Annotated in this window: 59 protein-coding genes and 1 pseudogene (1 of these 60 cut by a window edge); 33 read left to right on the forward strand and 27 right to left on the reverse strand. The window is 54.1% G+C overall.

Annotated features, from left to right (window positions below; all coding sequences use genetic code 11):
* The first annotated feature begins 270 nt into the window (after positions 1–270).
* On the forward strand, positions 271–624 hold the full coding sequence (locus HMPREF3178_RS22990; protein WP_017145788.1) for a nuclear transport factor 2 family protein: 354 nt from the start codon (positions 271–273) through the stop codon (positions 622–624).
* Positions 625–979: 355 nt separating this feature from the next.
* Here the strand turns inward: HMPREF3178_RS22990 and HMPREF3178_RS22995 are convergent, their stop codons facing one another.
* Positions 980–1,339 carry a hypothetical protein gene (locus tag HMPREF3178_RS22995; RefSeq protein ID WP_017145789.1) on the reverse strand — a complete coding sequence of 120 codons (360 nt, stop codon included), beginning with the start codon at positions 1,337–1,339 and terminating at the stop codon, positions 980–982.
* Positions 1,340–1,863: 524 nt separating this feature from the next.
* Between HMPREF3178_RS22995 and HMPREF3178_RS23000 the strand changes: the two genes are divergently transcribed.
* The 4 genes and pseudogenes from HMPREF3178_RS23000 (at position 1,864) to HMPREF3178_RS23015 (ending at position 5,264) form a co-directional block, all read left to right on the forward strand.
* Positions 1,864–2,271, forward strand: coding sequence for a DUF4354 family protein (locus tag HMPREF3178_RS23000; protein ID WP_017145790.1), 408 nt, complete (start codon positions 1,864–1,866; stop codon positions 2,269–2,271).
* Between the two features lie 172 nt (positions 2,272–2,443).
* Positions 2,444–2,637: pseudogene (locus tag HMPREF3178_RS32225) on the forward strand (hypothetical protein); the annotation flags it as partial.
* Between the two features lie 937 nt (positions 2,638–3,574).
* Positions 3,575–3,994, forward strand: a complete 420-nt coding sequence (locus HMPREF3178_RS23010; RefSeq protein ID WP_004102417.1) for a translesion error-prone DNA polymerase V autoproteolytic subunit — start codon at positions 3,575–3,577, stop codon at positions 3,992–3,994.
* A gap of 1 nt (position 3,995) precedes the next feature.
* On the forward strand, positions 3,996–5,264 hold the full coding sequence (locus HMPREF3178_RS23015; RefSeq protein ID WP_017145791.1) for a Y-family DNA polymerase: 1,269 nt from the start codon (positions 3,996–3,998) through the stop codon (positions 5,262–5,264).
* A 94-nt stretch (positions 5,265–5,358) separates the two neighbouring features.
* On the opposite strand, the gene HMPREF3178_RS23020 is transcribed toward HMPREF3178_RS23015, so the two are convergent.
* Both HMPREF3178_RS23020 and HMPREF3178_RS23025 read right to left on the reverse strand, forming a co-directional pair.
* A complete protein-coding gene (locus HMPREF3178_RS23020; RefSeq protein WP_004102413.1) occupies positions 5,359–5,970 on the reverse strand; it encodes a hypothetical protein in 612 nt (203 codons plus the stop codon).
* A gap of 176 nt (positions 5,971–6,146) precedes the next feature.
* Positions 6,147–6,818, reverse strand: a complete 672-nt coding sequence (locus tag HMPREF3178_RS23025; RefSeq protein WP_004113322.1) for an SOS response-associated peptidase — start codon at positions 6,816–6,818, stop codon at positions 6,147–6,149.
* A gap of 405 nt (positions 6,819–7,223) precedes the next feature.
* Here HMPREF3178_RS23025 and HMPREF3178_RS31915 point away from each other — a divergent pair, with 405 nt between their 5' ends.
* Together HMPREF3178_RS31915 and HMPREF3178_RS23035 are read left to right on the forward strand one after the other, a co-directional pair.
* Complete coding sequence (locus tag HMPREF3178_RS31915; RefSeq protein WP_004102408.1) at positions 7,224–7,784, forward strand: YajG family lipoprotein; 561 nt, start codon at positions 7,224–7,226, stop codon at positions 7,782–7,784.
* Positions 7,781–8,233: a hypothetical protein gene (locus HMPREF3178_RS23035; RefSeq protein WP_004102406.1), complete on the forward strand. Its 453-nt coding sequence runs from the start codon at positions 7,781–7,783 to the stop codon at positions 8,231–8,233. Before HMPREF3178_RS31915 ends, HMPREF3178_RS23035 begins: the two co-directional genes overlap by 4 nt.
* A 226-nt stretch (positions 8,234–8,459) precedes the next feature.
* Here the strand turns inward: HMPREF3178_RS23035 and HMPREF3178_RS23040 are convergent, their stop codons facing one another.
* Both HMPREF3178_RS23040 and HMPREF3178_RS23045 read right to left on the reverse strand, forming a co-directional pair.
* Positions 8,460–8,942 carry a cold-shock protein gene (locus HMPREF3178_RS23040; RefSeq protein ID WP_004102404.1) on the reverse strand — a complete coding sequence of 161 codons (483 nt, stop codon included), beginning with the start codon at positions 8,940–8,942 and terminating at the stop codon, positions 8,460–8,462.
* 109 nt (positions 8,943–9,051) lie between these two features.
* Positions 9,052–9,591 (reverse strand): DUF2058 domain-containing protein, encoded by a 540-nt coding sequence (locus tag HMPREF3178_RS23045; RefSeq protein ID WP_004102402.1) that lies wholly within the window; start codon positions 9,589–9,591, stop codon positions 9,052–9,054.
* Positions 9,592–9,800: 209 nt separating this feature from the next.
* Here HMPREF3178_RS23045 and HMPREF3178_RS23050 point away from each other — a divergent pair, with 209 nt between their 5' ends.
* Positions 9,801–10,112, forward strand: a complete 312-nt coding sequence (locus HMPREF3178_RS23050; protein WP_029496815.1) for a hypothetical protein — start codon at positions 9,801–9,803, stop codon at positions 10,110–10,112.
* A 233-nt stretch (positions 10,113–10,345) separates the two neighbouring features.
* On the opposite strand, the gene HMPREF3178_RS23055 is transcribed toward HMPREF3178_RS23050, so the two are convergent.
* Together HMPREF3178_RS23055 and HMPREF3178_RS23060 are read right to left on the reverse strand one after the other, a co-directional pair.
* A complete protein-coding gene (locus HMPREF3178_RS23055; RefSeq protein ID WP_004102398.1) occupies positions 10,346–10,618 on the reverse strand; it encodes an ElaB/YgaM/YqjD family protein in 273 nt (90 codons plus the stop codon).
* A gap of 108 nt (positions 10,619–10,726) precedes the next feature.
* Positions 10,727–11,053, reverse strand: a complete 327-nt coding sequence (locus HMPREF3178_RS23060; RefSeq protein ID WP_004102397.1) for a hypothetical protein — start codon at positions 11,051–11,053, stop codon at positions 10,727–10,729.
* A gap of 275 nt (positions 11,054–11,328) precedes the next feature.
* Here HMPREF3178_RS23060 and HMPREF3178_RS23065 point away from each other — a divergent pair, with 275 nt between their 5' ends.
* From HMPREF3178_RS23065 to HMPREF3178_RS23075, 3 genes are all read left to right on the forward strand, one after another.
* Entirely contained in the window at positions 11,329–11,583 is a 255-nt protein-coding gene (locus HMPREF3178_RS23065; RefSeq protein WP_004102396.1) for a hypothetical protein, read from the forward strand.
* Positions 11,584–11,611: 28 nt separating this feature from the next.
* Positions 11,612–11,872, forward strand: coding sequence for a hypothetical protein (locus HMPREF3178_RS23070; protein ID WP_024274240.1), 261 nt, complete (start codon positions 11,612–11,614; stop codon positions 11,870–11,872).
* Between the two features lie 102 nt (positions 11,873–11,974).
* A complete protein-coding gene (locus HMPREF3178_RS23075; protein WP_017145794.1) occupies positions 11,975–13,063 on the forward strand; it encodes an AAA family ATPase in 1,089 nt (362 codons plus the stop codon).
* 73 nt (positions 13,064–13,136) lie between these two features.
* On the opposite strand, the gene HMPREF3178_RS23080 is transcribed toward HMPREF3178_RS23075, so the two are convergent.
* Positions 13,137–14,387: an MFS transporter gene (locus HMPREF3178_RS23080; RefSeq protein ID WP_016808789.1), complete on the reverse strand. Its 1,251-nt coding sequence runs from the start codon at positions 14,385–14,387 to the stop codon at positions 13,137–13,139.
* 55 nt (positions 14,388–14,442) lie between these two features.
* Positions 14,443–17,550 (reverse strand): beta-galactosidase, encoded by a 3,108-nt coding sequence (locus tag HMPREF3178_RS23085; RefSeq protein ID WP_017145795.1) that lies wholly within the window; start codon positions 17,548–17,550, stop codon positions 14,443–14,445.
* 207 nt (positions 17,551–17,757) lie between these two features.
* Here HMPREF3178_RS23085 and HMPREF3178_RS23090 point away from each other — a divergent pair, with 207 nt between their 5' ends.
* From HMPREF3178_RS23090 to HMPREF3178_RS23110, 5 genes are all read left to right on the forward strand, one after another.
* A complete protein-coding gene (locus HMPREF3178_RS23090) occupies positions 17,758–18,828 on the forward strand; it encodes a LacI family DNA-binding transcriptional regulator (RefSeq protein WP_004102389.1) in 1,071 nt (356 codons plus the stop codon).
* 389 nt (positions 18,829–19,217) lie between these two features.
* Positions 19,218–19,676 carry a GNAT family N-acetyltransferase gene (locus HMPREF3178_RS23095; protein ID WP_017145796.1) on the forward strand — a complete coding sequence of 153 codons (459 nt, stop codon included), beginning with the start codon at positions 19,218–19,220 and terminating at the stop codon, positions 19,674–19,676.
* A gap of 301 nt (positions 19,677–19,977) precedes the next feature.
* Positions 19,978–21,207, forward strand: a complete 1,230-nt coding sequence (locus tag HMPREF3178_RS23100) for a diguanylate phosphodiesterase (protein WP_017145797.1) — start codon at positions 19,978–19,980, stop codon at positions 21,205–21,207.
* 320 nt (positions 21,208–21,527) lie between these two features.
* Complete coding sequence (locus tag HMPREF3178_RS23105; RefSeq protein WP_017145798.1) at positions 21,528–22,505, forward strand: DUF1852 domain-containing protein; 978 nt, start codon at positions 21,528–21,530, stop codon at positions 22,503–22,505.
* A 27-nt stretch (positions 22,506–22,532) separates the two neighbouring features.
* Positions 22,533–23,564: a methionine synthase gene (locus HMPREF3178_RS23110; protein ID WP_017145799.1), complete on the forward strand. Its 1,032-nt coding sequence runs from the start codon at positions 22,533–22,535 to the stop codon at positions 23,562–23,564.
* Positions 23,565–23,729: 165 nt separating this feature from the next.
* Here the strand turns inward: HMPREF3178_RS23110 and HMPREF3178_RS23115 are convergent, their stop codons facing one another.
* From HMPREF3178_RS23115 to HMPREF3178_RS32040, 3 genes are all read right to left on the reverse strand, one after another.
* The gene (locus HMPREF3178_RS23115; protein ID WP_004113303.1) at positions 23,730–24,008 is read right to left on the reverse strand and encodes a hypothetical protein; all 279 of its coding nucleotides are present in this window, start codon (positions 24,006–24,008) and stop codon (positions 23,730–23,732) included.
* A gap of 605 nt (positions 24,009–24,613) precedes the next feature.
* On the reverse strand, positions 24,614–24,709 hold the full coding sequence (mgtS, locus tag HMPREF3178_RS31115; RefSeq protein ID WP_004102377.1) for a protein MgtS: 96 nt from the start codon (positions 24,707–24,709) through the stop codon (positions 24,614–24,616).
* A gap of 191 nt (positions 24,710–24,900) precedes the next feature.
* Positions 24,901–25,035, reverse strand: a complete 135-nt coding sequence (locus tag HMPREF3178_RS32040) for a hypothetical protein (RefSeq protein WP_254925826.1) — start codon at positions 25,033–25,035, stop codon at positions 24,901–24,903.
* A gap of 242 nt (positions 25,036–25,277) precedes the next feature.
* On the opposite strand from HMPREF3178_RS32040, the gene HMPREF3178_RS31920 reads away from it, so the two are divergent.
* Positions 25,278–25,403 carry a hypothetical protein gene (locus HMPREF3178_RS31920; RefSeq protein WP_004102372.1) on the forward strand — a complete coding sequence of 42 codons (126 nt, stop codon included), beginning with the start codon at positions 25,278–25,280 and terminating at the stop codon, positions 25,401–25,403.
* Between the two features lie 339 nt (positions 25,404–25,742).
* Here the strand turns inward: HMPREF3178_RS31920 and ftrA are convergent, their stop codons facing one another.
* Positions 25,743–26,753 carry a transcriptional regulator FtrA gene (ftrA, locus tag HMPREF3178_RS23120; RefSeq protein WP_017145801.1) on the reverse strand — a complete coding sequence of 337 codons (1,011 nt, stop codon included), beginning with the start codon at positions 26,751–26,753 and terminating at the stop codon, positions 25,743–25,745.
* Positions 26,754–26,820: 67 nt separating this feature from the next.
* On the opposite strand from ftrA, the gene HMPREF3178_RS23125 reads away from it, so the two are divergent.
* The 7 genes from HMPREF3178_RS23125 (at position 26,821) to urtE (ending at position 34,147) form a co-directional block, all read left to right on the forward strand.
* Positions 26,821–27,213: a rhodanese-like domain-containing protein gene (locus HMPREF3178_RS23125; protein WP_004102369.1), complete on the forward strand. Its 393-nt coding sequence runs from the start codon at positions 26,821–26,823 to the stop codon at positions 27,211–27,213.
* 149 nt (positions 27,214–27,362) lie between these two features.
* The gene (locus tag HMPREF3178_RS23130; protein ID WP_004102367.1) at positions 27,363–28,466 is read left to right on the forward strand and encodes a cobalamin-independent methionine synthase II family protein; all 1,104 of its coding nucleotides are present in this window, start codon (positions 27,363–27,365) and stop codon (positions 28,464–28,466) included.
* A gap of 175 nt (positions 28,467–28,641) precedes the next feature.
* A complete protein-coding gene (gene urtA, locus HMPREF3178_RS23135; RefSeq protein WP_004102365.1) occupies positions 28,642–29,913 on the forward strand; it encodes an urea ABC transporter substrate-binding protein in 1,272 nt (423 codons plus the stop codon).
* Positions 29,914–29,994: 81 nt separating this feature from the next.
* Positions 29,995–31,569: an urea ABC transporter permease subunit UrtB gene (urtB, locus tag HMPREF3178_RS23140; RefSeq protein WP_017145802.1), complete on the forward strand. Its 1,575-nt coding sequence runs from the start codon at positions 29,995–29,997 to the stop codon at positions 31,567–31,569.
* The gene (urtC, locus tag HMPREF3178_RS23145) at positions 31,569–32,642 is read left to right on the forward strand and encodes an urea ABC transporter permease subunit UrtC (protein ID WP_004102363.1); all 1,074 of its coding nucleotides are present in this window, start codon (positions 31,569–31,571) and stop codon (positions 32,640–32,642) included. Before urtB ends, urtC begins: the two co-directional genes overlap by 1 nt.
* The gene (gene urtD / locus HMPREF3178_RS23150; protein ID WP_017145803.1) at positions 32,642–33,439 is read left to right on the forward strand and encodes an urea ABC transporter ATP-binding protein UrtD; all 798 of its coding nucleotides are present in this window, start codon (positions 32,642–32,644) and stop codon (positions 33,437–33,439) included. The genes urtC and urtD overlap by 1 nt, the downstream gene beginning before the upstream one ends.
* A gap of 9 nt (positions 33,440–33,448) precedes the next feature.
* On the forward strand, positions 33,449–34,147 hold the full coding sequence (urtE, locus tag HMPREF3178_RS23155; protein WP_004102361.1) for an urea ABC transporter ATP-binding subunit UrtE: 699 nt from the start codon (positions 33,449–33,451) through the stop codon (positions 34,145–34,147).
* A gap of 139 nt (positions 34,148–34,286) precedes the next feature.
* Here urtE and HMPREF3178_RS23160 read toward each other — a convergent pair whose 3' ends face one another.
* Complete coding sequence (locus HMPREF3178_RS23160; protein WP_004113296.1) at positions 34,287–34,757, reverse strand: helix-turn-helix domain-containing protein; 471 nt, start codon at positions 34,755–34,757, stop codon at positions 34,287–34,289.
* A 118-nt stretch (positions 34,758–34,875) separates the two neighbouring features.
* Positions 34,876–36,069 carry an efflux MFS transporter YdeE gene (ydeE, locus tag HMPREF3178_RS23165; RefSeq protein WP_017145804.1) on the reverse strand — a complete coding sequence of 398 codons (1,194 nt, stop codon included), beginning with the start codon at positions 36,067–36,069 and terminating at the stop codon, positions 34,876–34,878.
* 193 nt (positions 36,070–36,262) lie between these two features.
* On the opposite strand from ydeE, the gene eamA reads away from it, so the two are divergent.
* Positions 36,263–37,162 carry an O-acetylserine/cysteine exporter gene (gene eamA / locus HMPREF3178_RS23170; protein ID WP_004102355.1) on the forward strand — a complete coding sequence of 300 codons (900 nt, stop codon included), beginning with the start codon at positions 36,263–36,265 and terminating at the stop codon, positions 37,160–37,162.
* Between the two features lie 32 nt (positions 37,163–37,194).
* Here eamA and marB read toward each other — a convergent pair whose 3' ends face one another.
* From marB to marR, 3 genes are read right to left on the reverse strand one after another with little or no spacing between them, the layout of a single operon-like run.
* Positions 37,195–37,413, reverse strand: a complete 219-nt coding sequence (gene marB / locus HMPREF3178_RS23175; RefSeq protein ID WP_004102353.1) for a multiple antibiotic resistance protein MarB — start codon at positions 37,411–37,413, stop codon at positions 37,195–37,197.
* A gap of 31 nt (positions 37,414–37,444) precedes the next feature.
* Positions 37,445–37,825 (reverse strand): MDR efflux pump AcrAB transcriptional activator MarA, encoded by a 381-nt coding sequence (marA, locus tag HMPREF3178_RS23180; protein ID WP_004102351.1) that lies wholly within the window; start codon positions 37,823–37,825, stop codon positions 37,445–37,447.
* Between the two features lie 17 nt (positions 37,826–37,842).
* The gene (gene marR / locus HMPREF3178_RS23185) at positions 37,843–38,277 is read right to left on the reverse strand and encodes a multiple antibiotic resistance transcriptional regulator MarR (RefSeq protein ID WP_004102349.1); all 435 of its coding nucleotides are present in this window, start codon (positions 38,275–38,277) and stop codon (positions 37,843–37,845) included.
* 260 nt (positions 38,278–38,537) lie between these two features.
* Between marR and HMPREF3178_RS23190 the strand changes: the two genes are divergently transcribed.
* Positions 38,538–39,206 (forward strand): MarC family NAAT transporter, encoded by a 669-nt coding sequence (locus HMPREF3178_RS23190; protein WP_004102348.1) that lies wholly within the window; start codon positions 38,538–38,540, stop codon positions 39,204–39,206.
* A 72-nt stretch (positions 39,207–39,278) separates the two neighbouring features.
* Here HMPREF3178_RS23190 and HMPREF3178_RS23195 read toward each other — a convergent pair whose 3' ends face one another.
* A complete protein-coding gene (locus tag HMPREF3178_RS23195) occupies positions 39,279–40,478 on the reverse strand; it encodes a sugar transporter (protein WP_023321061.1) in 1,200 nt (399 codons plus the stop codon).
* A 205-nt stretch (positions 40,479–40,683) separates the two neighbouring features.
* Between HMPREF3178_RS23195 and HMPREF3178_RS23200 the strand changes: the two genes are divergently transcribed.
* Both HMPREF3178_RS23200 and HMPREF3178_RS23205 read left to right on the forward strand, forming a co-directional pair.
* On the forward strand, positions 40,684–41,475 hold the full coding sequence (locus HMPREF3178_RS23200) for a PhzF family phenazine biosynthesis protein (RefSeq protein WP_004102346.1): 792 nt from the start codon (positions 40,684–40,686) through the stop codon (positions 41,473–41,475).
* A gap of 9 nt (positions 41,476–41,484) precedes the next feature.
* A complete protein-coding gene (locus tag HMPREF3178_RS23205; protein WP_017145805.1) occupies positions 41,485–42,300 on the forward strand; it encodes a PhzF family phenazine biosynthesis protein in 816 nt (271 codons plus the stop codon).
* 125 nt (positions 42,301–42,425) lie between these two features.
* On the opposite strand, the gene HMPREF3178_RS23210 is transcribed toward HMPREF3178_RS23205, so the two are convergent.
* The 6 genes from HMPREF3178_RS23210 to HMPREF3178_RS23235 all read right to left on the reverse strand — a co-directional run bounded on the left by HMPREF3178_RS23210 (position 42,426) and on the right by HMPREF3178_RS23235 (position 48,318).
* Positions 42,426–43,706, reverse strand: a complete 1,281-nt coding sequence (locus tag HMPREF3178_RS23210) for an SLC13 family permease (RefSeq protein ID WP_004113290.1) — start codon at positions 43,704–43,706, stop codon at positions 42,426–42,428.
* A 19-nt stretch (positions 43,707–43,725) separates the two neighbouring features.
* Positions 43,726–44,196, reverse strand: a complete 471-nt coding sequence (locus tag HMPREF3178_RS23215; protein ID WP_016808773.1) for a NanQ anomerase/TabA/YiaL family protein — start codon at positions 44,194–44,196, stop codon at positions 43,726–43,728.
* Positions 44,193–45,365 (reverse strand): sialidase family protein, encoded by a 1,173-nt coding sequence (locus tag HMPREF3178_RS23220; protein ID WP_017145806.1) that lies wholly within the window; start codon positions 45,363–45,365, stop codon positions 44,193–44,195. Before HMPREF3178_RS23220 ends, HMPREF3178_RS23215 begins: the two co-directional genes overlap by 4 nt.
* Before the next feature lie 29 nt (positions 45,366–45,394).
* Positions 45,395–46,156 (reverse strand): TerC family protein, encoded by a 762-nt coding sequence (locus HMPREF3178_RS23225; protein ID WP_004113287.1) that lies wholly within the window; start codon positions 46,154–46,156, stop codon positions 45,395–45,397.
* 113 nt (positions 46,157–46,269) lie between these two features.
* Positions 46,270–47,154 (reverse strand): dihydrodipicolinate synthase family protein, encoded by an 885-nt coding sequence (locus HMPREF3178_RS23230; RefSeq protein WP_017145807.1) that lies wholly within the window; start codon positions 47,152–47,154, stop codon positions 46,270–46,272.
* A gap of 18 nt (positions 47,155–47,172) precedes the next feature.
* Entirely contained in the window at positions 47,173–48,318 is a 1,146-nt protein-coding gene (locus HMPREF3178_RS23235) for an iron-containing alcohol dehydrogenase (protein ID WP_017145808.1), read from the reverse strand.
* A gap of 176 nt (positions 48,319–48,494) precedes the next feature.
* On the opposite strand from HMPREF3178_RS23235, the gene dtnK reads away from it, so the two are divergent.
* The 3 genes from dtnK to HMPREF3178_RS23250 are packed head-to-tail and all read left to right on the forward strand — an operon-like array spanning position 48,495 to position 51,475.
* A complete protein-coding gene (dtnK, locus tag HMPREF3178_RS23240) occupies positions 48,495–49,733 on the forward strand; it encodes a D-threonate kinase (protein WP_017145809.1) in 1,239 nt (412 codons plus the stop codon).
* Positions 49,726–50,712, forward strand: a complete 987-nt coding sequence (locus HMPREF3178_RS23245) for a D-threonate 4-phosphate dehydrogenase (RefSeq protein WP_004113279.1) — start codon at positions 49,726–49,728, stop codon at positions 50,710–50,712. The genes dtnK and HMPREF3178_RS23245 overlap by 8 nt, the downstream gene beginning before the upstream one ends.
* Before the next feature lies 1 nt (position 50,713).
* Positions 50,714–51,475 carry a DeoR/GlpR family DNA-binding transcription regulator gene (locus tag HMPREF3178_RS23250; RefSeq protein WP_004102327.1) on the forward strand — a complete coding sequence of 254 codons (762 nt, stop codon included), beginning with the start codon at positions 50,714–50,716 and terminating at the stop codon, positions 51,473–51,475.
* Positions 51,476–51,488: 13 nt separating this feature from the next.
* Here HMPREF3178_RS23250 and HMPREF3178_RS23255 read toward each other — a convergent pair whose 3' ends face one another.
* On the reverse strand, positions 51,489–52,433 hold the full coding sequence (locus HMPREF3178_RS23255; protein ID WP_004102319.1) for an L-lactate dehydrogenase: 945 nt from the start codon (positions 52,431–52,433) through the stop codon (positions 51,489–51,491).
* Positions 52,434–52,577: 144 nt separating this feature from the next.
* Between HMPREF3178_RS23255 and HMPREF3178_RS23260 the strand changes: the two genes are divergently transcribed.
* A complete protein-coding gene (locus HMPREF3178_RS23260) occupies positions 52,578–53,060 on the forward strand; it encodes a GNAT family N-acetyltransferase (RefSeq protein WP_004113275.1) in 483 nt (160 codons plus the stop codon).
* On the opposite strand, the gene ptrR is transcribed toward HMPREF3178_RS23260, so the two are convergent.
* Positions 53,014–53,892, reverse strand: coding sequence for a putrescine utilization regulator PtrR (ptrR, locus tag HMPREF3178_RS23265; protein WP_004102317.1), 879 nt, complete (start codon positions 53,890–53,892; stop codon positions 53,014–53,016). The genes HMPREF3178_RS23260 and ptrR overlap by 47 nt on opposite strands.
* Positions 53,893–53,997: 105 nt before the next feature.
* Between ptrR and sad the strand changes: the two genes are divergently transcribed.
* A protein-coding gene (gene sad, locus HMPREF3178_RS23270; protein ID WP_016808767.1) for a succinate-semialdehyde dehydrogenase crosses the window boundary here: on the forward strand, positions 53,998–55,013 show its 5' portion. The gene runs 370 nt beyond the window's last position; only the first 1,016 of its 1,386 coding nucleotides appear in the window; its start codon is at positions 53,998–54,000; its stop codon lies beyond the right edge, outside the window.

Consider the following 55,013-nt stretch of genomic DNA (forward strand, 5'->3'; position numbering starts at 1 on the left):
AGTTAAAAACCATCAGTATCTCAACAAGAGCCGTTGCTTTGATATTTAAAAGAAATGCTCGTATTAGGTTCAAAAATAGATCAAGTAGTTCAATGCAATATATTCCGTGCTTTTGCAAGAGCAATGGATTTTAAAGCTCGAGAACCTGTATGCGTTTAATGTATACATTGTCTTGAAATTAATTGTAAAAGTAGTATGCATTAATGAAATTAGATTTTTTTATATTGCAAATTAAAATAAAAATTATCACATACCGAGGAGTTAAAGTATATGAAGCCAAAAGAAGTACTTTGCCAATGGGTTGACGCATTTAATAATGCAGATATAGAAACCATCTCAGAATTATATGATGATAATGCAATAAACCATCAGGTTGCCAATGAGTCAGTTGTTGGGAAAGAGGCTATAAAGAAAATGTTTGAACAAGATTTTTCTTACGCACAAATGGTTTGTATCGTTGAAAACATTTTCGAAGATGGGCAATGGGCAATTTTAGAGTGGCGTGACCCATTCGGTTTGAGAGGTTGCGGTTTTTTTCAAATAGTAAATAATAAAATTTTATTTCAAAGAGGCTACTGGGATAAGCTATCTTTCTTGAAATTGCGCAATTTACCTATGGAATAAAATAAATATTTACCCTATGTGAATAGTTTGCAAATTTCTTAAAATTTTCGTTAAGGGAAGTGTAATAACTTCCCTTTATAAATTGTTATAATATCAACTCTGTATTAAAACATAGCCTAATTTTAAGTGGAACGAGATTGCTGGCTGGGTTATGGCATTGATTATCGCGAGCTGCGCGCCTGCGACTATGGTGCCCCAACGATAACTGACCAAATTCCGAACCGGAGCTACCGGGCAGCAAGTAACGGATCCGTTGCCGACGGTAACCGTAGGGACATCAAAACGCCCGGCGGGAATGGTCATGCGTGGGGGATTGTCGAGGCAGATTTTTCTTCCCCAAAATCAATCTTTATCCTTAAGACACCCTTTTACACTGTGCAATTATTGATGAAATAGCTTCATACATATCCTTGTTATGGCGGGCATAATAAAAACTTACGGTGCTTTGCTTTCCGCTAAAATCTGCTATATCGACCCATGCTACGGTGTTTCCTCCTGCGTCCAGAATGTTATATCTATAGGAACCGTCTGGCAGCGAGTCATCCTGTTGCATCAATAAGTCGTTGTTCACCGCTGCGGATTGTAAGCATGACGCGACTTCATTTTTATAACCATTAAAATAACTCGTGCGTAATTCTGGATGTATCCCGATAAGGCCGGGGTCCACACAGCCGGTCAGGGTTATAAATATAAATGCTAATAATGATATCTTCATTGGGAATAAACTCCTGATATGAGGCTTTAGGGTAAGCCGCAAAAAATAACTATGCAAATGTTTACCTTTAGTATCTTGATATTATCAATTGTTGTAATTGTGTTATTTAAAAAGGCAAATTTAAATAACACCCGTGGTTGTCAATTTTTATATTTGTTATGTTTATCATCCATTGAATAAAAATATATGGGGCAGGTCACAATCAATGATGATTTTTACTTAGTCAGATACTGATTTCCATGCTTATAATTTAACTGGTGAGTTCCGTAATTCAATGGCTAATACATTTTGTTACAAAAGCAGGCAGTCATCTCATGCTTTATAATAAAATATCAAACGTCCCTCTTTTCTTATTTAAATGTTCTGTGTGATGTGCGCCCACATCAAAATGTGAGTTTTTATAAGATTTAAGCTAAAGGGATGAAATAAGCGATAAATGTATTGTAAATAGCAAGAGTGTGACTTAACCTTGCTGTGTTGTCATGTTAGTACCTGTTCTTAAGTTTTTAGCGTGAGGGATTATAATGTTCTCCAGGAAAATTAAAATTTTTACTCTGTTTCTATCTTTAATGGCCGCCGGACAGGCGATTTCCGCCGTTAAGTCCCCAGACGTCACTGTCTATGCGCAGAAAGAGGGGGCCGGAAGTGTATGGAACAGCGTGACGGGGAAAGCTGAGCATTTGCTATCATATCAGGTTACGGTTAACAACAACTCCAGTGAACCTTTGGTTCCTGGTAAAGATAATAAAATGTGTTTTTACCTCGATGATAATATGGGGAAAACCTTAATGGGGCATGGGATACAGTTAGAACTTTTATCCCCATATAAGCCAGGAGAGTCCCGCACTGGCGTCATTTACTTTTCCAGTACTGAACCCGATATGCTGTCATTACCTTATGTCAAACTTGGTTTAGGTTCCCAGTGTAAATAACTCTTTTTTAGGATTATTAATGTCGGATAAACAGGTCAGGGGATTTACCTTTAGCGGCCTGTTTTTCTTTAATATAAATAATTAAAGCAAAACAGATTGCTCTCCCTTTTTTATCCTTTCTTTTCCTCGTCAGCAAAGTATAAGCATGCGGCGGGCTTCCGGGTTAACCGACTGGATTAAGCAGATAGTGGACCAGGGCTGCCGGTGATTCGTTGAGCAGGGCGGTTTAACGCGAGAAAACGGCCAGCGCTTGCGCGAGGCGGTGCTGTCTCGCGGCAACAGGACTGATCTGATTTAGCTGAGCGTTATCGCCAGCGACGCGGGCAGGATCCGGATATTGAGTGGTGCCGGAAAACCGCGGGCTGAGGTTCGTCAAGCGCTTTGTCGATTCATCGAGAACCGGGTGCCAGAGCCCGGTTTTTGTTTGTTTTCTTCTCCAGCGTCATCCCTTAAACGCATCAATATTGGCCTGGAGATTCTGTTGGGAGGGCTAAAATGCATGCGCATTCGATTTAACCTTAGCAATAAACTTCTCTGTAAGGGACAGCCCTTCGATGATTTCCTTATCTACTACAGCAATTCCATACTGGATGATTAACTCAAGTAGCCCTTCATAGCTCTGTATGAGCTCCTGAAGGCTGTTGAGCGTTTTGCGATCGGAAACTGAGGGGCTCCGGGAATTCGCAGTCGTTTGATTAACAATCCACTCGAGGTTGGCTTTAATTATTTCTATATCATTGTAACTATACATATTTCATGGGCTTAAATCCTCATTTCAAGATTTTTTTGAGAAAACGTGTTTCTGCCTTCATAGAATGAAGCTGTTGAATAACATTCAAAAACGCTATTACTGAAGGTGTCGATGACCTGGTCAGACTGGGGGTGAGCTGCAGAAGCGGTTCCTGTTGAATAGCGCTGCTACTGGCATATCCCGTGAAGAACGGCGCGACGCGCATTATCTTAATTATGCAACGGTTCGCCGATATATCAAGAAATGCACGGTACAAACTGCGGAAAAGTCATTTTCCCTGCGGAATCAGGTTGCTCACCTGCGAACCGTATGCAAGAGCTGCAGGTGAGCAATTTGCTATGAAAGCAGAACCATAGCGACAAAATTTTATCCTCGCACTGCTGGCAAAACCAACAAACAGTTTATCGCCGGGAACACTTTAGGACTTACCTTACTCATTACATCAATATGTTACGTCAGTGAAGAAAATTGATAGACGGAACCTATATTGATATGTCGCCGGGTTAAATCTACTGTATGTATAAACAGTATTTATGTGAGCGGATACTTACAATGATTTTTTACACCCCAGCAGAGCTGCGAGAAGTCCTTTCACTTCCGCTATACAGTTGTCTCGTTCAATGTGGTTTTCCGAGCCCCGCTCAGGATTATGTTGAACAACGAATCGACCTGAACGAACTGTTAGTCAATCACCCCTCAGCGACGTATTTTGTCAAAGCTGCGGGCGATAGCATGAAGGATGCGGGCATTGGTGAGGGGGATCTTCTGGTCGTGGATAGCTCAAGAACTGCAGTCCATGGCGATATCGTGATTGCCGCGGTGGACGGGGAGTTCACCGTTAAGAAGCTGCAGCTTCATCCACGGGTTCAGCTCAATCCGATGAATATCGCTTATACCCCCATCGTCGTGGGTAGCGAGGACACGCTGGATGTATTCGGTGTGGTGACGTATATCATCAAAGCGGCTGGCTGAGATGTTCGCCCTGTGTGACGTGAACTCATTTTATGCCAGCTGTGAGACGGTGTTCAGACCCGATTTAAAAGCGCGGCCGGTGGTTGTTCTTTCCAATAACGATGGCTGTGTGATTGCGCGCAGCGCAGAAGCTAAAGCCGCCGGGATAACGATGGGAGAACCGTTTTTCAAACAAAAGGATCTTTTCAGACGGGCTGGCGTAGTTTGCTTCAGCAGCAATTACGAGCTTTACGCGGATATGTCCAACCGCGTGATGACAACGCTTGAGGAGATGTTGCCGCGGGTAGAGATTTACAGCATTGATGAGGCTTTTTGCGATCTAACGGGGGTGCGAAACTGCCGTGACCTGACGGAGTTTGGTAAAGAGATCCGCGCTACGGTTCTTAAGCGTACGCATCTGACCGTTGGCGTTGGCATTGCCCAAACGAAAACCCTGGCTAAGCTCGCCAATCATGCGGCTAAAAAATGGCAAAGGCAGACGGGCGGCGTGGTTGATTTGTCGAACGTTGAGCGTCAGCGCCGGCTGTTGGCCCTGGTTCCCGTGGAGGATGTCTGGGGCGTTGGCAGACGCATCAGTAAGAAACTGAATACGATGGGCATCAAAACGGCTCTGGATCTCTCAGAGCAGAGCGCATGGGTTATCCGAAAACACTTTAATGTCGTACTGGAGCGAACGGTAAGAGAACTTCGCGGCGAGCCCTGCCTTGAGCTGGAAGAATTCCCGCCGGCAAAGCAGGAGATCGTCTGCAGCCGATCTTTCGGCGAACGCGTCACCGAGTATGAGCAGGTGCGTCAGGCGATCTGCAGCTATGCCGCCCGCGCGGCTGAAAAGCTGCGCGGTGAGCATCAGTACTGCCGCTTTATTTCGACGTTCGTGAAGACTTCCCCCTTTGCACTGAATGAGCCTTACTATGGCAACAGCGCCCAGGTGATGCTTCTCATCCCCACGCAGGATTCCCGCGACATTATCCATGCGGCGGTAAAGTGCCTGGATAAAATCTGGCGCGATGGCCACCGCTATCAGAAAGCTGGCGTCATGCTCGGCGACTTTTTTAGCCAGGGCGTCGCGCAGTTAAACCTGTTTGATGACAACGCCCCGCGGCATAACAGCGGCAAGCTTATGGAAGTGCTCGATCATCTCAACTCGCAAGAGGGAAGAGGCACCCTTTATTTTGCCGGGCAGGGTATTCAGACCGCATGGCAAATGAAAAGAGAGATGCTTTCGCCGCGTTACACCACGAGATACAGCGATTTGCTTCAGGTCAGGTGATAGGGAGAACGCCGCAACTCTATACCATTCCTTTCTTAGCAAGTTGCCTGGTTGAGCTCGCAGCTCGGATAACACGCCAATATCAGCGCAGGGTTCAGGTTGATTCCTGCCCCAGGGTTCCGCGAAAATTGCAGTAATAACCAATAGAGGCGGTGAGACAAAGCATATAACCGAATGATTCGCTGCCTTCCTCAACGACATTTTTTACAACCCGAACGTAACCGTCATCGAGTATGGCCTGCCATAAACCTTGCATACCGAAGAGTCGGGAGAAGACCAGAATAGCCAGCAGCCCGCTGATTAACATGCCGTACCCGGGCGTACGGGTATATTGTGTAAGCTGTTCCATGGTCTGACGATAATGAATAAGTGGATTAATTAAGGCTGCCAGAGCGGCAATCAGCGCAAACCACACCCAACTCCCGTGAGAAATAAGATCAAAAAGGGCGTCCAGCTCACGAATTAGCATGGCAAGGAAAAAGCCGCCAATAAGAATATTGCAGTAGCGCATGGATTTATACTGCTTCGCCAGCAGAAAATGAATAACAACAATGGTAGCTAACACCAACTCCTGAACAATTTCAGTGAGTGATAATTCCGAAATATTATAATCCCAATAATGTATATCGACCCACAGGCAAAGTACCACAAATGCGCAGGTACAAGCCGCGCCAAGGAAGAAGAAAAAGCTTTTAAGTACAGTCATTAACATCACCAATTTTGATTATGGCGAATATGATAGGTGACGTTAATGTAAATTCTGTTCACTTTGTGCTGTATAATAACCTTTCTTTAACACATAATGCGGATTAGCTTATTCTGGGTGATATATTTTACGAACATGGAACGATCGCGCCTGTAAGAGGTATATGCAGATTGTGCTTAGCTGAGCGCTTGTATCAATTCCGGTCCCTGGTTTTTCACATTACCTACCGCTCGCGATACCGGGTGCCAGGCGAAATGGTCTGCGGAAACCGCCCCGTCGGCAATAATCTCTTCCGCTTCTTTCCCACCGACATCCTGGCGCATCCATTTCCTGGCAGCTTCAGGCTCCAGCACTAACGGGCGGCGGTCGTGAATATCGACAAGGCCTCGATCGGCGGCGGACGTGACGATAAGAAACCCTTCCGCTTCATCGCCGCGTTCGAAAGGTACGCTGCCGATCGCCGCCATGAATAGAGGTTTACCGTCTTTACGATGGATGAAGTAGGGTTGTTTTTTATCGCCTTCACGCTTCCACTCGAACCAACCGTCGGCAAAGCAAATCGCCCGGCCATGCTGCCATAGCGGTTTAAACATTCTGCTGGTGGCCGCGGTTTCGGCACGAGCGTTAATAAGCGCGGGTTTGTCCCACCACCCGGGGGCATAGCCCCAGTGTACCGGATCGAGGTGCAGCCGTTCGTTACGTTCGCTGAGCAACAGAACTTTGGTACCGGGCGCCACGTTATAGCGTCCTATAGGCTGCGGATCATAAGCAATGTCGCGCTCGGCTTCTTCAGCCAGATAGGTCAGATATTCTTCCCTGGTTTGTGATTGAGCAAAACGTCCGCACATAGCCACCTCTAATCGGATATCAGATTTTAAGTATAGGTCAGTATGCTTCTCCTCTATTTTCAACGGCGCCGTGGCCGCAAACGCGGCGGATCTGGCCCTCTCGACGTTCGTTGAGCAGGGCCCGATTTATGGCGCAAATATCCGCTACTCAATCCCTTTAAAAAATTAAAACCTGAGAAAGTTCTGAATAAATTAGTGTCTATCTTTCAGTACCCTGCGCGCTTTTATCTGATTGCAGTGATAAATGTTGTGAGCGTAGCCGATAGCCCAAAAAGCGATGGCAAAATCCATTTAACGTCCACGCCAGAGATAATGTTTATCCTATTATTTAACTAACTGATTAAAATCAATATATCTGGATTATTTATTACGTTAGGATGACCTTACAACTAACGGGGATAAATAATGAAAAAACTACTCTTAATTGCTGTTGTTATTGGGTCTTTAACAGGATGTGCCAGCGTTCCACCTCTGAATTTTTCTACACCTGGCGTTGGCGTTAGCCAGAAGAAAATTGATGCACAGCTAAAATCACTCACGGTTTCGCTTGCGCGTCCCGATGAGCAGAAAGGCGATATCGTCGCGGGGATGGAAACCATTACCCCCATTTGGCGAGACTCGTTACAAGAGGCGCTCGATAGAATGGCGATCTTTAAAGATAACTCTGCTAATACGGTGAGCCTTAACGTGAAAGTCTTAGCGATTGACGTTCCGAGCTTTGGCATGGCCATGACAACGAAAGCCGTTGCGCGTTATGAGGTAATTAACCGCTCTAATGGCGATATTATTTATACGCAAGATATCGAATCTACTGGAACTGTGCCTGCATCCTATGCCTTCGTGGGCGTTGTTCGCGCCCGTGAATCAATAAACCGCGCGGTACAAAACAATATTACGCAGTTCTTACAAGCGTTAGAAAGCATTGAACTCTCCCGCCCGATGTTCCCTTCGAAGGTAGATAAATGAGACGGGTCGCTTTAATCACGATGCTCACGTTGTTAGGGGGGTGTGCGCAGGATATTTCCCCGAATAGCTATTCCGTGGGTTCGGTAGGCATGGTGAATCGCTCTATTGCCGGCACTATCATTAGCGCGCGACCGGTCGATATTCGTGGCACATCCGCTTTGGGCGGTGCTGCGGGTACGGCCGCGGGAGCGGCTGCAGGGTCTGCAATTGGAGGAGGCACTCGCGCGAATATTGTCGGCGCTATTGGCGGGGCGGTTGTCGGGGGGCTAACCGGCGCAGCGCTTGAAGCTTCTGCGACAAAACAGACGGGGATGGAATATGTTATCGAAACGGAAAACGGTAATCTGATGACCGTTGTACAAGGTAATACCCCCTTGTTTGTCGAAGGTAATAAGATACTCGTACTATACGGCAGTCCTTCACGTATCATTGCCGATCCTCGGCATTGATACAGCAATGAACGCCGGGCGTAGAGCCTGATAGCTGCCAGTTAAGCGTATTGAAGGTAGCCGCAACCTGCGCGTTGCGGCTGTTTTTTGCGGCTTACAGAAGAGCCAAACCTGCGCCACTGTCCCGGTACCCGGCTGCACAACACCAGTTCGGGAAACGTCAGGCTGCATGGGCAGGCGGGCGGCAGAAAGTGAGCTCTGCCCCGGCTTTCTTCACCGAAGGATCTTACACCTTAAGCAGTTTCACCGTGGCGTCGATGTCTATCTCATCTTCCGTGAAGATGAGCGTGGTGCCCTGGAAGGTGGTGATGGCCAGCTTTTTGACCGAGCGCATTTCCCCGGGCTTAGCGGCTGATTTTGGCCTGATATTTCCCATCAGCAGGCCCACGGAGAGGACCGCGTTCTCTTTATCAATGCGGGTGTCGGCAGGCTCCTCCTCGTTATAAACCAGGTAAGATTTTATCGACGTGAGCTTAATCCGCTCGCCTGCGATATAGATATATTTGCTTTCCGGGAGGACCTTCACGGCGTACGCTGACAAACCCTTGTTATTGGTTGTGGGTTCGAAAGTGACCGCCGCATCCTTTTTAATCAGCTCAGGGTTGGCAACCTTAATCACATGAAAGTAGCGATTATCGCCGTTTTCATCTTTGATAAATCCAAAACCTTTATCTTTAAACCACGTTGTGATCGTTCCGTTCATCGCCATTACCGCCTGGTTAATCGTTTATCTACTCAATTTTTTGCCGCGCGCAGTGTAAAGCACATTGCCCGCGCAGACTACGTCTAAATCTTTTGCCTGAGCGGGCTAACGCGATTTACCACATCAAATCATCAGGTACTTTAAAATCAGCATACGGATCGTCTTCATCCTGCTCTTCCGCGCTGAGCGCGCTGTTTAAGACAATGCTGCTGGCGTCGCGCTGGGCGATCTTATCGGCTACGCTTGCCGGGATAATCGCGTATTTGCTCTCGCCGTCGCTATCACCCGCCAGGCGCGCAATGGCGAGGCGACCGCTTATCAGCTGTGCCTGGGTCAGTTTATCCACGGTGATTTTTTTAATGAAATTGTTATCCGTGAAATTAAAATCAATATTGCCTTTAGAAATATCGATTTTATTCATCTCGATGAGCTGTTTGACCTGCGCTTTATATTCTTTCGATAACGCTGCCTGCTTTTGCTGCTCGCTAAGCTGTTTATCCCGCTCCAGCTGCGCTTTCTTATTCTCTTCCACCGCCTCTCTGGCCTCGCGCGCCTGAACGCGTGACTTTTTCGCCGTTCTTTGAACCTTGGCCATCTTTTTGCTGGTCACTAAGCCGGCTTTTAGCATCTGCTCTTGTAAGGTGAGTTTTGTCATCTCGTTTCTGAATCCGCTGAATAATTTGTGGGATTATACCTGTAATTTTAGCGGATGTGTCAGCGTGCAGGGTCGGGCCTGGGGATAGAAGCAGAAACGGCAGCAAAAAAGGGCGTCGACGCAAAAAGTGTGAAATGAATAAAAAATCACACAATGGCGATTTTATTTGCTATAAATTCATTTTTATTGATTTTATATGGAGTCTAGCGATGATTGTCAGAACCTGGCATGGCTGTGTTCCCGTTGAGTTTGGCGATGCGTTTGCGGGGCATTTGCAGGCAACCGGAGTGCAGCATTCGCGGAGCATTGCCGGCAACGCGGGCGCCTTCGTCAGGCGGGAAACTCAGGGGGAGTGGGAACACTTCTTTCTGGCGACCTACTGGAACGATCTGGATGCTATCATCGCTTTTGCCGGTAAAGAGTACCATGTCGCCGTCACCTATGCCGATGATGAGCAATTCCAGCTGCTGTCCGATCCGTACGTTTTCCAGTTTGAGGTGGCTGCGGTGGTGGGAATTTAAGGGCGCTTTAAGGATTTCTTGCAGCAATACCCCACGTTCAGGCTCTCAACGCTTCTGATGGCTGACAAACCGCATAGGGGAGAAATAGCCCGGTAGCGGCAAGCGCTTTACCGGGCCGGTGAAGAGTGCGTAACCTGATAACACTCCGGTGTTTCTCAGCCATTGGCGGGCTGGAATAGGGGAAAGGTGTAAAACCGGCTTGCCATCAGTTTTCAGGCCCGCAGGCTGGAGAATTACTTCCGTCCTGCCAACAGACCAATGACCAGGCCGATAGCGCCGGCGGCCAGCAGTCCGGTTAACGGATTTTCCCTGACGCGCTCGGACACCTCTGAAACGGCATCCGAAGCCTGAGCGGCGTATTTACGGGCCGCGCCTTTTAGCTGATGTTTCGGCGAATCTACCGCATCACCAAACTGCTGCTGGGCTTCCCCGGCAAATTCATTGACTTTATTGCCCACTTTATCGGCCAGATTCTGCGCGTCGTTTTCATACTCTTGTGATGACATGAGACTCTCCTTTCGTTTGACTTATTTAAGTCTAGTGGCTAACAGGCGAAGTACCAATGTTCGGGCCGCGGCGAGCGTCACTCCAGGAATTTTCCATAGCGTGAGCGCTTACACGCTACCATGTTTTTGCAGTACGCCTTTATCGTCGAAGGTAAACAAAATTGACTGCCCTAATCCGTTCTGGCAAACGACGCCATCGGCATGAGTTTTATCGGTGATCCCCTGACAGGCCATATTGCTGACATAAGGACGAATCTGGCATTTGAGGGTTTTACCATCCTCAATAATCAGCTGCTTCGATTTGCTAATCGCTTCTGGCGCGGGAGTCGGGCAGGTACCTTCGCCCCAGTTAACGCCGTGATGTTTATCGAACGCCGAGCAGCCCTGTAATAGCCCCGCGCCAGCCAGAAGAAGTATCAGAGGGAGTTTTGTCATTGTATAATCCTGATGGTTATTTTCGTTTTCAGTATAGAGCGGTGCTCCTGTAAAAAACTTCGCCAGAATTGGTGGTATTCCTGTTATTTCAATTGATTGAGATAATTCTTAGATATAAGATCCCTCGGGCGCTGGGGCTGGAAACGTCGCAATTCATAAATAAGAACTATTGATGTTCACAATTCCTCTTTTTTCCTTCATCATTTGTCAGCTTTTACTACTAATAATCAGCGCTTAGCTCAGCATGAGAAATACATTTTTTACTCAAGGCCGGTATGAACTATAAGAAAGTACTGAAGAATACGTTACTGCTTGCTCCCGTGGCGCTCCTGAGTCTGCAAATGCCCGCCTGGGGCGCAGATGTGACGAAAACGGCGACCTGCCAGAAGGCGCCGCCTGCGGTGGACAAAGAAGGCGTGCCGTTACCGCCCGTTGTTGGTAAAGAGGGCGCGCGTCCGGCTTCCCCGAAAGGCTCGTCCGGCCAGGGCGGCGCAGCGGCCAACTGTCAGCCAGCGGCCATCGAAAATTAATCATTGACCTCAACCCGGGAGAGACATGGTGCACCCGTTAATTAAGGTGATGCTGGTTGGAGGGAAAGGCGACGGCCTGATGGTCAGCGTTGCCGATAACGCGACGGAGATTTCCGTGACGCCTGCGCAGTATGGCGCGAAATCCGGTCAGCCGCTGAGCTACAGAATCGTATCGCAGACCATTGATGATGAACGCTATTTTTTCGGCGTTTTCAACGAGAGCCATGAGGATACGGAAAAACTCAAAAGAGTCGCGCTAACTCGCGGCATGAAAAAACTCTTCGGCTAAGCCGGTTCCGGGCGATCGCTTGTCGTCCGGTCTCCTCATATTTCGTTTTCCTTTTGCCTCCGATACAGTAGAGCAAAACGCTTCTATCAGTTTCGGGAATTTATGATTAACCATATCCGGATAAAAAATTTCAGATCGGTCAGGGATATTGAGCTGGAACTCGGTGCGCTGAATATCGTCTTTGGCCCCAACGGCTGCGGCAAATCCAACATTTATAAAGCCATCCATCTGTTAACCGCCTGCGCCGATGGGAAGTTCTCCGGTTATATCAGCGATGAAGGCGGCCTGGAGAACATTATGTGGTCCGGGCCGAACGCGCCGAACGATCGCTTTCCGCGGCGGCTGCAGATTGCCTGCCTGACCGATGAGTTTGACTACCAGCTGCAGGTAGGTTTCCCGGAAAAACTGCCGTATCCGACTCAGTTCCAGCTGGATCCCATCGTTAAAGAGGAGTCTATCTGGCTGGCAGGATTTTCCCGACGCCCTTCATCGCGCGTGCTGGAACGCAAAAACCAGGCGGCGTTCCTGGTTGACGTCAATGGTGAAAAAAGCACTTTTACCGACGCGATTTATGAGAATGAATCGATTTTTGGCCAACTGGGCGAGCCGCACCGCTTTCCTGAAGTCTCCAGGGTCAGGGAAACCATGCGCCACTGGCGCTTTTATCACGAATTCAATATAGGCAGACTCTCGCCGTTGCGTCATCCGACGGTAGGTTACCGCTCGCCGGTGCTGGACAGCGATGGGCACAACCTTGCCGCCGCTTTTCAGACCATCGTGGAAATCGGCGCCGAAGAGCTGCTGCATGAGATCCTCGGCGAAGCGTTCCCGGAGTGTACATTTTACTGTGAAAATGAGAATTCGCGTTTCTCGATAAAGATGCGCCGCAATGGCGTCTGGCGACCTTTACTGGCGGCGGAAATGTCCGATGGCACGCTGCGTTTCCTGTGCCTGGCGGTGGCGCTGCTGAGCCCGCGTCCGCCGGCATTTCTGGCTATTAACGAGCCGGAAAACAGACTGCATCGTCAAATGTTCCCCGCGCTGGCCCGGCTGATTGTCGAAGCTTCCCGCTATAGCCAAATCTGGCTAACCAGCCACTCCGCGGAGCTGGCTGAGCTGGTTTCATCCATGGCGGAAGCCCGGATTTACGGGCTGGAAAATAGCGATGGGGAAACGCGGATCGCCAGCTAGCGGCAACTGACTTATTCGGTGTAGTAACGGTGTATTGCCGAAGCGCCGCCGGAGGGTTTCCGGCGGCCTGATGTTATGCCGCGGCCGGGAGCAGGGTTTTGCTGCCTTTCAGGGTGAACAGCGAGATGAGGGTAAAGCTCAGGGTAATACAGCCCAGGATCAGATAGGCCTGATGGAAGCCGACGGTATCATACATCCGTCCTACCCACGCCGAGAGCACAACGCCTGACAGCTGTTTTGATAAATTGAAACCGATCAGGAACAGGGTCGCCGAGAGCTTCGGGTTAAATGCCGAAGAGATATATTTAAAGGTGCCGACCAGCAGGAACGGGATCTCAAACATATGCAGCATTTTTAAAATGATCACTTCCACCGCCGAGTTAGCGAAAGACGATCCTAAAATGCGTACTGACATAATCATCCCGGCAATTAGCAGGGCGTTTTTAGCGCCAATCCGGTTAATAATCGCCGGGGCGCAGAACATGATTAGCGCGTTAAGTAATTCCCCACCGGTGGTGACGAAGCCGAATACTTCAGTGCCGCGCTGGGGGCTGGAGAAAAAGCCCTTAAAGAAGTTGGCGAACTGCTGGTCAAAAACGTCATAGACGCTGGCGACGCCAACGACATAAATAATAAAGCCCCAGAAGCGCGGCATCCGCAAAAGCTCTGCGGCGGTGCGAATGGAGAAAGCCTGACGGTTGGCGCCCAGGGCATCGATAACCTCGGCGCTGTTGCTGCTCTCCGGCTTTGATACCCACAGCAGTACGCCGAGGATCAGAGCGAAACCGGAGGCGATCCAGAACGTAATGTTCGGGTCGATACTAAATAAAATGCCGGTGATTGACGCGCACAGCGCCCAGCCGACGCAGCCGGAGACGCGGACTTTACCGTATTCAAAACGGTTGGCGCGGCTGACGCGTTCAATATAGGCTTCTACCGCCCCGGAGCCGCTGGAAAAGACGATCCCCAGATAAATCCCGCCCACCAGCGCGCCTGCGATGATATTCATCTGCAGCAGCGGCGAAAAGACGAAAATAAAAAAGGGGGCAAACAGGATTAACAAAATCGTAATCGTCCACAGCAGATGCTTGCGCAGACCGAGCTTATCCGAAATCAGGCCAAAAACCGGCTGGAAGATTATCGCGAATAGCGAAATAGAGGAGAAGACGATCCCCGTCTCGGTTTTGGTTAAATGGTTAACTTCCGCCAGCCACACCGGGAAAAAGGGAAAATAGGCTGACATGATGAAATAGTAGAAGAAAAAGAACAGCATGAAATATATAAAATTATGCCGTTCTCGTGGCGCCAGTTCAGAGAGTTTCATTGTGAATATTCCATATTATTATGCCTGTAAGGTTGGGGGCTTGCGCCCCCGATTATTATTGGAAGTGAATCGTTAACTGATATTGCCATTGTGTCTCAAGCAGCAGCCATTGCTGTAGTACGCTGGGCGTCCAGGAGTCATCGCCGCCGATGCCCATGTGCTGAGCGTCGAGGGTGATCCAGACGCCGTTTTCCGGCTTCATCCAGTGCCAGTGATCGGTCTCCATTAACTGCGTGGTGCCATAGGGCTGTACCGAGAAGTGGAAGTTGCCTCCCACGTGCCAGCGCCCCCAGTCCAGCGTTTTGCTGTCGCAGCGCAGGCCGTTTTCCGTCGGGAAAATGTACGGCGTGGTCATCTCCTCCAGCGGCAGCTGCCAGCGGGAGAAGCAGGCGCTGGTGCGGCGGTCCGGATAGTTCTCATGCGGACCGTAGCCGAGCCAGGATACCGGTTGGTGCTGGTCCGGAACCTGGAAATTCAGCCCGATGCGCGGCAGCGGCGGCAGGGTGCCGGCACGTTCGCCATCGACCGCCAGATGCAGCTTGCCTTCGCTATCAAATGTCATCCGCCAGTGGCTGACAATCACCGCTTCGTCGCCGCGCAGATAGTGCCAGCGGCTATCGATAACCACTTCATGGGCCAGGCGCTGAGCGTCGCACTGGACGCAGCGGGCGCTGAGCTTGTAAAGTCCGGCGCTTTTCCAGCGCTCTACCCAGGCGTTAGGGTCAATACGCTCCACTTCGCTGACGCCAATGTCGTTATCCAGCGGTGCGCGCACAAACTGGTCGCGCAGCGGGGTCAGCAGCTGTTCCACGCCGTCCACCTGCCAGTGGGTTAACAGACCGCTTTGCCGATCGATGGTCCATTGCTGCGAGCCGCTGCGGACAATCCAGGCCGCGTCGCTGCTCTCCAGCGCTGGCGCGATACCGGCAGACCGAGGGCCGCGTAGCGCCAGCGGCGCGGCGAGCGGGAACTGCTGCCACGCAACGCGATGCCCGGCGTCGGACCAGACGGTGGCCTGGGGCTGGACCACCTCCAGCGTCAACCACACCTCTTCCGCGCCGGCGGGCAGCGTCAGCGCATCGCACAACGTCAGCTCACTCTGGCCCTCCGGGCAAAGCGCCAGCTTCACGCTACCCTCAGCAAAAGTTTCACCCGCGGCCTGAACCTGCCAGCGCAGCTCTTCGTTATCGGTGGCGCGGAACAGATATTCGCTGCTGAGGCGGATACGCAGCGGGGATTGCGCGAGCAGCGCAAACTGGAAGTACTGCTGCGCATGTTTGGCCTCGATTAAGGAAGGATGCGCGCGGCGGTCGGGGAACACCAGACCGTTCATGCAGAACTGGCGATCGTTCGGTTTGTCGCCAAAATCACCGCCGTAGGCCCAGCCAACGCTGCCGTCGTCGAAGGTTTTACTGATGGCCTGATCCGCCCAGTCCCAGATAAACCCGCCCTGCAGGCGAGGATAGTCGCGAAATGCCTGCCAGTAATCAGCAAAGTTGCCGAGGCTGTTACCCATCGCATGGGCGTATTCGCAGAGGATCAGCGGGCGTTGTTCTCCAGGCAGACTGATCCACTTTTTGATTCCCCATTTCGGCACCGTCGGAATCGGCTGGTCGCGGTCAACGCGGGCGTACATCGGACAGATAATATCAGTGGTGGTGCTGTCGGCGCCGCCGCCTTCGTACTGTACCGGGCGAGAGGGATCGTTGCGCTTCAGCCAGTGATACATCGCTTCATGGTTGCCGCCGCCGCCGGACTCATTCCCCAGTGACCAGATAATAATGGACGGATGGTTGCGGTTGCTTTGCAGCATTCGACTGACGCGGGCGCTGAAGGCCGGTAGCCAGGCCGGATCGTCGGATATTCGATTCATCGGCACCATGCCGTGGGTTTCTATATTGGCCTCATCTACGACGTACAGGCCGTAGCGGTTGCACAGCTCGTACCAGCGTGGGGTGTTTGGATAATGCGAGCAGCGTACGGCGTTAAAGTTGTTCTGCTTCATCAACAGAATATCCTGCACCATATTCTCTTCGGTAACGACCTGGCCGCGCTGGTGGTGATGCTCGTGACGGTTGACGCCGCGGATCAGCAGCGGTTTGCCGTTCAACAGCAGCAGGCCGTTTTTGATTTCAACGCGGCGGAAACCGATATCCCAGGCTTCGGCCTCGATCGGTTCATCAGCGCGCCATAGCGACACGACCGCCCGATAGCAGTCTGGCGTTTCCGCGCTCCATAGCGCCGGGCGTTCTACCGGCAGACGAATGGCCGCGCGCTCCGCATAGTTTCCGCGCTCATCGATAATCGGCGAACCGGGCGACTGCTGGTGGCTGGCGACCAGGCGATCGTCATCCCACAGTTCGACTTTCACCGTCAGCTCCTCCAGCAGCGCGACCGGTGCGGCGACGCTTAAGTTCACCAGCAGTTCGGCATCGCGGTAGAGGGCATCCAGCTGCGGCGTAAGCTGGACGTCGCAGAGGTGCAGCGTCGGTTTATTCAGCAGCCAGACCGAACGGAAGATACCGCTCATGCGCCACATATCCTGATCCTCAAGCCAGGTTCCCGCGCTCCAGCGCATCACCATCACGCAGATACGGTTATCGCCCGGCTGAAGATAGGGGGAGAGATCGAAGGCCGCTGGCAGGCGACTATCCTGCGAATAACCGACCCATTCGCCGTTGCACCACAGATGAAACGCGGAGTTGACGCCATCGAAGATAATCTGCGTCTGGCCGTCGGCCCGCCAGCTCTCATCAACGCGAAAGGTCAATGAGTAGCAACCGGTCGGGTTCTCTAGCGGAACGCGCGGCGGGGTGGTGTCGATAGGGTAGCGAACGTTGGTATAGATGGGCGCATCGTAGCCCTGCATTTGCCAGTTTGAGGGTACCGGCGTACTGCGGCTGTCCGGCAGATCGTCTTCCAGCCAGCGGGCATCCACGTCAAACGGGCTGCGGGCCCAGGAGAATTGCCACTGGCCGTCAAGCCGACGGCGGAACGCGGAGGGCTGGTTTTTCCGCGCCGCGTCGGTATCGCGCCAGCTGGCGAAAGTCGGGTGGGCCGGTAAACGGTTGAGATGGGTAATGGTCTGGTTCTGCCAGTCCTCGCGGGCGAGAATCTGATGGAACGTGGCTCCTGCGGCGGAAATAGAGTGGTGTTGTTGCATACGCATTCCTGACGGATAAGTGATAAAAATGTCGTTCGCTAGACAATATGATTTTGTTATCAGTTATTTTCGCTATAGCCGCAATATTGGCGAAAATGAAACCCACTGGCGATCACGAAAAGCTGGGAAAACAGCTGATTTTTGTCGTCTTTTAAACATAAAATGTTAGCGGACGACATTGAGGTTTTGATTCAGAAGGAGTGCACTATGCAGCGTCGCCTGGCAACGCTTGACGATGTGGCCCGTGAGGCCGGCGTTTCTCAGCAAACGGTCTCCCGGGTGCTGAATAATCCTGGGGTGGTGTCCGAACGAACCCGCGAAAAAGTGATCCGCGCGATGCAGACGCTGCGCTATGTACCAAACCGCTCCGCGCAGCTGCTGGCGGGTAAGTCCGCGCCGTCGATTGGGCTGATTACCGCCTCGCTGACGCTGCACGCGCCTTCGCAAATCGCCGCGGCGGTGAAAAGCTATGCTGGTTTGCATCAGCTTGAGGTCTCAATTGCGATGCCGGTGCAGGTCGATTACGCGTCTCTGCAGGCGCGACTCAATGAGTTTCGCGCCCAGCATATTCGCGGAGCGATTATCAGCCTGCCGCTGGAAAGTAGTCTTGCGGAGCGTCTGGTGGCGGAGAATCCAGATATAGCCTGCATGTTTCTCGATGTTTCGCCGGAGGCCGACGTTTGCGGCGTGCGTTTCGATCATCGTGATGGATGTGGCGCCTGCGTGCGGCATTTGTGGGACGCCGGACACCGCGAGTTCGGACTGCTTGCCGGGCCGGAAAGCTCGATCTCGGCGCGAATGCGGCTCAGCAGCTGGCGCGAGGCGCTGCACCGCCTGGGCGTCAGTAATGCGGTAACGGTGTTTGGCGACTGGAGTGCCGCCAGCGGCTGGAGTAAAACGTTCGAGCTGCTGCATCAGCATCCGCGCATTAGCGCGATCGTGGTCGCTAACGATCAAATGGCGCTCGGGGTGCTGAGCGCGCTGGCGCAGCTTTATCGTACCGGCAGCCAGGCCATCTCGGTGACCGGTTATGATGACACGGCGGACAGCCTCTACTTCCAGCCGCCGCTGACCACCGTCGCCCAGGATTTCAACGTGCTGGGGAAAAGGGCGGTCGAGCTGCTGATCAAGCTTATGGCTGCCCCACAGCTGAAAATTCGCGAACTGCTGCCCACCCGCCTGATTATCCGCCAGTCCACCTGGCCCGTTACGGGGAACGGGGAGGGGGAAAAAGATGAGCTGATTAGTCAACTTAAGGCGCTGGTGGAAAAGCTATGAGCGCCACCGCCGTTTAGCTTTCATTGAAGTAGCCTGTGGTAGCGTACCGATTAGAGACGTAGACAGAGCTGCTCGTGCTCTGCACGTAAAAATGCAAAATACAATCTATCCATGCAAGCATTCATTCACCGCCAGTCACATGGCGGTTTTTTTTGCCCATTTTTTGCCGACGGAAAACGTTCTGATTTTATTTAATTCTGCTGGCTGGCGGGTTAATCGCCTGCTGCAAGCATAAATGCGCTGGTTTTTCCGCAGGGTGTCAGAAGATTTCCCGAGGCCATAGTTTTTACCACAGCATAATATGCTATTGGCCTGGCGGGCCGGCCTCTCTTTTTTCAGCGTCGTTCAGCTATGCTGAAAGCCAGGGCTGGCGAGTGAAGGGCAATATCATGATGGTATTAAAAGAGAAAGAGCACCTGGAGTCTGTTGACTGGCGCAGGGTTGCGGAGATCATTGCCGATGCGGGACTTAATCAGCGCGATATTGCATTGGTTGAACGGGCGTTTCGTCATAGTACTTTTTGCTGGTTTGGCTATGAAAAGGGTCAGCTGGTCGCCGTTGCCCGCGCGATTAGCGATCTGACCTGGTGCAGCTATCTTGCGGATGTTGCGGTGGCCCCGAACTGCCAGGGGAAGGGATACGGGAAGTTGCTGATGCAGGCGGTCAGCGAGCGGCTGCGGCCGTTTGGCAAAACCTTTATCTATTCGGTGGTGGATAAAGTCGGCTTCTACCGCCGTTTTGGTTTTGAAATGCTGACAACGGGTATGGTCTGCGCCAGCGCCGAGAGTCTACTGCGCATGCGCGAGCAGGGATATATTTGCCAGGACAGCGACACTAGCCAGCTTTAGCCGCTTCATCTTGCTCTTTATATTTTTCATGCCATTGCCGGTGCGGCCTGATAAACATAAAATAAATAGTCTGGATGCATTTTTTATATTTTTGAATCTACCAGGCTTCTCATCGGATATTGTAAGTTTATTTTTTGCTTTGAGAGGTTTTTATTAGCGGTGGGGGCGTGTATTTTTTACATTAAGGATAAGTCTCCAGTTGGATTTGTGGATGGATGCAAAATATTATAAATAAGCTGTGTTTAAAAGTGAAAGTGTGTTACACAGTCTCTTTTCTCCTGGCAAAAATCTGGATGGGATTATGCTGACAACCCTGATTTACAGAAGTCAGATACCTTTAACTCATGAAATTAATCTCTCTTTGCTGGTTGAAAAAGCGAATGTTAATAACATGTCTCATGGCGTTTCAGGCATTCTTCTTTTTAAAGATAATGTTATCCTTCAAGTGCTTGAAGGTGACGAAAGTATTCTGGAGCAGCTCTTCAGCAAGATTAAACACGACAGCCGACACTTTGGTGTCGTCGAGCTGATGCGAGATTACGCCCCGCGCAGGCGCTTCGAAAACGTCGGTATGATGTACTTTGATCTGGATACGCTAGAAGCCGATGCCGTGCTGAAAACCGTTCGCCAGCTAAGCAAGTTGAAGAGCTATCTTCTGACGGAAGAGCGCGTTTATAAATTTATTCATACGTTTATAACGCAAAAAAGAGCTCTCCCGGTTTCCCAGTATTTCCAGCCTGACAAATGGTCAGTTATCCCACAAAGATCGCCCTTTCATACACCTGAACGCTCCCCAGTTGATAATCAATGCTGCCAGTTTGCATTTCAGCCCATTATTGAGCCCCTGGCCGGTCATATCACTTCACTGGAAGCGCTTATTCGTAATAAAGATGGTGGGAGTCCGGCGAGCTTTTTTGCTTCAATCGACCATGATAAACGTTATGAAATTGACCTCAAATCTAAATCGGTGGCTTTCGCGCTGGCAAAAGAAATAGACATCGGCGATCATAAAATATCCATTAATATTCTGCCGATGTCTTTGGTGGTGGTTCCCGATGCCGTGGAATTCCTGCTGCAGGAAATTAAAAAGTATGGGTTGATGCCTGAACAGGTTATCGTGGAAGTGACTGAAGACGAAATGATCTCCGGTTTCAGCCAGTTTAGTAGTGCGATTAAAAAACTGCGCGTCTCCGGAATGGGACTGGCTATTGATGATTTTGGTGCCGGTTATGCCGGACTGTCGTTGTTAACCAAAATCCAGCCTGACAAAGTCAAAATCGATCGTGAGATTATTACCAATATCCACCTGAGCGGCCCTAAGCAGGCCGTCGTCCGTTCTATCATCAACTGCTGTCATGAGCTGGAAATTGCGGTGGTGGCGGAAGGGATTGAACGTATCGAAGAGTGGTGCTGGCTTGAATCCGCGGGTATCAAGCGTTTTCAGGGGTTCTTGTTTGCCCTGCCCGAACTGAACGGCGTAGGAGAGATACGCTGGCCGGTGAACACAGCGGATAGCCTCGTACAGGCGTAAAAACGTGTTATCTTCGCGCGGCCTTCCGATCGCCGCGCTTCGATTTATGCGGCCCGGTAGCGGCCATCTGAGCGCCTGCGCCCGCCGCGAATCCTCTCAATCCCCGCCTACAGCGATGCTGAACCAGGCTGTGAGCCAGATCATGAAAATGGCTCATGTTGCAATGAAATTAAGTCGCTTTCCCTCCTTGCGGGGCTCTGGCATAAATTAGCTAATATTAACTTATTGGCAACATGAAGAGTGCTGGCGAGCAAATCCGTTAACGCCGGGAATTCGTCCGATAATCACTTTTCATTGCAAAACCAGGATGCCAGATCGCCATGAATAAAGATTTTACGTTTACCATTAAAAGCACACTGTTTGATGAAAACTATAACCCCTCGGAAAGTACGCGTATTACGACCAACTTTGCTAATCTGGCTCGCGGCAAAAATCGGCAGGAGAATTTGCGCAACACCTTAATCATGATAGACAATCGGTTCAATACGCTGGCGCATTGGGATAATCCCAAAAGCGATCGCTACTCTGTTGCGTTGAATATTATTTCCGTGGAAATGGTTATTGAAGAGACTGGAACCACCTTTCCGGCGATTGAGATATTGCAAACCACAATTATTGATAAAAGAACGGGTGAGCGTATTGAAGGCATCGTTGGCAATAATTTCTCCTCGTATGTTCGCGACTATGACTTCAGCGTATTGCTACCGGACCATAATAAACAACGTTCAGGCTTTAGCATCCCAGATGATTTTGGCGACTTGCACGGGAAGATCTTTAAGCATTTCGTTCACTCCGCCGAATATAAAACCAATTTCAAAAAGCCGCCGGTGATCTGCCTCAGCGTGTCCAGTAAAGACACCTATCAGCAGACCGGAAACCGCCATCCGGTATTAGGCCTTGAGTATCGGCCAAACGCCTCGTCTTTGACCGAGCAGTATTTTGCAAAAATGGGCCTGCAGGTCCGCTATTTTATGCCGAAAAACAGCGTAGCGCCTTTGGCATTTTATTTTACCGGAGATTTACTGAGCGATTACAGCAGCCTTGAGCTGATGAGTACCATCAGCACGATGGAGACGTTCCAGAAGATATACCGGCCTGAGATCTACAACGCTAACTCCGCAGCAGGACTGTGCTATCAGCCGGATCTGAATCATCAGGATCATTCGTTAACCAAAATAGTTTATGACCGGGAAGAGCGTAGCCAGCTGGCTATAGAGCAGGGGAAGTTTACTGAAGAGCACTTTATCAAACCGTATAAAAATATTCTTGAGCAGTGGTCTGCTTATTCCGCTCTTTAATCCATCGCAGATATAAGGCTATTTATAATGAAAAAATTACTTCCTACTTCAACGGCCGGCAGTTTACCGAAACCTTCCTGGCTTGCAGAGCCTGAGAAACTATGGTCTGCATGGAAACTCGAAAGCCAGGAATTAATCGACGGGAAAAAAGACGCGCTGAGTTTGTCCTTATTCGATCAGCTACGCGCCGGTATTGATATCGTCAGCGATGGCGAACAAACGCGCCAGCACTTTGTCACCACGTTTATTGAGCACCTCAGCGGCGTGGATTTCGCAAAGCGCGAAGTTGTCAAAATCCGTAATCGCTATGATGCAAGCGTCCCGACCGTCGTGGGGGCCGTCGAGCGGCAAAAGCCCGTTTTTGTTGAAGATGCGCGTTTTTTACGTCAGCTTACCAAACAGCCGATCAAATGGGCGCTCCCCGGGCCGATGACTATGATTGATACGCTCTATGACGATCACTATAAGAGCCGCGAAAAACTCGCCTGGGAATTTGCGAAAATACTCAATCAGGAAGCCAAAGAGTTGGAGGCCGCCGGCGTTGATATTATTCAGTTTGACGAGCCCGCCTTTAACGTATTCTTTGACGAGGTCAATGACTGGGGGATCGCGGCATTAGAAAGAGCCGTTGAAGGACTCAAATGCGAAACCGCGGTGCATATCTGCTATGGATATGGCATCAAAGCCAATACCGACTGGAAAAAGACGCTGGGGACGGAGTGGAGACAGTATGAAGAAGCGTTTCCTCAACTGCAAACCTCCAGTATCGATATCATTTCGCTGGAATGCCATAACTCGCATGTTCCCATGGATCTGCTTGAACTGATTCGCGGTAAAAAAGTGATGGTGGGCGCTATCGACGTGGCGACCAATGCGATCGAAACGCCGGAGGAGGTCGCCGCAACCTTACGTAAGGCGCTGCAGTTTGTTGATGCCGATAAGCTTTATCCTTCAACCAACTGCGGTATGGCGCCGCTATCGCGGCGGGTCGCAACCGGCAAGCTCAATGCGTTAAGCGCCGGGGCGGAAATTATCCGCAGGGAACTTCAGGGTAAATAGCACCCGGATCTATGCGCGCGGCGGTATAATCTGCGCGTTAATCACTGACGCGCATGATCTTGAATTAACCATTTATTACCAGGCCGCTATCAAGCCGGAAAATAGCAGGAAAGCATTGCCGCTGTTGACTGGCCGATGTGCAGAGCATGGAATAGCGGCCATGCGTTACTTAAAATATTTATCCAGCGGATCGTAATGGCGGTATTTTCTAAAGAAAAATAGCCAGTAGACAAAACCCAGGATAGCGCCCAGCCCGGCAAACTGCAGATAAAGAATTTTACGCAGATCAAGAAGGTTCAAAAATGAATACGAGCCTTGCCACATATCAATAATCCCGCCGTTTATCACCAGGTCCGTGAACAGCGCCAGTGCCGGCAGGGCAACAGCGTAGGCCGCCATAAGGTATAACAGTGCTGCCAACCTCATTTTGGTATTGATACGCATATTTCTCCCTCCTTGCCAGTAATCAACAAGTATAACATGGCTCATCACGAGCCTGTCTGCGGTCAGCGATATTTGAATCTGATACCTCGGATTAAAGTTATGGGTTAAGGAGGCTCTGGCTGATGCAGCAATGTGGGTTGCAGGTTGGGGCGTTGGTAAGGTTGTAGCCCCCGCTATCATGTTATGGGAAAAAAGACATATACTTAGATATCCTTCAAGGGAGTTTGTTGCAAATAAGAAGCGTGTCCACTCATGGTGCTTTTTTTAAAGCAAGGGATAGGTCTGTATATTATGAATCTCAGCTTATACATGAATTTTACTTACTGTTGAAGTATGATGATTTTAATGATTTAGATATTTGCTTTTTAAATAAAAATGCTCGCTGGTACTATGAGGACTGTAGTGAAAAGAAAAGTTTCTTATACGAGCATCAATTGAAGAGAATTTCTTCTCTGTTCTCTTTGGTTCCGGAGGAAATGAGAAATAAACTTGAATGGCACGGGCCAGAGGTTAAATAGCTTTACCAAGAAAAATCACGCTAACAAAAACGCCCCCTGGTGCATCAGCAGCAGGGGGCGTTTACGGGTGGGGATTATCGTCGTTCATCAGTCATCCCATTTGTGGCTTAGATACGCGGCAAGAAATCCAAAGAACAGAATGGTTCCCAGAACTGCCATAAATACATGCATATTTCCCAGCATGATTAACCTCCATTAGTTTTGCTATGCGCTAAATTGTCCTCATTGAACAGGTTTACGGTTGTTGAACATATCTTAACTTGCGCAATCTAAACAAATGCTTAACAAATTGCCGATAGTGACTATTTCACGGACCAAAAAGCCGCATATCGGTCAGGCTGTATACTCTTTTGATGCTGCAACGGGCTAAGCATCTACTGCTGGCGGAATTGATGGCGCAGGATACAGCCATTGGCGAAACCACACAGAGCAGCAGGAAATTGGTAATTAACAAGCACAAGCGGTAAAAAAATACTTTTTAAATAATCTTTAACGATATCAATACTCATATTAAAAATTACCTCATTGAATAGCGATTTACTCAATAACTCCTTAGCTATAATTCATTCTGCACTATAGTTAACGAGTAGCACAACGCTACATATGATAATGGAGTTTCCTATGAAATCTTCAACTGTAAATTCAGAAAAAGACCAGCCAAAACAGCCGAAAAAAATGCCTGAAGATGATAAAGGCAGCCAGAAACCGAACAAAAGCAAATAGCCCTTTCACACGTTGTTTAGGAGGCATTATGGTAGAACGCCCAGATATTACTGAACCGCTACCGGGTACTGACCCTTTACCTGACGAAGATTTACCTGAAAGTCCGGACGTAAACGATCCGGTAGTCCCTGAAGACCCGGATGTCATTAAATAACGGCTGTCTGGATATTCAAAAAACCGCCTTATATTTCGGGCGGTTTATTTCTTTTAAGCTCATCTCCGCAGACTGATTTATATCGATAAAAGACGACGACAATTGCGGTGGTTTTCACATTGCCTTTGAATGAATAACCGCGTAGTCGCTTTCGGCCGGTATCAATATGCCGGCACGATTTTTCCGGCCAGGCTTATCGTTCACTGGCCATAGAATATGAATTGACGGCCCAGTGTCTCGCACTAGCGATATGCGCGTATCTAAGATGACACGTGAAGTAACAGAGCCAGCAAAACAATCACTTACCACATTCCTCCGAGCGACAATATCGCTGATAAATTACGCTCGGTTTGTTTCACTCTGCATTGTCTTTCGATACTGCAACGGGCTAAGCGCATACTGCTGGCGGAAGTGATGGCGCAGGGTGCTGGCATTCGCGAAACCGCAAAGCTCGGCAATCTGCTCAACGCTCAGGCGGCTGTGGGTTAAATGCTGGGTCGCGCGCAGCAGTCGCTCATCAAGCAGCCAGCGGGCAGGGGTTTTACCGGTAGCGTCTTCAAAACGGCGTAAAAAGGTCCGTGAGCCCATACCGGCTCTTTCCGCCAGCGATGCCACGGTATGGTTGGCGGCGAGATTCTGGTGCAGAAAATCGAATAATAGTCCGAGTCGCTGGCTTTCTCGCGCTTTGGCTACCGGCCGAACAATCTGCTGCGCCTGTCCGCCGTCGCGATGGGGGGACACCACTAAACGCCGCGCGACAATATTCGCCGCATCAATACCGAAGTCCTCGCGCACCAGATGCAGACATAAATCGATTCCTGCGGCGCTGCCTGCGGAGGTCATCACGCCCTCAGCGCCGACGTACAGCACGTCATCAATGACTTCAATCAGCGGAAAACGCGCCCGCAGCTGATCGGTGTAGCGCCAGTGGGTGGTCGCCTGGCGGCCGTTAAGCAACCCGGCAGCGGCCAGAACGAACACCCCGGAGCAGATCGAAATTATCCGGCAGCCCCGCGCATAGGCGGCAACCAATGCCTGGCACAGGTCAGGCGGCACAGGGGAATCGATACTGCGCCAGCCGGGCACTACGATCGTGTCCGCTTCGCTTAACAACGACATGCCGCCGTCGGTCATCAGACGTATCCCGCCGGTTGCCCGCAGCTCTCCTTCATCCACCGCGGCCACGGCGAAACGATACCAGCGCTCGCCCATTTCCGGACGCGGCAGGCCGAAGATCTCTACCGCGACGCCAAATTCAAAGGTACACAGGCCATCGTAGGCGAGGGCAACCACCCGGTGGCGTGACAACGTCACGGATGGGGTTGTCATGATTTCAGCGTTTTCAGTCATGGTTATCGGCAGATGTCGTGCAGGCGGTTAATTAAAGTAGTGGTACCACAGACAAGGAGAAGATGCCATGAGTGTTGTAACCGCGATTACCCCCGCCAGCTCTACCGATGCCGCCGCCTGGTTTCGTCATAAGCTAAGCCTCGAAACTGACTGCGCCGATGTCTACAGCGCGATGCGCGAAGAAGACGTGGATTTTGTTCTGCTACATGTCGTCGGCAGTGAGGAAACCTTTGCCCGTCGTCATCTGCCGGGGGCCCTGCATTTACCGCACCGACAAATTGATGCAACCCGAATGGCGCAGTGGCCTGAGGATACGCTGTTTGTGGTTTACTGCGCCGGGCCGCATTGCAACGGAGCAGATGTTGCCGCCATGAAGCTGGCGCTGCTGGGACGTCCGGTAAAAATGATGCTCGGCGGCCTGACAGGCTGGGAAGATGAAGGGCTACCTTTCGCAAAATGAATTTATTTCATGTGCCATGAATTATTCTCGTTTGCCGATGAATCGTCTGCATGACAGTATCTGGACATATAGACATCCAGAAGTCTAAATATTCAAATAATGAACTATCACGGCGGGCAATTAACCTTGCCCGCCGCTAAGGAGACACCATGCAACGTCATCAGGCCCCGTTCCGCGCAGATATCGTCGGCAGTTTTTTACGTCCGGACGCCATCAAACAGGCTCGCCAACAGCTGGCTGCAGGCGCTATTGACGCGCAGCAGCTACGGCAGATAGAAAATGAAGCTATTCGTCATCTGGTGCAGCAGCAGTGCGAGTGTGGGCTGCACGTGGTGACCGACGGTGAGTTCCGCCGCGCGTGGTGGCACTTTGATTTCTTTGACGGTTTGCAGGGCGTCGAACGCTACGATTCCGAAAAGGGTATCCAGTTCAACGGGGTACAAACCAAAGCGCACGGGGTACGCGTCACCGGTAAACTGGCCTTTGGCGATCACCCGATGCTGGAGGATTTTCGCTATCTGAAGAGCATCAGCGGCAGCGCGCAGCCGAAAATGACCATCCCCAGCCCAAGCGTTTTGCACTTCCGCGGCGGGCGCAAAGATATTGACGCGACGGTTTATCCGGACCTCGCTGACTATTTCGACGATCTGGCGACCACCTGGCGCGATGCCATCCGCGCCTTCTACGATGCGGGCTGCCGCTATTTACAGCTTGATGACACCGTCTGGGCCTATCTGTGCTCCGATGAACAGCGCCAGCAGGTACGCGATCGCGGCGAAGATCCCGATGAGCTGGCGCGCATCTATGCCCGCGTGCTGAATCAGGCCCTCGAGGGAAAACCGCAGGATCTGATCGTTGGTCTGCACGTATGCCGCGGTAACTTCCGTTCAACCTGGATATCCGAGGGCGGGTACGAGCCGGTTGCCGAAGTGCTGTTCGGTGGAGTGAACATCGATGCCTTCTTCCTGGAGTACGATAACGACCGTTCCGGCGACTTCGCGCCGCTGCGCTTTATCCGCCCTGGCCATCAGCAGGTGGTGCTGGGCCTGATCACCACTAAAAATGGCGAGCTGGAAAACCCGGAAGGCGTGAAGGCGCGTTTGCGGGAGGCGGCGCAGTACGTCCCGCTGGAGCAAATTTGCCTTAGCCCGCAGTGCGGTTTTGCCTCAACCGAAGAGGGGAACTCGCTGACGGAAGCCCAGCAGTGGGACAAGGTCCGTCTGGTCACCGGTATCGCCGCTCAGGTCTGGTAACGCTTTTATAGCGCAGCGTTGCACTATTTTAAGGCAACGCTGCCCGTCGCTTCGCTTTTCCCGTCTGGTCCATCACGCTTTCACGCCCCTGCAAAAGCTGGCATTGTTTTTGCCTTATCACTTCCGGTTAGTCGTTAATTCATTTTTGTCTTTGCGCTATTCAGGAGTGACACACATGCAGCGTCGAACACTATTAAAAGCTTTTGCTCTCTCCGCCTCTGTTATCAGCATGGGCTTCTCCTTGCAGGTATACGCCGCCGACACCATCAAAGTCGGGATTATGCATTCGCTCTCAGGGACGATGGCGATTTCCGAAACCCCGCTTAAAGAGGTCGCCCTGATGGCGATCGACGACATTAACGCCAAAGGGGGCGTGCTGGGTAAAAAGCTGGAGCCGGTGGTCGTTGACCCGGCCTCAAACTGGCCGCTGTTTGCGGAAAAGGCGCGTCAGCTGCTTACGCAGGATAAGGTCGCGGCGGTGTTCGGCTGCTGGACCTCGGTGTCGCGCAAATCGGTTCTGCCGGTATTTGAAGAGCTGAACGGCCTGCTTTTCTACCCGGTACAGTATGAAGGCGAGGAGATGTCGCCGAACGTCTTCTACACCGGCGCAGCGCCAAATCAGCAGGCTATCCCGGCGGTGGAATATCTGCTGAGCGAAGACGGCGGCGGGGCGAAGCGCTTCTTCCTGCTGGGTACCGACTACGTTTATCCGCGCACCACCAACAAAATTCTCCGCGCGTTCCTGCACGCCAAAGGCATTCAGGATAAAGACATCGAAGAGGTCTATACCCCGTTCGGCTATAGCGATTACCAGACCATCGTCGCCAACATTAAGAAGTTTTCCGCCGGCGGTAAAACGGCGGTGGTTTCCACGATCAACGGTGATTCCAACGTTCCGTTCTATAAAGAGCTGGCTAACCAGGGGCTAAAAGCGACCGATGTTCCGGTAGTGGCCTTCTCGGTGGGTGAAGAGGAGCTGCGCGGGATTGATACCAAACCGCTGGTGGGCAATCTCGCGGCGTGGAACTACTTCGAATCCGTGGATAACCCTACCAACAAACAGTTTGTCGCCGATTATCGCGCCTGGGCCAAAGCGCATAAGCTGCCGAACGCGGATAGTGTGGTCACCAACGATCCGATGGAAGCAACCTGGGTCGGTCTGCATATGTGGGCCCAGGCGGTAACCAAAGCGGGGACCACCGATGTCGATAAAGTTCGGGAAGCCATGGCCGGTCAGACCTTTAAAGCGCCGTCGGGCTTCACCCTGACGATGGATGCGACCAACCATCACCTGCATAAACCGGTCATGATCGGCGAAATCGAAAGCAACGGCCAGTTTAACGTGGTCTGGCAGACTGAAGCGCCCGTTCGCGCCCAGCCGTGGAGCCCGTGGATTGCCGGGAACGACAAAAAACCGGATCACCCGGTAAAAAGCGCCAGTAACTAAACGTTGAACCCCGGCGCTAAGCCGGGGTGACGGATTCTGTCGTTCGGGCACGACCCGATTTCCCGGGTAAGGAGGACCACCATGAACCCATTGCGCCTTATGAGTTATTTTGCGCTGCTGCTGGTATTGATGCCGTGGCGGGCGCAGGCAGCCGACGCCGACGATTTCGTGGCAGCCACCCGCAGCCAACAGGCGCTGCTGCTTGAGCAGTGGGCCGTCGCGCCTGCAGCGCCGCGTTTACCGCTGCTAAGGGCGCTGAAAAGCGAGACATTACAATCGGATAGTCGCGGTCATGCGTTCAGCAAGCAGGGTGATAAGCTACTGGCGCTGGGCGCGGTTGCGGCTCCCGAAGGAACAATAAAACCGGTACGCCTGACCAATCGTCTGCGTAACCTCGCGGCAGGGGCGCTGGCCACGCATCAGCTGGTCAGTGACAACGTCACGGAAAGGGCCTCTGCGGCAAAAACCCTCCAGCGCGAAGCGACGCCAGAAATGGCGGTCCTGTTACAGCAGCGCCTGACGGCGGAAACCGACGGCGCGGTCAAATCGCTGTTGGGAATTGCGCTTGCTCGTCTGCAGCTAACCAGTCCGCAGCCTGCGCAGAGGCTGGCGGCCATTGAACGGCTCGGTCACTCAGGCGACCCGGAAACCCAGGCGCTGCTGACGCCTTATACCGACGCCCGGCATGAGCCAGACCCGGCGATCCGCGCGGCGGCGCAGGAGAGCCTGAGCAAAATCCAGCACCGCCTGCTGCTGGGCGATCTGCTCGGACAGGCGTTTATGGGCCTCTCCCTCGGCTCTGTCCTGCTGCTCGCCGCGCTCGGCCTGGCGATCACCTACGGACTGCTGGGGGTCATCAACATGGCCCACGGCGAAATGCTGATGATTGGCGCCTACAGCTGCTGGCTGGTTCAGCAGGCGCTGGCGCAACTGGCCCCGCAGTGGCTGGCCTTCTATCCGCTAATTGCGCTGCCGGTGGCGTTTCTGATTGCCGGCGGGATCGGCATGGCGCTGGAGCGCACCGTGATCCGTCATCTCTACGGTCGCCCGCTGGAGACGCTGCTGGCCACCTGGGGGATCAGCCTGATGCTGATCCAGCTGGTGCGGATGCTGTTTGGCGCGCAGAACGTCGAGGTCGCCAATCCGGCGTGGCTTTCCGGCGGCGTGCAGGTTCTGCCGAATCTTATCCTGCCGTGGAACCGTCTGGCGGTACTGGCCTTTGTGCTGCTGGTGCTGCTCTTCACCTGGTTGACGCTGAACAAAACCCGCCTCGGGATGAACGTGCGGGCGGTGACGCAGAACCGCGCGATGGCGGCCTGCTGCGGCGTCCCTACCGGCCGGGTCGATATGCTGGCGTTTGGTCTCGGCTCCGGTATTGCCGGGCTGGGCGGCGTTGCGCTATCGCAGCTCGGCAACGTCGGGCCAGAGCTGGGCCAGGGCTACATTATCGACTCCTTCCTCGTGGTGGTGCTCGGCGGCGTCGGTCAACTGGCCGGCAGCGTGGCGGCGGCGTTTGGTCTTGGCATCTTTAACAAAATCCTTGAGCCGCAAATGGGGGCCGTGCTGGGCAAAATCCTGATACTGGTACTGATTATCCTGTTTATCCAGAAACGTCCTCAGGGACTGTTCGCCCTCAAAGGGAGGGTTATTGACTGATGAGCCAACCTGTTACCTTAACGCTGGCGCGCAAAGCGCCGCGCCCGCTGCGCTGGATCGGCATTCTGCTGCTGTTGGGCCTGCTGAGTATGCCGTTTCTGGCGCTGCTGCCTGCTACGCATCCGCTGGCGGTTTCCGCCTGGCTGCTGACGCTGACCGGTAAGATCCTCTGCTACGCTATTGTCGCCGTCGCGCTGGATTTAGTCTGGGGCTATGCCGGGATGCTCTCGCTTGGCCATGGGATCTTTTTTGCCCTCGGCGGCTACGCCATGGGCATGTATCTTATGCGCCAGGCGGCGGGAGACGGACTACCGGCCTTTATGTCGTTTTTATCGTGGAGCGAGCTGCCGTGGTTCTGGTGGGGCACCCAGCATTTTGCCTGGGCGATGCTGCTGGTGGTGCTGGTGCCCGGTCTGCTGGCGCTGGTGTTTGGCTGGTTTGCCTTTCGCTCGAAAATCAAAGGCGTCTATTTTTCGATCATGACCCAGGCGCTGACCTACGCCGGAATGCTGCTTTTTTTCCGCAACGAAACCGGCTTTGGCGGTAATAACGGCTTTACCGGCTTTACCACGCTGCTCGGTTTCCCCGTCACCGCCATTGGTACCCGGGCGGCGCTGTTTATGGCGACGGTGCTGCTGCTGTTGCTCACTCTGTGGATTGGCTATTTGCTGGCGCAAAGCAAATTTGGCCGCGTGCTGACGGCGGTGCGCGATGCTGAAAACCGCCTGATGTTCTGCGGCTACGACCCGCGCGGATTTAAGCTGCTGGTCTGGACGCTTTCTGCCGTGCTGTGCGGCCTTGCGGGGGCGCTGTACGTGCCGCAGGTCGGGATCATCAACCCCAGCGAAATGTCGCCAACCAACTCTATCGAGGCGGCCATCTGGGTGGCGCTGGGCGGTCGTGGAACCCTAATCGGCCCGGTACTTGGCGCAGGGCTGGTCAACGGCGCGAAGAGCTACTTTACCATGGCGATGCCGGAGTACTGGCAGCTGTTTCTGGGGCTGATTTTTATTATCGTGACGTTGTTTTTACCGCGTGGCGTTATCGGCCTGCTGCGTAAAGGAGATCGCTGATGCAACCGGATGAAGAGCTCTTTACCCGCCAGCTGCCGACGGACCGCTTTCGTGAGCAGACCGATCCGGTGCTGCAGCTGGAAAAGATTAACGTCAACTTTGACGGTTTTCAGGTGCTGACCGACCTGTCGCTGCAGATTGGCGTCGGCGAACTGCGCTGCGTGATTGGGCCGAACGGCGCCGGTAAAACCACCCTGATGGACATCATCACCGGCAAAACCCGGCCGCAGAGCGGCAGGGCGCTTTACGATCAGTCGGTGGACTTAACGACCCTCGATCCTATCGCCATCGCCCGGCAGGGGATCGGACGCAAGTTCCAGAAACCGACGGTCTTTGAGGCGCTGACGGTGGCAGAAAATCTCGAACTGGCAATGAAAGGCGATAAATCGGTGTGGGCCAGCCTGCGGGCGCGCCTGACCAGCGAGCAGGCCGACCGAATCAGCGAAACCCTGCGTCTGCTGCGGCTGGAGGGCGAACGCTATCGGCCGGCGGGGCTGCTGTCGCACGGGCAAAAGCAGTTTCTTGAGATCGGCATGCTGCTGGTGCAGGAGCCGCATCTGCTGCTGCTGGACGAGCCCGCAGCCGGGATGACCGATGCAGAAACGGAGTATATGGCCGAGCTGTTCCGCACCCTTGCCGGTCAGCATTCGCTGATGGTGGTTGAGCATGACATGGGCTTTGTCGAGACCATCGCCGACCGGGTGACGGTGCTGCATCAGGGACAGGTGCTGGCGGAAGGATCGCTGCGCGAGGTGCAGGCCAACGAACAGGTGATTGAAGTTTATCTCGGACGCTAAGGAGCGCGGATGCTACAGGTTAATCAACTACATCAATATTATGGCGGCAGCCATATTCTGCGCGGCGTCGATTTTGCCGCGCGTCAGGGGGAGGTCACCTGCCTGCTCGGACGCAACGGGGTGGGGAAAACCACTTTGCTGAAGTGCCTGATGGGGCTGATCCCGGCGCGCAGCGGCGAAGTGCTGTGGCAGGAGAAGAATATCACCCACCGTAAACCGCACCAGCGGGTGCAGTCGGGGATCGCCTACGTGCCGCAGGGGCGGGAGATTTTTCCGCGCCTGACGGTCGAGGAGAATCTGCTGATGGGGCTGTCCCGCTTTCCCGCCCGCGACGCGCGCGCGGTGCCGGAAGAGATTTATCAGCTGTTTCCGGTGCTGAAAAGCATGAAGCAGCGGCGCGGGGGCGATCTTTCCGGCGGGCAACAGCAGCAGCTGGCCATTGGCCGCGCGCTGGCCAGCCGCCCGCAGCTGCTGATTCTTGACGAACCGACGGAAGGTATTCAGCCGTCGGTCATCAAGGAGATTGGCGAAGTTATCCGCCAGCTGGCGAATCGCGGTGATATGGCGATCCTGCTGGTCGAGCAGTTCTACGATTTCGCCGCCGGGCTGGCGGACCGCTACCTGGTGATGTCGCGCGGGGCGATTATCCAACAGGGCAGCGGCAGCGATATGGAAGCCGAAGGCGTCCGCGGGATGGTTACCATATAGGCCTTTCCCGGATGGAAATCTCTCCCCGGCTCGCGCTGCGCTTAGCCGGGCTACAGGTATACAGCCGTCTGCTGGCCCGTAGCCCGGGCAAGGCGCTTTGCGCCGCCCCCGGGAGAAGCGCGCACCATCGCTCAGTAGGTTACTTTCGCAGCAGCCGCTGCAGCCGCGCCTGACGCCAGTTTTTGATCCATTCGCCAAACACAAACAGGCGTAATCCTTTTACCGCCAGCAACGCCCCCCAGATGATCGCCACCCATGCGGACCAGTAGCTGTCCGCACCGGTCAGCCAGTTCAGCGCCGCCAGCAGGACGCAAACCACGACCGCCACGGTCAGTGAACGGTAAAAACGGCTTTCGCGTTCGACACGCGCTTTGGCTTCCTCAATGCGTAAATCCAGCGATTCGTCATGGCCTTCCGGCGAATCGCCGCTAATCTCGGCGACGTTAACTTCAAAGACTGCCGCAAGCGCGCTAAGGGTCTCCAGACCGGGGCGGTCACCGTTCTCAATGCGCTGAATGGTCCGCACGCTCACGCCCGCCAGTTCGGCGAGCTGCTCCTGGGACCAGGCGCGCTGTAAACGTAATTGTTTAACCTGATTGCTACTGTTCATCGTGACTCTCTCCGGGTGAAAAACCTGAGATGGAGTATTGTTGAGCAGGCTGTCGGCAACCACGATCGAAACCCGACAGGGGGGCGACAGCAACCTGACAGCCGCACGGCGCCTGGGCTCAGGCGCGGGCGACCGCACTACCGTTCCACGGGCGTACGTTCATCCCACGGAAAATCATCAGCCAGGCGGCAATAATAGCGAGCATCAATATTGCAAACAGCGACCAGTGCGGCAGATGGGTCAGAATCGTCCCGGTCAGCATCGGGTTAAAAGCCGCTCCCAGCCAGCCCAGCGACTGGGCGGAAAAGTAGCTGGCCTTCATGCCCGGCGGAGCAATGTTATCGATCAGCATATATTCACCCGGCGCGTAGATCACTTCACCGAGCGTAAAGACGGCGGCAGAGAGGCCCCACAGCAGCAGGCTATTATCGGAAATAACAAAACCGCCCAGTCCGAGTACAAAACAGACCGTACCAAAGGTCATCAGCGGGCGAATATTACGCGCGGTGAGGCGACGGCCGACCGCGTACTGCAGCGCCACCACGACGGCGGCGTTGACCGGCAGTACCACGGCAACCACTTTTTCAGCAAAATCGCTGTCCGCTACCACCAGCACATACTGGGAAATACAGGAAGCGAAAGAGCCGCCGACAAATGACGCCAGCAGGCCGGAGAGCGTAAACCACAGTAGCGCACGATCGCGCAGCAGCACCGAAGGCGACCACTGGACCGCATTATCCTCAGCAATCGCGGTGCTGGTGCGCTGGACAAACAGCTGAATAAACACCAGCGGCAGCGCGGCGCAGCCCGCTGCCAGCCAGAACGGCAGGTTAATGCTGTACATCACCAGCAGAGTGCCGATCGGCGGTCCAACGGTCCAGCCAATATTAAGAAAGGTGTAGTTAAGGGAAAAAATCTGCGCCTTCTTTTCCGGCGACAGCACGTCGGCGAACCACGCTTTCAGGACGGTGGAGAATACCGAGTAGGCGCAGTTAATCAGCGCGAAGAAAAACACCACCAGCGCGACGCTATTGACCAGCGGAATAGCGATGAAACCGCCAATAAACGCCAGCACGGCGAGAGTCATATAGCGCTTTTTATCGAACTTATCGGCGAGAATGCCAAACCCCATGCTGAACAGCACCCCGACGATCAGCGCGCTCGACAGCGCATAGCCGATTTTATCCACCTCCAGCTGGTACTGCCGGGTGAGGTAGATCGTCATAAAAGGTAACGTTGCGCCGCGGCCAATCGTTAACAGCAACGACGAAGCCAGCAGCGCCGCCGTTGAGCGCCTGAGTGTCGGTATCATTTTTTCCTTGCCTGAAGTGATGTTATTTTTGTTGTCCCGATCACAAATAGCATGCTAACCGAAGCTTGTATAGTTCCCATCGGTGATGAAAAGCACGCCAGCGACCTACCGAAAATAATGATCTAGGCGGCGGACGAATTATTCTGTAGTTTGATTTTGTTCACAAAAAATCCAATAACAACCGAGGCAGGGTATGACGCGAAAAGACGGGCTGCTGGCATTACTGGTGGTGGTGGTATGGGGGCTGAATTTCGTGGTGATTAAGCTGGGGCTGCATAATATGCCGCCGCTGATGCTTGCCGGACTGCGTTTTTTGCTGGTGGCTTTCCCGGCGCTGCTCTTCGTCGCGCGGCCAAAAATTCCGCTCACTCTGCTGCTGGGCTACGGTCTGACTATTAGCTTTGGCCAGTTTGCGTTTCTGTTCTGCGCGATTAGCCTCGGTATGCCTGCCGGGCTGGCCTCGCTGGTGCTGCAGGCGCAGGCCTTTTTTACCATTATTCTTGGCGCGTTTATCTTCGGCGAGCGTTTGCAGGCGAAACAGCTGGCAGGTATCGCACTGGCGATTTTCGGCGTCCTGGTGCTGGTCGAGGCCAGCCTCGGCGGACAGCATGTTCCGCTGGTGGGCTTTATGCTGACCCTGGCGGCGGCGCTGAGCTGGGCCTGCGGCAACATCTTCAATAAAAAAATCATGTCCCATGCGAGCCGGCCGCCGATTATGTCTTTAGTCGTGTGGAGCGCGCTGATCCCGGTGCTGCCTTTTATGCTGGCCTCCTGGCTTCTCGATGGTCCGCAGATCATGGCGGCAAGCCTGTTGCATATCGATGGGGTAACGATTCTGTCGCTACTGTATCTGGCGTTTGTTGCGACGATTGTCGGCTATGGGATCTGGGGTTCGCTGCTCGGTCGCTATGAGACCTGGCGCGTAGCGCCGCTGTCGCTGCTGGTGCCGGTGGTGGGAATGGCCAGCGCCGCCTTGCTGCTCGGCGAAACGCTGAATAGCCTGCAACTGCTGGGGGCCGTGCTCATTATGGCCGGGCTGTATATCAACGTTTTCGGCCTGCGGATCGTGCGTCCTGGAATGGCGAGAGGATAAAAAAAAGCCCCGGTGACGGGGCTAAAGGGATTTTACAGGCCTTGCTGGTTGTAATAGGGTACGCCCAGTTCATCTGATTTATCACTGCCCGAAGCCATGTGATTGAAATCAAAAGGCGAATCATTATGCTCGGAAGGAATAATCATCGCATCCCGGTTGTTGTGGCGAACCGGAGTGGTGGTCTGCTCCGCATAACTCTGGCTGGAGACCAGCGCCAATAGCACGATGGCGGCGGAAGCGAATAGTTTCATGATTTCCTCAATACGTCTTTTTTGCAGGCGGTTAACAACAGTTGTTCAACGGGAGCAGGTAGCGCGACTCGCCCGGCACGTTAGTAATACGATACTGGTGCGGCGGAACATCGAAATAGTTTTTGAAAGTCCGCGTCAGCGTTTGCTGCGACTCAAAGCCATAGCGCTCGGCCAGGTATAAGATAGGCTCGTTGCTCTGCTTCAGCTTCTGCGCAATCTCGGTCAGCTTACGGCTGCGGATATATTGTCCCAGCGAGTGACCGGTCTCTTTCTTGAACATTCTTTGCAGGTGCCACTTGGAGTAACCTGAGCGCTCTGAAACCTTCTCCAGCGACAGGGGCGATTCCAGGTTATCCTCGATCCACGACAAAATACTATGGATAGTGATGGCGTCGTTATTGCGTCTGGACATCATCTTACCTCTTCTTATTACGACAGAACTTTTTTGAGCAGGCACTCAAGAGTGGCCACTTCATCCGTCGACAGATTTTTTGTTAGTTCCTGGTGCAATTTCTGACCCACAACCTGATGACACTGCTCACAAAGGGCTGCGCCGTCTGGCGTTAGCTGCACCAGTACGCCACGCTTGTCAGTCGGGTTGGGTAACCGTTCAATCCAGCCTTTACAGACCAGGCGGTCAAGCATGCGCGTCATGGCGCCCGGATCGACGGAAAGGACGGTTTTCAGCTCAACGGGGGTAATACACACTTCGCAACGAATGGAACAGAGCACCCGAAACTGGGTGGACGTAATATCCATCGGTGAGAGGTAGTCGTTGAGCAGGCGATCTTTTTTCTGGTTAACCATCTGGATCAAGCGTCCGAGGGGGATCATTTCGTTAAACAGGTCGCTTGTACTTTTCACGATGGTTGCCCAGGCAATGACTTAGTTGCGGGAGATATTATTGCCTAGGCAAATATAAGTCAACCTGATGAATAAGCCGATGCCACGATTTGCTAAAACGGATAGTTGTGATGCAGGTCACTCTATTTGGCGCGGTTGTCTTATGATTTATTGCATGATGGATACATTCTGCCGGGAACTCGCGCTACTCTGACAACCGACGCTATACTCGGCGCGCGTCATTTTTTGATAATCCAATATTTACAGGACTTTAACTCACTATGATGGATCTTTTTAAAGCGATAGGCCTGGGACTGGTTGTGATCCTACCGCTGGCAAACCCGCTGACTACCGTGGCGCTGTTCCTTGGCCTGGCCGGAAACATGAATAACGCCGAGCGTAACCGGCAGTCGCTGATGGCCTCGGTCTACGTGTTCGCTATCCTGATGGTCGCGTGGTACGCCGGGCAGGTGGTGATGAACACCTTTGGCATATCGATTCCCGGACTGCGTATCGCCGGGGGGCTGATTGTCGCCTTTATCGGCTTCCGGATGCTGTTTCCGCAGCAAAAGGCCCATGATTCGATGGAAGCTAAGCTCAAATCGGAAGAGCTCGAAGATGAACCGACGGCCAATATTGCCTTCGTTCCCCTGGCGATGCCGAGCACCGCAGGGCCGGGGACGATCGCGATGATTATCAGCTCGGCGTCGACGGTGAAGCACGGCGCAAACTTCCCGGAGTGGGTTGTGCTGGCGGCGCCGCCGATTACTTTTGCGCTAGTCGGCATTATTCTGTGGGGCTGCCTGCGCAGCTCCGGAGCGATTATGCGTCTGGTCGGGAAGGGCGGTATCGAGGCGATTTCCCGCCTGATGGGCTTCCTGCTGGTCTGTATGGGCGTGCAATTCATCATCAACGGCGTGTTGGAGATTATTTCGACCTATCACGCCTGACGACTTTGCATCGACAGGAAAAATAAAAAAGCCTGCCGTTTTGCAACCGGCAGGCTTTTTTTAGTCGAACGATCAGGAGTGATGCGGCTGATGGTCGTCCAGCGAGATCGGCCAGCGGCGGAAAATCATCACCGCCCACATTAACGCGACGACGGCCGGGATCGCGCCGACATAGCCAATCGACGCCATCGACAGATGGGTACTGACCTGACTGCCCACCAGCGCGCCAGCGCCGATGCCGATATTAAAGATCCCCGAAAACAGCGACATCGCCACGTCGGTTGCATCCGGCGCCAGCGCCAGCACTTTAACCTGCATACCAAGCCCGATAATCATGATCGCCACGCCCCAGAAGACGCTCAGCAGCATCAGGTGGTTAGCGTTGTGCGAGGCGGGCAGCAGCAGTAGCAGACACGCCAGCAGCAGGCCAATCGCCGCATTGATTAATCCGGAAGCATGCAGGTTGCCGAGCTTACCAAACAGAATGCTGCCGACGATACCCGCGCCGCCCAGCGTCAGCAGCAGCACGGTCGCGAAGTTGCCGCTCAGGCCGGCGACCGTCTGAACGAACGGTTCAATATAGCTATAGGCGGTATAGTGCGCGGTCACCACAATCACCGTCAGTAAATAAATACTCAGCAGCGCAGGGCGGCGGAACAGCACCGGTAGGCTTTTCAGCGAACCTGAATGCTCGCTCGGCAGCCTGGGCAGCAGCTTGATCAGGCATACCATGGTGATCAGCGCTCCCAGGCCAATAACCAGGAAGGTGGTGCGCCAGCCAAAGTACTGCCCGACGATACGGCCGATCGGGATACCGAAAACCATCGCCAACGCGGTACCGGTAGCAATCAGGCTCAGCGCCTGCGCCCGTTTACCGGCTGGCGCCATACGAATCGCCAGCGCTGAAGTAATCGACCAGAATACCGCGTGGGCAAAAGCGATACCGATACGGCTGATCACCAGCACGTTAAAGTTCCATGCCAGGAACGACAGCACGTGGCTGGCGATAAACAGAATAAACAGGCCAACCAGCAGACGACGGCGCTCCATCTTGCTGGTCAACAGCATAAAGGGCAGCGACATCAGCGCGACGACCCAGGCGTAGATCGTCAGCATAATCCCCACCTGCGCCGTTTCCATGCCGAAGCTGTCAGCAATGTCCGACAGCAGGCCAACGGGCGCAAATTCGGTGGTATTAAAAATAAATGCCGCAATCGCAAGCGTGACTACGCGCAGCCACGCGACCTTGCGTGAAACCGTATTTGTCATCATAAGTTCAGGGCTGGTTACAAAGAGGAAAGAAGTGGCACGATCTTAAAACGATCGCTGCCTAAAACACAACCATTTTGTGATCTGAGTCTCATTTTTGTTTGAAGGAAATACCTGAACCTAACGGATTAATTTTCTTATAAAAGGTGTGCAATTATCCCGTTTATGTCATGTTATCGATAAGTAAAGAAGATGAAGGGACCGAACGATGCAGGAAATTAATTTTTATCTGGTCGATGCGTTCAGCGACCATAGCTTTGGCGGCAACGCAGCGGCGGTTTGCCCGCTCACCGAATGGCTGCCGGACGAAACGTTGCTGAAAATGGCGCAACAGCATAATCAGTCGGAGACGGCGTTTTTCGTCCGCACCGATGAAGGATACGAGCTGCGCTGGTTTACCACGCTGGATGAGATCAACCTTTGCGGCCATGCGACGCTGGCGGCATCGCACGTGATTTTTGAATATTTCGATCACCCGTCATCAACGATTGTCTTTAGCACCCGTTTTGTTGGCGAGCTTCGCGTCACGCGCAGCGGCGACTGGCTGACCCTGGATTTCCCGGCCTGGGCGACGACCGCCGTTGAGCAGCCGCCTGCGGAACTGCTGGCCGGGCTCGGACTGCGCGAAGCGCAGGAGATACGCGTGGCGCGCGATTATCTGGTGATTCTGGCCAACCGCCAGCAGGTGGAAGCCGTGCGCCCGGATATGCAGAGACTCCAGCGCCTCGGTAAAATGATCTGTATCAGCGCGGCGGATGAAGAGTATGACTTTGTCAGCCGTTTCTTCTGCCCGGGCGAGGCGGTGGCGGAAGATCCGGTGACCGGTTCGACCCACAGCATGCTGATTCCCTACTGGGGCGAAAAGCTCGGCAAAACGGAGATGCAGGCGCGGCAGGTTTCGGCCCGCGGCGGCGATCTGCGCTGCCAGTGGCGGGGCGAGCGGGTTCTGATCGGCGGTCAGGCGACGACCTATTTAATCGGCACGATTACGCTGCGTTAAGGAGGCCGGGTGAAGGAAATCCCTTTTTATCTGGTGGCGGCTTTCAGCGACCAGCCTTTTGCCGGCAATCCGGCGGCGGTATGCCTGCTTAAAGAGTGGCTGCCGGATGCGCTGCTGCTCAACATGGCGCAGCAGCACAACCAGTCGGAAACCGCGTTCGTGGTGCCAGAAAGCGATGGTTTTGCGCTTCGCTGGTTTACCACCCGCAACGAGGTCAATCTCTGCGGCCACGCTACGCTTGCCAGCGCGCATGTGATATTTCATCACCTGGATTATCCTGACGCGGTCATTCACTTCGCGACCGCTTCCGGTCGCCTGACCGTGAGCCGTGAAGGCGAGTGGCTGACGCTGGATTTCCCGGCGGGAGAAACGCAGGAGGGTGAGCCGCCCGCCGCGATGCTCTCCGCGCTGGGTATTGATAGCTATCTGCACGCGCGTAAGGGACGCGCATGGCTTATCGAGCTGGCCTCTCGCGACCTGCTAGAAGCCCTGCGGCCGAATATTACCGCGATGATCCCGGGTGAGCATAAAGTTACCGTTACCGCCGCAGGCAGCGGCGAATATGACTTCGTCAGCCGCTTTTTCTCCCCGGGAGAAGCGGTGTGGGAAGATCCGGTAACCGGTTCTGCGCATACCATGTTGATCCCCTACTGGCGTGCGAAGCTGGGCAAAACCCAGATGCTGGCGCGGCAGGTTTCCGCGCGCGGCGGTGATATTCGCTGCGAGCTAAAGGGCGAGCGGGTATTAATGAGCGGCCAGGCGGTAACCTATTTAAATGGCGTAATCACGCTACGTGAAATAACGTCAGGCGAGTACGCAAAATAAAAAGGGATCGGCAATAAACCTGCCGATCCCTTATCCATCCCCGCCTGTTGGGCAAACGTCTCCTGCGTACTCGGCGAAAAACCAGAGCTACTATCGGGTCAGACCAGAACAGATTGAAGAGAAAACTACATCGGGAATATCACAATCGCGCCGACGCACAGTGCCAGAATCCGTATTAAGTACATCGGCACCGAGAATATCCAGAATTCCGGTAATTTATATTTTCCCATTCCCAGAATCATTGCCGGCATACCGTCAATCGGCATATAGCCACCGTTCCAGCCAGAAATGACCACCGCAATCGCGGCTGCGGTAGGGTTGAGGCCGAGGCTGGTACAGGCGGCGATCGCGATCGGCGCGAAGATATACACCGAGCCCATGTTCGACCCGGTAAAGGTTGAGCAGGTGCTGGTCAGTAGCGCAAAGATAAAAATAAACACGAAGGGCGATACGTTTGCGCCGAGCACGCCTGCCACCGCATCGCCGACCATTGCCGTGAAGCCCGTGCCTGCCAGCGCATCGGCGACGCCGATCACCCCGGCCATCATCAGGATAACCGGCGCGCCCATATGATCGCGAACCTCTTTGAAGTCGACAACGTTAATCATCATCACGAAGGCAGCGGCGAGACCCGGTACGACATAGGCGATGTTGCCTAACTGGTTCATCAGCATCATACCCACGACGCTGAACGCAAAGGCGCCAACGGTGCAATACTCTTTCCACGCGGGCAGCACCACGGCTTCCTCTTCGCGTACCGCCATCGCTTCCTCGGAGGCATCGGCGATCGGGTGATCGGGTAAAAAGCGATACGCAACCAGGCACCAGGCCAAAAAGGCCAGCGACATCACCAGATTGACCAGAGCAAATTTCACCATTGAAATCTCCTCGTTGAAACCGGCGGTTTGCAGTACCGTGGCGGTGACGCCAAACAGCAGCGCGACGTTAACCGGGAACAGAGGATGATTGGTAGCGAATCCCAGCGGCATCATCAGCTTTGAGGTCGGCAGCTTCTTGCTGTAGGGGATGGTCGAAACCAGTGAAAGAATCAGCACGTAGTAGCCGGTTGAACCGGTACCCGCCAGGCTGGCGCCAATCATGACAATCACCAGTAGCAGCGCGTAGCTTTTATAGCTGCCTTTATTTACCAGATTAACCATCGCCGATTTTACGTTACCGATCAGCCGCGTTTTCTGCAGCGCCGCCATCACCACCATAAAGCCGGCGATCATAATGACGCTTGAGTTAACAAACCCGGCAAAGGCCTGCTGAACGTTGGAGAGCCCTGTCACAACCAATAGCAGACAGGCGAGCAGCGGCGGTGCGCCAAACGCCATTTTGTCTGACATAATAAGAACTATCATTAGCACCAGAATGCCCAGCGCCAGAATCATTTCCATTGTCATTGTTATTTCTCCTTCTTATTTACCCTTCCAGCATGTCGCTCGGCACTTTAAATACGGCTTTGCGTACCGTTGACGGCACGTCTACCGCGCACAGCGCCTGATGGGGTTCGCCGGGCAGAAATATCGCAAAATCACCGGGATACAGGGTGATGGATACCTGCAACGGGCAATCGCGGGCGATAAACAGATCCGGTTTGCGCTCTTCATCGCTATCCTGCGCGACGCAGAGCATTCCGGCGTTAATCACCTCGCAGCCCGCCAGCATCACCTGAATATCGGCCCACTGATGGTGATATTCGGTGTGCCGCTGTGCGGTCGGCTGGGTATGCGCTTCGCCGATATTGCAATACCAGCGACAGTTTTCCGGCTGCCAGCGGCCGTCCGGCCTGTCGCTCAGCGCCGCTAGCGTGGCTTGCGGAAGGGAGAGGATCTGCCGCAGCGCCGGGGGAAGCCCTGCCAGCGGCAGGGCGTTAAGGTTGCCGACGATCATCGTGCGGACTCCTTCACCCACTCGGGCGAAACGTGCACGTATTTAATCGCCTGGCGGAACCAGGTGTAGGCAATGTGCAGCGTGCCGTCCGCCCCTTGTTTGATACTCGGGTAGGAGAACTCGCGATTGCGCTTATCCAGCGAGTTATTGGTCATGCAGTAGCCGTCGCCTTCATCGAGGTTGCGCTGCCATGGCCAGGTTTTACCGCCGTCGGCGGAGATGGCTACGGTCATCGGCGCGCGCGGCGCTCCCCAGAAGGCCGAACGCCCGCTGGTCACTTCCGGCTCTTTGCGGCTGTTATCGCCATCGTCGATTTCGTCGTAAAGCGATGCCCGGCGTTCCCGCGCGCCGGCGGCGCTCATGTGGTTAAAGACCAGCGCCAGTTCGCCGCTGGCGAGGGTGGTCACCTGAATAGATGAGTTGTTATTGGGCAGTTCAGTCGGTTCCGGCGCTGACCAGCTTTCGCCGTTATCGACGGACTGGCTGTAGTAGATATTGTCGGCCCAACGGCTGCGGAACAGCGCAACCAGCGTGCCGCCCGGCAGCGCGGTGATGTTCATATGTACGCAGCCCAGGCTTTGCGGGACTTCGACGTTGCGCCAGGTTTTGCCGCAATCGGAGGAGATTTTGACGGCGCTGATATCGTCGTTGCCAACCCATTTTTCACCCGGTTGAGTGCGGCAGTAGAAGACCGGCAGCAGCCAGTTGCCGTTGTCGAGGACGGTGATCGGCTGGCGAATAAAGGTGCCGGGCTTATCTAGCAGGGTGGCAATCTCGCCCCAGGTTTGACCCAGATCCGTTGACTGGCGATAGCGCACGATGGCGGTATCCTGGTTGCCGGAGATCTGCGCGGTCCACAGCAGCCATAGCACGTTATCCGGCGCCAGAAACAGCACCGGGTTTTGCTCGGAACGGCTGGCGTCATCAGACAATTTGACCGCATCGCTCCACTGGCGGCTCCCGGGCAGCAGACGCGATCCCCAAACGGAGATGTCGGCAACGCCTTCCTGGGTACCGCCGAACCAGACGCACATCAGGGAGCCGTCCGGCAGCGGCAGCAGGTTTGCCGCATGGTTTTGCGGGCAGGATGACGGTAACATCGCGGTTTCGACCCGCGCGTCCTGTTCATGCTGATTAATGATTCCGTCACGAATTGCGGTTACAGACATATTCATACTCCGTTATTTTCAGTAGGGTTTTATTTGTTTAGCTGTAATGAGTCGTAAGCTTCTGCGGGCTGCGAAGCCTTAATGATTTTTTTATTACGAATAATATTGAGCGTTTCCACCGCCAGCGAAAAGAAAATGGCAAAATAGAGATAACCTTTTGCAATGTGTATCTCCAGACTATCCGCGACCAATAATATCCCCACCAGCAACAAAAAGGTTAAAGCGAGCATTTTCATCGTTGGCGTGTTATTGACAAAATCGCCAATGGTCTTTGCCGCGAACATCATAATGCCAACAGCAATAATGACTGCCGTAATCATAATGAAAATATGTTGCGACAAACCGACTGCGGTAATAACTGAATCCAGGCTAAAGACAATATCCAGCAGCATAATCTGGACAACCGCGCCCGCCAGCGAAAGCTGACGCTGGCCGCCGCCGTGCGACTCTTCTTCCAGCTGCAGTTCACCGCGTATCTCCTGCAGTGACTTGTAAATAAGGAAACAACCACCGACAAATAAAATGATGGTGCGCACCGATACGACAAAATGCGCAATAGTAAACAGCGGTACCGTTATATGCGCCAGCCAGGCAATAGATACCAGCAATAGCACGCGCATAACCATTGCGCCGCTTAATCCCAACTTACGCGCAACATTTTGTTGATGCGGTGGCAGTTTGGCCACTACCAGCGAGAGAAAGATAATATTATCGACCCCGAGAATAATCTCCAGAAAGGTGAGCGTTACCAGCGTCAACCATATTTCAGGGTCAAGCATCCATATAAACATTGAAACATCCCTTACGCTACGTAAGACGTTATATATAAAATATTAAATATTGCCGGCACTGATTTTTTTGCTTACACCAGTGCCGGAAATTTAATTAACTATTTCCGCTATCGTCAGGAAATATATTTGGCAATAATGTGATTAATTTCCTCGCACTGCGCCGAGGTGAAGCTCACCGCGTAGCGACTGTCGCCAACATCGTGGCCCATCAGCTGCAGCGCTTTTTTTACCGCCGCCGGCGAGAACGCCACTTTATAAAGATCGGTGCGCAGACCGGTGACGCTCTCCTGAGCCTGGCGGGAGCCCTCAACATTGCCCGCTTTAAAATTTGCCCAGATGGCGTTGATCTCTTTTGGCGCGACGTTTGCCAGCCCGGAAATACAGGCGGAGCAGCCATCAACAAAACCCTGGTGTATCAGCGAATCAGGGCCGTTCAGCACGTCAAAATCGGCGATATCCCGGACCGCATCGAGGAAACCCTTCAGGCTTTCGTAGCTGCCGGCGCTGTCTTTGACGCCGATAATGTTCGGATGCTGCGCCAGCGCGCGCGCGGTTTGCGGTTCAATGGTGTTGCCGGTGCGCGCCGGGATGTTGTAGAGAAATACCGGTACGCTCAGGGCGTCAGCAATGGCGGTATAGTGGGCGATCAGCTCATCCTGCTTTAGCGGCACAAACCAGGGGGTAATCACGGAGACCGCGTCAACGCCCAGTTGTTCGATCTGTTGACCCAGGCGGATCGTTTCGCGAGTCGACACTTCGCCAATATGCGCCACCACCGGCGCCCGACCGGCAACTTCATCCACGCAGGCTTTAGCGACGGCGATTTTTTCCGCTTCATTCAGCACAAAGAATTCGCCGTTGGTACCGCCGCAAAAAATAGCGTTGCCCGCGGCGAGCTGGCGCTGTACCTGCTGCCTTAGCGCCGGGATATTCACGGCTCCCTCTGCGGTAAAAGGCGTGACGATGGCGGTCAGAACGCCGGTAATTGAATTGCTCATTTCATCTCTTCCCTGGTGTTATTGTGCGGGGAACAGGGTGCGGTAAACCGCTTCAACCTGATCCTGGTTAACGCTGCATGGCGCATTATTCAGTAAACGCTTGACGTTCAGCGCCGCTTCGCTCAGTTCGCTGATGCTCTCTGGCGGTACGCCCAGCGCGGCAAGGTTATCGGGCAGCTGCAGGCGTTTCACCAGCGCGGCGAGCCAGGCGACCAGTGCATGGGATTTCTCTTCTTCGCTAAGCGTCAGGTCGGTTTCAGGGAGCAGATCCCAGACCTGGGCAAATTTCGCCACCGCGTGTGGGCGCACCACCTTCATACAAGGCGCCAGCAAAATGGCGTTAGCCACGCCGTGCGGCAGGTGATATTTGCCGCCTAACGGATAGGAAAGGGCATGAACCAGATGAGTGCCCGCATGGTTAATAGCCACACCGCCATAATAAGAGGCCCATAGCATCTCCAGCTTCGCCGCCAGATTGTGCGGCTCACTCACCGATAGCTCGATGTTGCGCACCAGCTTGCGCAGGCCAATCAGCGCCGCGTTATCGCTAACCGGATTGGCAACGGTCGAAGTAAAGCACTCAATAAGATGACACAGCGCGTCAATGCCGGTAGAGGAGGCGATATGCGCGGGCATGCTGGTGGTTAATTCCGGCAGCAGGGCAACATAATCCGGCAGCAGAACCGGGGAGATAATCCCCACCTTCGTATTCTGTTCCGGGATTGCCAGGATCGCGTTCGGCGTGGCTTCGGAACCGGTGCCGGCAGTGGCGGGAATTAATAACGAGGTCACCTTTTGCTGCGGCTTTTCGCCGGCCAGCAGCGCCTCAAGCCCCGGCGAGTCGGGATGCAGCAGAACCGAGAGCAGCTTGGCCACATCCAGAACGCTACCGCCGCCAATCCCGACAATTAGCTCCGGCTGGTTAGCGCTGACGAGGCGCAGAATTTGCGTCATATCATGCTGGCTTGGCTCTGCGTGTACGGAATCAACGATCTGAACCTGACGCCCTTCGTCTTCCAGAAGCGTACGGATCTGCCGTGCGGCATCGAGTTTGCCAACGTTGGCATCGGTGACCAGCAAAATGCGCTGTTTGCCGGTCAGCAGCGGTAGCAGGGCGGTAAACGCGCCCGCGCCGCTAATCAGGGTGCTGTTAATGGTTGCCACTTCTTTCTCCTGTCTTATGGATGATTAAACTTAATCATCTATTGTTCGGGTCACTCACATTGTGGGATGAAGTTATAATTTATAGCGAGATTTAATAACTTGAGCTTGCTCACATTTAATCAATTGTGATTGAATATAATCATTATCAATTTCGAACAGCTTGAAAAGGGAACATGATGGGCAGCGGCGATAACAAGGTGCTGGTTCTGGCGGATGACTTTACCGGCGCAAATGACGCGGGAGTCAGCCTGGCGGAGACGGGGATGCGGGCGGAAGTGGCGTTTAGCGCCAGCTACCAGGGAGAGGCGCAGGCGCTGATCCTCAATAGCGACAGCCGCGCGCAGCCCGCCGCAGAGGCGGCACGGCGCATCACGCATCTTTTACAGGCGGTGTTGCCGCGTTTTCAGCCGCGCTGGACGGTGAAAAAAATCGACTCCACGCTGCGCGGCAATCTCGGCGCCGAGCTGGAAGCAACGATGCGCGCGCTGAACTGCGCCGTAGCGGTTCTGGCGCCGGCTTTTCCGGCGGCTGGCCGGTTGACGCGCCGGGGTGTGTGCTATGTGCACGGCTCGCCGGTGAATGAAACCGAGTTCGCGACCGACCCGAAAACGCCGGTCAGCAGCGCGGATATCGCCGCCGTGGTCGCTCAACAAAGCGATTTGCTGTGCCGCGGGACAACGGTCGCCGGGCTGGCGGCAGAGCTGGAACAAACGGTTGAGACGCCGCGGGTGCTGATCGTCGATGCCGAAGAAAACCAGCAGTTGGATGCCATTATCGCCACGGTCGCTCTGTGCGAGCAGCGGGTGCTGCTGGTGGGGTCTGCGGGGCTATGCGACGCCCTGGCGCGTCGGCTGGCGACTATGCCGCACGGCCCGCTGCTGGCGGTGGTCGGTTCAATGAGCGAAATCGCGCAACAGCAGGTTGCCCGTCTTAATGAGCATCCGCGCGTCCGGCGGGTCGACATTGATGTGGCTATGGCCTTTGACGGCGATGCCGCCCTTGATGCCCGGCGTATCGTGGCGGTATTGAGCGAAAATAATCATTGCGTTATCACCACCCGACCCGATAGCGAGGCGCGAAAGGCGGTTGAAGCCTTGTGTCGTCGGCATGGGGTCGATCGCACCGCCCTTGGCGAGCGCATCTGCGCATACCTGGCGCGGGTCAGCGCGCTGGCCATCGCGCAGAGCCAGCCGGGAGCGCTCTATTTATCCGGCGGCGACGTGGCGATCGCCGTGGCGCAGGCGCTGGACGCCAGCGGATTTCATATTACAGGCCGGGTGGCGCAATGCGTGCCGTTCGGCAATTTTCTGGGTAGTAGCTGGCAGCGGCCGGTAATGACCAAGGCAGGCGGATTCGGAACGGAAACCACCCTGCTGGAGGTTGTGAATTTTATTGAGGAGAAAATGAGTGACTAACATCATTGCGGTAACGATGGGAGACCCGGCAGGCATTGGCCCGGAAATTATTATCAAATCGCTGGTTGAGGGGAAACTCAACGGCGCGCCGGTCGTGGTGGTGGGCTGCGCGCAGACGCTGCGGCGGATCCTGGCGATGGGGATAACCCCGCCCGCCGAGCTGCGTATCATTGATCGTCCGGAACAGGCGCAGTTCAGCGCGGGCACGATTAACGTTATCGACGAACCGCTGGCCGATCCGCAAGGACTACGCGCGGGGGAAGTGCAGGCGCAGGCGGGGGATTTAGCTTACCGCTGCATCAAGCGAGCGACCGAGCTGGCGATGGCGGGTGAGGTGTTTGCGATCGCTACCGCGCCGCTCAATAAAGAAGCGCTGCATCTGGCCGGGCACAACTTCCCGGGACATACCGAAATGCTCGCCCATCTGACGCAAACCAAAGATTTTGCGATGGTGTTATATACCGATAAGCTCAAAGTGATCCATATCTCTACCCACGTGGCGCTGCGAAAATTCCTTGATAATCTGAACCAGCCGCGAGTTGAAACGGTGATCGGCATCGCCGATAGCTTCCTGCGCCGGGTGGGTTTCACTAATCCGCGCATTGCCGTTGCCGGAGTGAACCCTCACGCCGGGGAAAACGGTCTGTTTGGCGATGAAGAGATTCGTATCGTGGGTCCGGCCGTTGAAGCGATGAAGGCCAGAGGGCTCAACGTGACCGGGCCATGCCCGCCGGACACGGTATTTATGCAGTGTCACGAAGGTCTGTTTGATATGGTGGTCGCGATGTATCACGATCAGGGGCATATTCCGCTAAAATTACTTGGATTTTATGATGGGGTAAATATTACCGCCGGCCTGCCGTTTATCCGCACTTCCGCAGACCACGGCACGGCGTTTGATATTGCCTGGACAGGTAAAGCTAAGTCTGACAGCATGGCAACCTCTATTGAGCTCGCCATGCAAATCGCACAGGAATAACATGAAGGGATATAACCGGTTAGAGCAGATTATGGATTTTCTGAAGAGCCATAATCTGGTGACAGTGGACCAGCTGGTGGCGGCGACTCACGCCTCGCCGGCGACGATTCGCCGCGACCTGATTAAGCTCGATCAGGAAGGGGTCATCAGCCGTACCCACGGCGGCGTCACGCTCAACCGGTTTATTCCTTCACAGCCCACCACCCAGGAGAAGTCCCAGCGCAGTCTGCAGGAAAAATACGCCATCGCCAGCGCGGCGGCGGCGTTAGTCAAGGCCGGGGACGCCATCGTCCTCGATGCCGGAACCACGATGATCGAACTTGCCCGGCAGATAACCCACTTGCCGCTGCGGGTGATCACCAGCGATCTGCATATCGCCCTGTTTCTCTCGGAATTTAAGCAAATTGAAGTTACCATCATCGGCGGACGCATCGACGACAGCAGCCAGTCCTGCATCGGCGATCACGGACGCCGTCTGCTGCAAAATATCTGGCCCGATCTGGCGTTCGTTAGCTGCAACGGCTGGGATCTGGAGAAGGGCGTAACCTCGCCAACGGAAGAGAAAGCGGCGCTGAAGCGGGATTTAATCGCGAACGCCCGGCGGCGCATTCTGCTGGCGGACAGCTCAAAATACGGCGCCTGGTCGCTGTTTAACATCACCCATCTCGACTCGCTCACCGACATCATCACCGATAATCATCTGCCGGAAGAGACGCGTGAACTGCTGGGGCATATCCATCCCCGGCTGATCATTGCCGACTAGCCGGGAAAGCGGGTTACGGTAGGCGGGCGATATTGGCTTTAATCACTTCCACAGAGCGGCGGAACTTCTCTGCTTCATCATCGGCCAGCTGCAGCTCAATGATCTGCTGTACGCCGCTTTGGGTAAGCACCGCGGGTACGCCTGCCGCCGCGCCGGTGATGCCGTACTCGCCATCCAGAATGCACGATACCGCCAGCGCACGATGGCTGCCGGTGAAAATATGGCGGCAGATTTCGGCGATAGTCCCGGCGACGCCGTATTCGGTGCAGCCTTTACCGGCGTAAATTTCAAATCCCAGCCTGCGCACCTTTTCCGCAATCCGCTCCCGGTCGAGAATTTGACCAGTATGCTTTTGGTACACATCGCCGATGGCGGCGCCGTAAACCGCTGAGTGCGACCAGACCGGAAACTGGGTGTCGCCATGCTCGCCGAGAATAAAGGCGTCGATGCTCTGCGCGCCGATATCCAGCTCCTGAGCCAGCACTCTGCGCAGGCGCGTGGTATCCAGCCAGACGCCGGTACCCAGCACCTGGCTGCGCGGCAGACCTGAAAGCCGCCATACCTGCCAGGTGATGATGTCGCAGGGGTTGGTGGCAATCAAAAAAATACCGTTGAAACCGCCGCTCATCATTTGCGGAATGAGGCTTTTTACAATTGTCGCCGTGTTGGTCAGTTCGTCCAGTCGAGTCTGGCCCGGTTTGAGCGCGCCGCCGGAAACGGTGAGCACCGCAATATCAACATCGGCGCAGTCGCTGGCTTCCCGCGAGGAAATCGTCATCATCCCCGGCATGTAGGCCGCCGCATCGCTCAGGTCCTGGGCGTGCGCTTCGGCGCGGGCTTTATTCAGGTCCACGAGGATTAACTCCTCGCAAATATTTTGATTCAACAGGGCATAGGCCGCAGAGGCGCCGACGTTGCCTGCCCCGATAATCATGACCTTGCGCGCTTTGGTATTCATGGTTTGTTCCTGATAAATGTCGTCATGACGCAAAATTACTGCCACTTTAGGGGGAAGCGCAAGCGAGGTGTGAAGCGATAAGTTAATGCTATGGCCGCCTGCGAGACGCTCCGCGCTACAGTATGGTCAAAAAGGAGCTTCTCTATGTACACAATCACCCCAACCCCGCAAAACCACCCGGATCTGATGGCCTTAATTGCCGAACTGGACGCGTATCAGCAGACGCTCTACCCGGCTGAGAGCAACCATTTGATCGACCTGAGCGCGCTACCGGCGGAGTCGGTTATTGCGCTTCTTATTCGCGATACGCAGCGCCACGCCGTCGGCTGCGGGGCGATCGTGCTCGGCGAAGAGGGGGTTGGCGAGATGAAAAGGGTGTTTATTCACCCGGCCCATCGCGGGCAGCAGCTGGGAGAACGACTGCTGGCCGCGCTGGAGGAAGAGGCGATAAATCGCGAATGCCATACCGTGCGCCTGGAAACGGGCATCCATCAGCACGCCGCCGTTGCGTTATATACGCGCAATGGCTACCAGACCCGCAGCGCCTTTGCGCCGTATCAGCCGGATCCGTTAAGCATCTTTATGGAGAAGATGCTGCTTGCCGATCTTCGTTCAGCAGCGCTATAAACGCGTCGAGCTGACGGGTTTTCGCCCCCCGCCGCCAGACCAGCCAGGTGGTCAGCCAGCGCCACTCTTCCGCCAGCGGCCAGGCGGAAACCTGCTGATGGCCCGGCATGCTCTCCAGCATACTGCGTGGGATCAGCGCCAGACCGGCGCCAGCAATGACGCAGGCCAGCATCCCGTGGTAGGACTCCATTTCATGGATGCGTCCCGGCGTGGCGCGATCGGCATGAAACCAGCTTTCAAAATGGCGGCGGTAGGAGCAGTTGGCGCGAAACGCATAGACGCTGGCGCCATTCACTTCACTGGCGCGCGCAATGGGCGGGTGGCCGAAGGGCGCGACGATCATCATCTCTTCGGGAAATACCGGTAACCCCTCAAGCCCCGGATGCACCAGCGGGCCGTCAACAAACGCCGCGCTCAGGTTTCCCTCCAGGACGCCGTCGATCATGGTGCCGGAAGGGCCGGTGGAGAGGGCCAGATGAATTTTGGGGTAACGTTGATTAAAGTGCGCCAGGGTTGGTGAAATGCGCACGGCGGCGGTACTTTCCAGCGAGCCGAGGGAAAACAGCCCCTGAGGTTCATCTCCGGCGACCACCATTCTCGCCTCATCTACCAGGGCGAGGATCTGCTGGCTATAGCGTAAAAAGCTATGCCCGGCGGGCGACAGGCGCAGACGCTGGTTTTCGCGAATAAACAACTCTACGCCGAGATCCGCCTCCAGCTGGCGAATGCGCGTGGTCAGGTTCGACGGCACGCGATGCACCTTCTGCGCGGCCTGGGTAATGCTGCCAGTGCTGGCGACGGCGTTAAACATTTCAAGCTGGGTCAGGTCCATGGCATTCTTCTTTTGTGAACAGGTTGCTTAATATTATTCATTTTTAATGAAGGGTAGGGTAAGCCAGAATAAGGTCACTTCGCAATCAACACAGAGAGATTAACGATGAATGTATCTGCCACTCATGCGGTTTCCGTGAACCCGACCACAGGTGAAACCATATCGTCTCTACCCTGGGCGAGCGAGCAAGAAGTCGATTCGGCCGTTGCCCTTGCGGAACAAGCTTATCGTCAGTGGCGCAACGTTAGCGTTGCGGAACGCGCGGCAGCGCTGCGTCATGTCGGTAACGCGATGCGCGCGCGCGGCGAAGCGCTGGCGCAAATGATTAGCCTGGAGATGGGAAAACCGATCGCTCAGGCGCGCGGGGAGGTCGCGAAATCGGCAAATCTCTGCGACTGGTATGCCGAGCACGGACCGGCGATGCTCAAAACCGAAGCGACGCTGGTTGAAGATAATAAAGCGGTCATTGAGTACCGGCCGATGGGCGCTATCCTCGCCATCATGCCCTGGAATTTCCCGGTGTGGCAGGTGCTTCGCGGCGCGGTACCGATTCTGCTGGCGGGCAACAGCTATCTGCTTAAGCATGCGCCAAACGTACTGGGAAGCGCGGCGATGATCGGTGAAATCTTTGCCGCAGCCGGCGTTCCGGCCGGGGTGTTTGGCTGGGTGAATGCCACCAACGATAGCGTTTCGCAGATGATCAACGATTCGCGTATCGCCGCGGTGACCGTTACCGGCAGCGTGCGGGCCGGGAAGGCGATTGGCGCGCAGGCCGGCGCGGCGTTGAAAAAATGCGTCCTGGAGCTGGGCGGTTCGGATCCGTTTATCGTGCTCAACGATGCCGACCTCGACGAGGCGGTGAAGGCGGCGGTGATCGGCCGCTACCAGAACACCGGGCAGGTCTGCGCCGCGGCGAAGCGTTTTATCGTCGAGGCGGGCATTGCCGAGGCCTTTACGCAGAAATTTGTCGCCGCCGTCGCCGCGCTCAAAATGGGCGATCCGCGCGATGAACAGAACTACATCGGGCCGATGGCGCGTTTCGATCTGCGCGATGAGCTGCATGAGCAGGTGCGCGCGACCTTAAAAGAAGGAGCGACCCTGCTGCTGGGCGCAGAAAAAAT

This window comes from Klebsiella sp. HMSC09D12 (assembly GCF_001808475.1).
Taxonomy (GTDB): Bacteria; Pseudomonadota; Gammaproteobacteria; order Enterobacterales; family Enterobacteriaceae; genus Klebsiella; species Klebsiella oxytoca.

Coding starts and splice junctions, on each gene's coding strand:
- HMPREF3178_RS23065 (WP_004102396.1), top strand. CDS start 11,329: ATGAACTATAAGAAAGTACTGAAGAATACGTTACTGCTTGCTCCCGTG.
- HMPREF3178_RS23220 (WP_017145806.1), bottom strand. CDS start 45,365: ATGTCTGTAACCGCAATTCGTGACGGAATCATTAATCAGCATGAACAG.
- HMPREF3178_RS23125 (WP_004102369.1), top strand. CDS start 26,821: ATGAGTGTTGTAACCGCGATTACCCCCGCCAGCTCTACCGATGCCGCC.
- mgtS (WP_004102377.1), bottom strand. CDS start 24,709: ATGCTGGGAAATATGCATGTATTTATGGCAGTTCTGGGAACCATTCTG.
- urtE (WP_004102361.1), top strand. CDS start 33,449: ATGCTACAGGTTAATCAACTACATCAATATTATGGCGGCAGCCATATT.
- HMPREF3178_RS23195 (WP_023321061.1), bottom strand. CDS start 40,478: ATGATGACAAATACGGTTTCACGCAAGGTCGCGTGGCTGCGCGTAGTC.
- HMPREF3178_RS23050 (WP_029496815.1), top strand. CDS start 9,801: ATGATTGTCAGAACCTGGCATGGCTGTGTTCCCGTTGAGTTTGGCGAT.
- HMPREF3178_RS23020 (WP_004102413.1), bottom strand. CDS start 5,970: ATGACTGTACTTAAAAGCTTTTTCTTCTTCCTTGGCGCGGCTTGTACC.
- HMPREF3178_RS23075 (WP_017145794.1), top strand. CDS start 11,975: ATGATTAACCATATCCGGATAAAAAATTTCAGATCGGTCAGGGATATT.
- ptrR (WP_004102317.1), bottom strand. CDS start 53,892: ATGGACCTGACCCAGCTTGAAATGTTTAACGCCGTCGCCAGCACTGGC.
- HMPREF3178_RS23250 (WP_004102327.1), top strand. CDS start 50,714: ATGAAGGGATATAACCGGTTAGAGCAGATTATGGATTTTCTGAAGAGC.
- HMPREF3178_RS23260 (WP_004113275.1), top strand. CDS start 52,578: ATGTACACAATCACCCCAACCCCGCAAAACCACCCGGATCTGATGGCC.
- HMPREF3178_RS23090 (WP_004102389.1), top strand. CDS start 17,758: ATGCAGCGTCGCCTGGCAACGCTTGACGATGTGGCCCGTGAGGCCGGC.
- HMPREF3178_RS23160 (WP_004113296.1), bottom strand. CDS start 34,757: ATGAACAGTAGCAATCAGGTTAAACAATTACGTTTACAGCGCGCCTGG.
- HMPREF3178_RS23190 (WP_004102348.1), top strand. CDS start 38,538: ATGATGGATCTTTTTAAAGCGATAGGCCTGGGACTGGTTGTGATCCTA.
- dtnK (WP_017145809.1), top strand. CDS start 48,495: ATGGGCAGCGGCGATAACAAGGTGCTGGTTCTGGCGGATGACTTTACC.
- ydeE (WP_017145804.1), bottom strand. CDS start 36,069: ATGATACCGACACTCAGGCGCTCAACGGCGGCGCTGCTGGCTTCGTCG.
- urtB (WP_017145802.1), top strand. CDS start 29,995: ATGAACCCATTGCGCCTTATGAGTTATTTTGCGCTGCTGCTGGTATTG.
- marB (WP_004102353.1), bottom strand. CDS start 37,413: ATGAAACTATTCGCTTCCGCCGCCATCGTGCTATTGGCGCTGGTCTCC.
- HMPREF3178_RS23215 (WP_016808773.1), bottom strand. CDS start 44,196: ATGATCGTCGGCAACCTTAACGCCCTGCCGCTGGCAGGGCTTCCCCCG.
- HMPREF3178_RS23200 (WP_004102346.1), top strand. CDS start 40,684: ATGCAGGAAATTAATTTTTATCTGGTCGATGCGTTCAGCGACCATAGC.
- ftrA (WP_017145801.1), bottom strand. CDS start 26,753: ATGACTGAAAACGCTGAAATCATGACAACCCCATCCGTGACGTTGTCA.
- HMPREF3178_RS22995 (WP_017145789.1), bottom strand. CDS start 1,339: ATGAAGATATCATTATTAGCATTTATATTTATAACCCTGACCGGCTGT.
- eamA (WP_004102355.1), top strand. CDS start 36,263: ATGACGCGAAAAGACGGGCTGCTGGCATTACTGGTGGTGGTGGTATGG.
- HMPREF3178_RS23015 (WP_017145791.1), top strand. CDS start 3,996: ATGTTCGCCCTGTGTGACGTGAACTCATTTTATGCCAGCTGTGAGACG.
- HMPREF3178_RS23115 (WP_004113303.1), bottom strand. CDS start 24,008: ATGCGTATCAATACCAAAATGAGGTTGGCAGCACTGTTATACCTTATG.
- HMPREF3178_RS23055 (WP_004102398.1), bottom strand. CDS start 10,618: ATGTCATCACAAGAGTATGAAAACGACGCGCAGAATCTGGCCGATAAA.
- HMPREF3178_RS23035 (WP_004102406.1), top strand. CDS start 7,781: ATGAGACGGGTCGCTTTAATCACGATGCTCACGTTGTTAGGGGGGTGT.
- urtC (WP_004102363.1), top strand. CDS start 31,569: ATGAGCCAACCTGTTACCTTAACGCTGGCGCGCAAAGCGCCGCGCCCG.
- HMPREF3178_RS23085 (WP_017145795.1), bottom strand. CDS start 17,550: ATGCAACAACACCACTCTATTTCCGCCGCAGGAGCCACGTTCCATCAG.
- HMPREF3178_RS23230 (WP_017145807.1), bottom strand. CDS start 47,154: ATGAGCAATTCAATTACCGGCGTTCTGACCGCCATCGTCACGCCTTTT.
- HMPREF3178_RS22990 (WP_017145788.1), top strand. CDS start 271: ATGAAGCCAAAAGAAGTACTTTGCCAATGGGTTGACGCATTTAATAAT.
- HMPREF3178_RS23095 (WP_017145796.1), top strand. CDS start 19,218: ATGATGGTATTAAAAGAGAAAGAGCACCTGGAGTCTGTTGACTGGCGC.
- HMPREF3178_RS32040 (WP_254925826.1), bottom strand. CDS start 25,035: ATGAGTATTGATATCGTTAAAGATTATTTAAAAAGTATTTTTTTACCG.
- HMPREF3178_RS23130 (WP_004102367.1), top strand. CDS start 27,363: ATGCAACGTCATCAGGCCCCGTTCCGCGCAGATATCGTCGGCAGTTTT.
- HMPREF3178_RS23225 (WP_004113287.1), bottom strand. CDS start 46,156: ATGTTTATATGGATGCTTGACCCTGAAATATGGTTGACGCTGGTAACG.
- HMPREF3178_RS23040 (WP_004102404.1), bottom strand. CDS start 8,942: ATGGCGATGAACGGAACGATCACAACGTGGTTTAAAGATAAAGGTTTT.
- urtA (WP_004102365.1), top strand. CDS start 28,642: ATGCAGCGTCGAACACTATTAAAAGCTTTTGCTCTCTCCGCCTCTGTT.
- HMPREF3178_RS23045 (WP_004102402.1), bottom strand. CDS start 9,591: ATGACAAAACTCACCTTACAAGAGCAGATGCTAAAAGCCGGCTTAGTG.
- HMPREF3178_RS23105 (WP_017145798.1), top strand. CDS start 21,528: ATGAATAAAGATTTTACGTTTACCATTAAAAGCACACTGTTTGATGAA.
- HMPREF3178_RS31915 (WP_004102408.1), top strand. CDS start 7,224: ATGAAAAAACTACTCTTAATTGCTGTTGTTATTGGGTCTTTAACAGGA.
- HMPREF3178_RS23110 (WP_017145799.1), top strand. CDS start 22,533: ATGAAAAAATTACTTCCTACTTCAACGGCCGGCAGTTTACCGAAACCT.
- HMPREF3178_RS23080 (WP_016808789.1), bottom strand. CDS start 14,387: ATGAAACTCTCTGAACTGGCGCCACGAGAACGGCATAATTTTATATAT.
- HMPREF3178_RS23010 (WP_004102417.1), top strand. CDS start 3,575: ATGATTTTTTACACCCCAGCAGAGCTGCGAGAAGTCCTTTCACTTCCG.
- HMPREF3178_RS23255 (WP_004102319.1), bottom strand. CDS start 52,433: ATGAATACCAAAGCGCGCAAGGTCATGATTATCGGGGCAGGCAACGTC.
- urtD (WP_017145803.1), top strand. CDS start 32,642: ATGCAACCGGATGAAGAGCTCTTTACCCGCCAGCTGCCGACGGACCGC.
- HMPREF3178_RS31920 (WP_004102372.1), top strand. CDS start 25,278: ATGGTAGAACGCCCAGATATTACTGAACCGCTACCGGGTACTGACCCT.
- HMPREF3178_RS23025 (WP_004113322.1), bottom strand. CDS start 6,818: ATGTGCGGACGTTTTGCTCAATCACAAACCAGGGAAGAATATCTGACC.
- HMPREF3178_RS23000 (WP_017145790.1), top strand. CDS start 1,864: ATGTTCTCCAGGAAAATTAAAATTTTTACTCTGTTTCTATCTTTAATG.
- HMPREF3178_RS23100 (WP_017145797.1), top strand. CDS start 19,978: ATGCTGACAACCCTGATTTACAGAAGTCAGATACCTTTAACTCATGAA.
- marA (WP_004102351.1), bottom strand. CDS start 37,825: ATGTCCAGACGCAATAACGACGCCATCACTATCCATAGTATTTTGTCG.
- HMPREF3178_RS23210 (WP_004113290.1), bottom strand. CDS start 43,706: ATGACAATGGAAATGATTCTGGCGCTGGGCATTCTGGTGCTAATGATA.
- HMPREF3178_RS23060 (WP_004102397.1), bottom strand. CDS start 11,053: ATGACAAAACTCCCTCTGATACTTCTTCTGGCTGGCGCGGGGCTATTA.